The 42,381-nt window shown below is 40.1% G+C and carries 41 protein-coding genes and 1 pseudogene; 28 read left to right on the forward strand and 14 right to left on the reverse strand.

Going from position 1 to position 42,381, the window contains the following annotated elements; all coding sequences use genetic code 11:
* Positions 1–498 precede the first annotated feature (498 nt).
* Positions 499–2,832, forward strand: coding sequence for a CHRD domain-containing protein (locus tag KV40_RS22885; RefSeq protein WP_081942915.1), 2,334 nt, complete (start codon positions 499–501; stop codon positions 2,830–2,832).
* 60 nt (positions 2,833–2,892) lie between these two features.
* On the opposite strand, the pseudogene KV40_RS36795 reads toward KV40_RS22885, so the two are convergent.
* A pseudogene (locus KV40_RS36795) lies at positions 2,893–3,060 on the reverse strand (IS1 family transposase); the annotation flags it as partial.
* Positions 3,061–3,224: 164 nt separating this feature from the next.
* Complete coding sequence (locus tag KV40_RS22890; RefSeq protein ID WP_036486348.1) at positions 3,225–3,938, reverse strand: manganese catalase family protein; 714 nt, start codon at positions 3,936–3,938, stop codon at positions 3,225–3,227.
* 478 nt (positions 3,939–4,416) lie between these two features.
* On the opposite strand from KV40_RS22890, the gene KV40_RS22895 reads away from it, so the two are divergent.
* The 6 genes from KV40_RS22895 to KV40_RS22920 all read left to right on the forward strand — a co-directional run bounded on the left by KV40_RS22895 (position 4,417) and on the right by KV40_RS22920 (position 8,563).
* Positions 4,417–4,623, forward strand: a complete 207-nt coding sequence (locus tag KV40_RS22895) for a hypothetical protein (protein ID WP_036486351.1) — start codon at positions 4,417–4,419, stop codon at positions 4,621–4,623.
* A 189-nt stretch (positions 4,624–4,812) separates the two neighbouring features.
* A complete protein-coding gene (locus tag KV40_RS22900; protein WP_052055856.1) occupies positions 4,813–5,259 on the forward strand; it encodes a cupin domain-containing protein in 447 nt (148 codons plus the stop codon).
* 64 nt (positions 5,260–5,323) lie between these two features.
* Entirely contained in the window at positions 5,324–6,238 is a 915-nt protein-coding gene (locus KV40_RS22905; protein WP_036486353.1) for an SMP-30/gluconolactonase/LRE family protein, read from the forward strand.
* Between the two features lie 123 nt (positions 6,239–6,361).
* A complete protein-coding gene (locus KV40_RS22910; RefSeq protein ID WP_081942916.1) occupies positions 6,362–6,937 on the forward strand; it encodes a DoxX family protein in 576 nt (191 codons plus the stop codon).
* 170 nt (positions 6,938–7,107) lie between these two features.
* Complete coding sequence (locus KV40_RS22915; RefSeq protein ID WP_036486355.1) at positions 7,108–7,719, forward strand: hypothetical protein; 612 nt, start codon at positions 7,108–7,110, stop codon at positions 7,717–7,719.
* Between the two features lie 49 nt (positions 7,720–7,768).
* Positions 7,769–8,563 carry an alpha/beta fold hydrolase gene (locus KV40_RS22920; protein ID WP_036486357.1) on the forward strand — a complete coding sequence of 265 codons (795 nt, stop codon included), beginning with the start codon at positions 7,769–7,771 and terminating at the stop codon, positions 8,561–8,563.
* A 149-nt stretch (positions 8,564–8,712) separates the two neighbouring features.
* On the opposite strand, the gene KV40_RS22925 is transcribed toward KV40_RS22920, so the two are convergent.
* The 3 genes from KV40_RS22925 to KV40_RS32455 form a co-directional block, all read right to left on the reverse strand.
* Complete coding sequence (locus KV40_RS22925; RefSeq protein ID WP_036486358.1) at positions 8,713–9,768, reverse strand: aldo/keto reductase; 1,056 nt, start codon at positions 9,766–9,768, stop codon at positions 8,713–8,715.
* A gap of 25 nt (positions 9,769–9,793) precedes the next feature.
* Positions 9,794–10,471 carry an HAD family hydrolase gene (locus KV40_RS22930; protein WP_052055857.1) on the reverse strand — a complete coding sequence of 226 codons (678 nt, stop codon included), beginning with the start codon at positions 10,469–10,471 and terminating at the stop codon, positions 9,794–9,796.
* A 195-nt stretch (positions 10,472–10,666) separates the two neighbouring features.
* The gene (locus KV40_RS32455) at positions 10,667–11,542 is read right to left on the reverse strand and encodes an AraC family transcriptional regulator (protein ID WP_052055858.1); all 876 of its coding nucleotides are present in this window, start codon (positions 11,540–11,542) and stop codon (positions 10,667–10,669) included.
* 186 nt (positions 11,543–11,728) lie between these two features.
* On the opposite strand from KV40_RS32455, the gene KV40_RS22940 reads away from it, so the two are divergent.
* The 11 genes from KV40_RS22940 (at position 11,729) to KV40_RS22990 (ending at position 23,529) form a co-directional block, all read left to right on the forward strand.
* Positions 11,729–13,573: a glycoside hydrolase family 15 protein gene (locus KV40_RS22940; protein WP_036486360.1), complete on the forward strand. Its 1,845-nt coding sequence runs from the start codon at positions 11,729–11,731 to the stop codon at positions 13,571–13,573.
* A 62-nt stretch (positions 13,574–13,635) separates the two neighbouring features.
* Entirely contained in the window at positions 13,636–15,240 is a 1,605-nt protein-coding gene (locus KV40_RS22945) for a GMC oxidoreductase (protein ID WP_036486362.1), read from the forward strand.
* Between the two features lie 76 nt (positions 15,241–15,316).
* Positions 15,317–15,658: a glycine zipper 2TM domain-containing protein gene (locus KV40_RS22950; RefSeq protein WP_052055859.1), complete on the forward strand. Its 342-nt coding sequence runs from the start codon at positions 15,317–15,319 to the stop codon at positions 15,656–15,658.
* A gap of 95 nt (positions 15,659–15,753) precedes the next feature.
* Positions 15,754–16,218: a fluoride efflux transporter CrcB gene (gene crcB / locus KV40_RS22955; protein ID WP_052055860.1), complete on the forward strand. Its 465-nt coding sequence runs from the start codon at positions 15,754–15,756 to the stop codon at positions 16,216–16,218.
* Positions 16,219–16,498: 280 nt separating this feature from the next.
* Positions 16,499–17,803, forward strand: a complete 1,305-nt coding sequence (locus KV40_RS22960) for a metallophosphoesterase (protein ID WP_036486364.1) — start codon at positions 16,499–16,501, stop codon at positions 17,801–17,803.
* A gap of 55 nt (positions 17,804–17,858) precedes the next feature.
* Positions 17,859–18,392, forward strand: coding sequence for a DUF2231 domain-containing protein (locus KV40_RS22965; RefSeq protein ID WP_253274362.1), 534 nt, complete (start codon positions 17,859–17,861; stop codon positions 18,390–18,392).
* The gene (locus KV40_RS22970; RefSeq protein ID WP_036486369.1) at positions 18,389–19,009 is read left to right on the forward strand and encodes a DUF2231 domain-containing protein; all 621 of its coding nucleotides are present in this window, start codon (positions 18,389–18,391) and stop codon (positions 19,007–19,009) included. The genes KV40_RS22965 and KV40_RS22970 overlap by 4 nt, the downstream gene beginning before the upstream one ends.
* Before the next feature lie 187 nt (positions 19,010–19,196).
* On the forward strand, positions 19,197–20,063 hold the full coding sequence (locus tag KV40_RS22975) for an aldo/keto reductase (protein ID WP_036486371.1): 867 nt from the start codon (positions 19,197–19,199) through the stop codon (positions 20,061–20,063).
* A gap of 73 nt (positions 20,064–20,136) precedes the next feature.
* Positions 20,137–21,033 carry a cytochrome c oxidase subunit II gene (locus KV40_RS22980; RefSeq protein ID WP_036486373.1) on the forward strand — a complete coding sequence of 299 codons (897 nt, stop codon included), beginning with the start codon at positions 20,137–20,139 and terminating at the stop codon, positions 21,031–21,033.
* Positions 21,034–21,083: 50 nt separating this feature from the next.
* On the forward strand, positions 21,084–22,751 hold the full coding sequence (locus KV40_RS22985; protein WP_036486375.1) for a cbb3-type cytochrome c oxidase subunit I: 1,668 nt from the start codon (positions 21,084–21,086) through the stop codon (positions 22,749–22,751).
* Between the two features lie 106 nt (positions 22,752–22,857).
* Positions 22,858–23,529 carry a heme-copper oxidase subunit III gene (locus KV40_RS22990; protein ID WP_036486377.1) on the forward strand — a complete coding sequence of 224 codons (672 nt, stop codon included), beginning with the start codon at positions 22,858–22,860 and terminating at the stop codon, positions 23,527–23,529.
* Positions 23,530–23,602: 73 nt separating this feature from the next.
* Here KV40_RS22990 and KV40_RS22995 read toward each other — a convergent pair whose 3' ends face one another.
* On the reverse strand, positions 23,603–24,562 hold the full coding sequence (locus tag KV40_RS22995) for a PhoH family protein (RefSeq protein ID WP_036486379.1): 960 nt from the start codon (positions 24,560–24,562) through the stop codon (positions 23,603–23,605).
* A 66-nt stretch (positions 24,563–24,628) separates the two neighbouring features.
* On the opposite strand from KV40_RS22995, the gene KV40_RS23000 reads away from it, so the two are divergent.
* From KV40_RS23000 to KV40_RS23020, 5 genes are all read left to right on the forward strand, one after another.
* Complete coding sequence (locus KV40_RS23000) at positions 24,629–25,174, forward strand: DUF3038 domain-containing protein (protein WP_036486381.1); 546 nt, start codon at positions 24,629–24,631, stop codon at positions 25,172–25,174.
* Between the two features lie 116 nt (positions 25,175–25,290).
* Complete coding sequence (locus KV40_RS23005) at positions 25,291–26,742, forward strand: DUF4335 domain-containing protein (protein WP_036486383.1); 1,452 nt, start codon at positions 25,291–25,293, stop codon at positions 26,740–26,742.
* Between the two features lie 219 nt (positions 26,743–26,961).
* Positions 26,962–27,951: a sodium-dependent bicarbonate transport family permease gene (locus KV40_RS23010; protein ID WP_036486385.1), complete on the forward strand. Its 990-nt coding sequence runs from the start codon at positions 26,962–26,964 to the stop codon at positions 27,949–27,951.
* A gap of 192 nt (positions 27,952–28,143) precedes the next feature.
* Positions 28,144–29,847: a SulP family inorganic anion transporter gene (locus KV40_RS23015; RefSeq protein ID WP_036486387.1), complete on the forward strand. Its 1,704-nt coding sequence runs from the start codon at positions 28,144–28,146 to the stop codon at positions 29,845–29,847.
* Positions 29,848–29,895: 48 nt separating this feature from the next.
* Positions 29,896–30,216 (forward strand): P-II family nitrogen regulator, encoded by a 321-nt coding sequence (locus KV40_RS23020; RefSeq protein ID WP_036486389.1) that lies wholly within the window; start codon positions 29,896–29,898, stop codon positions 30,214–30,216.
* 10 nt (positions 30,217–30,226) lie between these two features.
* Here the strand turns inward: KV40_RS23020 and KV40_RS23025 are convergent, their stop codons facing one another.
* Positions 30,227–31,099 (reverse strand): HAD family hydrolase, encoded by an 873-nt coding sequence (locus KV40_RS23025; RefSeq protein WP_036486391.1) that lies wholly within the window; start codon positions 31,097–31,099, stop codon positions 30,227–30,229.
* A gap of 156 nt (positions 31,100–31,255) precedes the next feature.
* Between KV40_RS23025 and KV40_RS23030 the strand changes: the two genes are divergently transcribed.
* Positions 31,256–31,873: an NUDIX hydrolase gene (locus KV40_RS23030; RefSeq protein ID WP_036486393.1), complete on the forward strand. Its 618-nt coding sequence runs from the start codon at positions 31,256–31,258 to the stop codon at positions 31,871–31,873.
* A gap of 181 nt (positions 31,874–32,054) precedes the next feature.
* Here the strand turns inward: KV40_RS23030 and KV40_RS23035 are convergent, their stop codons facing one another.
* From KV40_RS23035 to trpB, 4 genes are all read right to left on the reverse strand, one after another.
* On the reverse strand, positions 32,055–32,315 hold the full coding sequence (locus KV40_RS23035) for a hypothetical protein (RefSeq protein ID WP_036486395.1): 261 nt from the start codon (positions 32,313–32,315) through the stop codon (positions 32,055–32,057).
* A gap of 15 nt (positions 32,316–32,330) precedes the next feature.
* Positions 32,331–32,960: a ribonuclease D gene (locus KV40_RS23040; RefSeq protein ID WP_036486397.1), complete on the reverse strand. Its 630-nt coding sequence runs from the start codon at positions 32,958–32,960 to the stop codon at positions 32,331–32,333.
* 6 nt (positions 32,961–32,966) lie between these two features.
* Positions 32,967–33,416: a CAP domain-containing protein gene (locus KV40_RS23045; protein WP_253274363.1), complete on the reverse strand. Its 450-nt coding sequence runs from the start codon at positions 33,414–33,416 to the stop codon at positions 32,967–32,969.
* 202 nt (positions 33,417–33,618) lie between these two features.
* A complete protein-coding gene (gene trpB, locus KV40_RS23050; protein WP_036486401.1) occupies positions 33,619–34,857 on the reverse strand; it encodes a tryptophan synthase subunit beta in 1,239 nt (412 codons plus the stop codon).
* 127 nt (positions 34,858–34,984) lie between these two features.
* Between trpB and murG the strand changes: the two genes are divergently transcribed.
* Complete coding sequence (gene murG / locus KV40_RS23055) at positions 34,985–36,049, forward strand: undecaprenyldiphospho-muramoylpentapeptide beta-N-acetylglucosaminyltransferase (protein ID WP_036486402.1); 1,065 nt, start codon at positions 34,985–34,987, stop codon at positions 36,047–36,049.
* An 88-nt stretch (positions 36,050–36,137) separates the two neighbouring features.
* Here the strand turns inward: murG and KV40_RS34285 are convergent, their stop codons facing one another.
* The 3 genes from KV40_RS34285 to KV40_RS23075 are packed head-to-tail and all read right to left on the reverse strand — an operon-like array spanning position 36,138 to position 39,080.
* Positions 36,138–37,439, reverse strand: a complete 1,302-nt coding sequence (locus KV40_RS34285) for a response regulator (protein ID WP_052055861.1) — start codon at positions 37,437–37,439, stop codon at positions 36,138–36,140.
* On the reverse strand, positions 37,436–37,810 hold the full coding sequence (locus KV40_RS23070) for a response regulator (protein WP_036486404.1): 375 nt from the start codon (positions 37,808–37,810) through the stop codon (positions 37,436–37,438). Before KV40_RS23070 ends, KV40_RS34285 begins: the two co-directional genes overlap by 4 nt.
* 16 nt (positions 37,811–37,826) lie before the next feature.
* Positions 37,827–39,080 carry a histidine kinase dimerization/phosphoacceptor domain -containing protein gene (locus KV40_RS23075; protein WP_371260820.1) on the reverse strand — a complete coding sequence of 418 codons (1,254 nt, stop codon included), beginning with the start codon at positions 39,078–39,080 and terminating at the stop codon, positions 37,827–37,829.
* Between the two features lie 334 nt (positions 39,081–39,414).
* Between KV40_RS23075 and KV40_RS23080 the strand changes: the two genes are divergently transcribed.
* The 3 genes from KV40_RS23080 (at position 39,415) to KV40_RS23090 (ending at position 41,913) form a co-directional block, all read left to right on the forward strand.
* Positions 39,415–40,083 carry an SRPBCC family protein gene (locus tag KV40_RS23080; RefSeq protein ID WP_052055863.1) on the forward strand — a complete coding sequence of 223 codons (669 nt, stop codon included), beginning with the start codon at positions 39,415–39,417 and terminating at the stop codon, positions 40,081–40,083.
* Between the two features lie 82 nt (positions 40,084–40,165).
* Positions 40,166–41,335 (forward strand): zinc-dependent alcohol dehydrogenase, encoded by a 1,170-nt coding sequence (locus tag KV40_RS23085; protein WP_036486406.1) that lies wholly within the window; start codon positions 40,166–40,168, stop codon positions 41,333–41,335.
* A gap of 287 nt (positions 41,336–41,622) precedes the next feature.
* Complete coding sequence (locus KV40_RS23090; protein WP_036486408.1) at positions 41,623–41,913, forward strand: hypothetical protein; 291 nt, start codon at positions 41,623–41,625, stop codon at positions 41,911–41,913.
* Positions 41,914–42,381: the final 468 nt, after the last annotated feature.

The raw sequence follows: 42,381 nt of genomic DNA on the forward strand, positions 1-42,381 counted from the left end.
CGTAACAATGTATCTATCGTTCGTTGCAAGTATGCAAATTAAGAATCTAGAGCTAAATAACAACTAGACACTCAAGTTATTTGCAACTATCAAAAAAAACGCTCGATTAAGTGAAACTGATTTGAACTTAAAAATCAATCGAGAAGAACTAGAGAAGAAAAATTTAGAAGTTAAGGATTGAGGATAAATAGTCAATTTCTAATTATTTGCTTCTTATACCAATTTTCTAAATGTAGACTACAGATCGATGAATTTTTCCTGCTCCCTCGCAATTCATCTGTAGCTTTATTTTTTGGAATTGTACTGCTTGTAGTTTTTGTCTTCCCTACTTTTTCTCGATTGCTTCATAATATGCATTCAGAATTTTCGGCAAGCAATATTTTTTTTATCGAAGGAGACGAGTGATTGTTGGTATAGCTTCACTACGAACTATCAATCTTATTGCCATAGATTCAAATACCATCATTAACTCACATTAATTCAAGTAAATTTAGCTTTATGACACATCCAATAAATTCTTTACCAATACTTGTGAATGAAGACAATTTAGACAACGAACACAACTTGGAGCATTCACATGATCGAGATAAGACTGCCGATAAGTTAAATAAACTCGATCCTCTTTCATCATTAGGAACAGAAGTAGTTGATGATTATCTAATTGTTGCTCAAGATGCACCCTTAAACGAACGCCCTGCAATCTATACTTCTGGAGATTTATATACTTTTTTAGCTACTAGCAAAGAAACTGACTTTCGTTTTAATGTTTTTGATTTTTTTATTCCCGAAGGAGGCGGACCACCACCACACATTCACAATTTTGAACACGAAGCTTTTTTCGTCGAAGAAGGTCGGGTTAGTTTCTTTCTGGGTAATGAAGCTGGCGCGATCGATATTCCTCCAGGAGAAGAGCGTCAAGAATTTCTTTTAGAGGGATTGCCAGAAGGAACTTTTATTTTCGGTCCCAGACTTAGACCTCATGGATTTGCCAACCCAGATTCAGATGAAGCAACATCGGGAACAAACAGTGGAGCGCGAATTCTTTCTCTAACTACTCCAGGCGGTTTAGACTTATTGTTCGAGTTTGCAGGTACTCCAGTCAAAGATCGAGAAGAACAGATTTTACCTCCACCTCTAGGAATCGATCCCAAACAGTTAGAGTTTGGACAAAGAACTGGCGGAGGAATTGCATTTTCGGGATACGAACCTCCTCAAGGAACACCTGACTACGTACTGGTACTACCTGATGATATACCTAAGAAGTTAGAGAATAATATCAGAAGTCAGGTAAAGGGAATTGATGGTTTTAGCATTTTTACCGCTAGCGAACGTCCAACTCTTACTGATGAGTTTGGCGTTGAATACACTTCTTTAAGCACGCTAACAGAAACAGAAGATGAACTGGGCAACCAACTATCTTATAATCAATTTTCTCTCGCCCCTCAATCTACTACTACTTTAGTCGCAGCTTATTTAAATGACACTCAGGTGCTAGCACCGACAGCATCGTCAGCAACTGGAATTGCCAATTTACAAATTAACGAAGCTGGAGAAATTGAATACAGCTTAACTGTGTCTGGTTTAGATTTTGGAGATACGCTCGCGTTAAGTAGCCCTCAAACTCCAAACAACGAACTCGATGATGTTGTGGCTATTCATCTTCATTCGGGCGATCGCGGCAGCAGTGGTGCTCATGAGTTTAAGCTTCTAGATCCCCAACAACAGGATGAAAGCGATCTCGATATTACCGTAAACGATGATGGCTCTACTACTATTAGTGGCACATGGGAAAGTACGGAAGCGGAAATTCCTACAGATTTAACTGATTTTATCAGCGGTGATGGTAATGTTGGAGAAGAAAGTAGTTTTTACTTTCAAGTTCATACTAAAGGCAATCCTGAAGGAGAAATCAGGGGTCAGATTGCTTTAAATTCAGCAGATTTTCCCGATCCACTTGTAAGTGAGGACTACGAAGCATTTTATGTTCGTGAAGGAAGTTTGTCATTTCAAATTAACGATGAAGTTCGATTGGCAGAATCAGACACTTTTGTTTATATCGCTCCAGGAAACAAATATTCATTTGCTAACTTCGGTGAAGAGACTGTAGAGTCTTTAGCGATTACTATTCCCAATGAATCAGAAGCAGACACATTTTTTGGTAATAGCAATATTTCTTTTCCATCGCCTTTAGAATCTCAAGGTTTGTCTTCTCCAACCTTTTTCTTTTTGGGGGATGAAGCAGACATCTTCGATAGACCCGATAAAAACAATCGTCGGGTTTATGGCGGAGATGGGAATGACGAACTTTTTGCTAACCAAGACGATCGCCTGTTCGGTCAAGATGGAGATGACATCTTAAATGCTTCAAGCGATCGAAATAATAATCGTCTTGATGGTGGCGCAGGAAATGACATACTCTTGGGTGGGAAAAACAGCGAGTTAGTTGGTGGTAGTGGCGACGATATTCTCAGAATTTTGGGTGGCGATAATAATCTTCTTTATGGTAATGAGGGAGCCGACCAGTTCTGGCTGGCTAATGGTGCAATACCAGACACAGTAACTGAAACTAGACAGCTAACTAATTTAGGTTTACCAAATTTAGAAGATACCAGAAATACTATCGTTGATTTTGAGTTGGGAGTGGATAAAATTGGAATCGGTGGCGTGGCAGGAATATCTTCTTTTGACGATCTCAAACTACTACCTGCATTTGGCGATATCCGCAGTACGAGTATAGTTGCTATTGATGGTACAGAAAACGAGGTATCTCTGGGAAATGTAGCGAATATTCTATTTAATGAACTTAGTGCCGAAGATTTTGTTTTTGTTTAAATTTAATGTACTTAAAGGCGTTGCTCAATGAATAGATGATTAGCTAAAAACTGGTATAGATTAATGTTTTAAATAGTAGCTTAGAAGTCTAATCGAGGCTTCAAGCTTCTTAAAAGATTTAGAATAACAGAACGTCTTGCGGTGTAAACGAGCCTGATAGTGGCGATGACTATAGTCTTGGCTCTTAACTATAGTCATCGTCGTCTTACTGATTAAATGAGCGCAATCATTTTTTGGGAGTTACATTCTGGGCATTGCATCATAGCCTTTATCATACTTTATTTGTGCAACACCGAAATTTACGACTTTATCTTGGGGATAAAAGGAGCAAGAGTTTGGACGGTAGATTATTCCTCATTCCTGACTTCTAAATTTCGCTCTAATAATGCTAACTATGCTTTCTCTGGCGTAGGATTGGCAATATAACGAAAATCTTTATCAGAATTCCAGGGTCCGCGCTCGTCAATTTCCAGATTTGCACCATTTTCTGAAGTAGAAGTAGACAAGTTATAGTAAATGTCTACTGTTTCATCAGGTTGAACGTTACCGAAGAAAGGATCGGTTAATTTACCTAATGAATCTAAGGCTTTCATAAACATTTTAGTATGAGAAATTTCGCGAGTTAGTAAGTGTACTAGAGTTTCTTTTGTACCTTCGTCTGGCGCTAATTTTATTAAAGATTCATAAGTCTGACGTGCACCCGCTTCAGCAGCAATGTTAGCTCTAAGATCTCGAACTACATGACCACCTTCATTAATATAATTGGCATTCCAAGCCGAACCTTGAGAATCTAAAAAGTGCGGTCCAGCACCTCTAACTGCAAATAAAGTACTTTTGAAAGCATCTGTCTGATCGACATTTTTGGTGTGTACTTCAATTAGTTTGCCAATCATTTCTAGATGACTAAACTCTTCTATGGCAATATCTTGCAGCATATCTTTAATACCAGGGTCTTCTGTATGAAAAGACTGTACCCAATATTGAAGTGCCGCAGAAAGTTCTCCAGTAGCCCCACCAAATTGTTCTAATAGTAACTGAGCAAAACGTGGATTTGGTTCTTTAACGTTGACGGATTTAGCGATTAATTCTTTTTTATGAAAAAACATTAGTCGTCTCTCTCTACAATCTCTGTTTATTTACTTTAATAAATCGATAATAGTATTTTTCCAAAAAAAAATATTAAATCAAAAGATAGAGATATATTTTTAAATTTTTAATAGAAAGAAGTATGAATAACTCGTTTTTTGTACGGTATGATACTTATTTCTTATTTTTTACTCTAATATTGCGAATTTTAATTTTTTATGGTTTTATTTTTTAAGCATAAATTTAGAAGATGTCATTGATATGTCAATACTGTCTCAATTACATGACATACTTTCAGTATATTTGTTTTAAAAAGCTTCAGTATAAAAAACAAAAATATTATAACTTTTGATAGACGATAACCTTGCAAAAATAAAAGTAAGAATAATAGCATATTGGTAAAAAAACTTGGTAAAAATGCGAAATTGCTAATAATACATATTCGTACGCTCGAATTTAAAAAACACAAATATCGAACTACAAACCAAGGTAGAAAAAATGGTCAATAAAGAACGTCGTCTTACTCCCGATGATATTCCGCTACAACAGTTGGAGTATCCTGCATCTCAAGCAGATATGACTTCCCGACCAGATAGCGATCTATATAACTACTTGCCAGCAGCAAAGCTAGAAAGAAAAGTTGCTTTTATTACTGGTGCAAATTCTGGGATCGAACGCGCCGTAGCGATCGCCTGGGCGATGTGAGGAACAGAAGTATCGCTGAATTTTTACACCAAACCCTTACAAACTTGGAGCTTTAACTTGCAATTAGTGGATAAAAAATTAAGTCAATCGCCTATTTTTCCGACTCTTATCCCTATCGCTAAGGCTCTCTGGTTAAAGTTTATAGCTGACACGCCATAATGTTAATTACTGTTTGACAACAAGAATATTATGAGTAAACCAAAAGTAAAATATTGGCACGTATGGACTGATAGAGATGGAATTAGCCATCAAACTCAATGTGAATTAACTAACTTTGAAAAAGAAAGTATGGGTGGCGATGCCGATCCGCAGTGGAATAACCATTTACTTAGCAGCGATGCAGAAGTTTTGTTTACCGTTCAGCCAGTCGGTTGGGTTGGCGAGTGGCATGAAAACCCTAAGCCACAGTGGATCGTTCCTCTATCTGGTCGCTGGTTTGTCGAAACAATGGACGGTAAGCGCGTAGAGATGGGTGCTGGTGAAATTTCTTTTGGTGGCGATCAAAATACCAAGCCAAATGACAAAGGACATCAAGGGCATCTTTCTGGTACGGTAGGTGACGAACCAGCCAGATTAATGGTAGTGCAATTAAAAGATAAAAAATGGATTGCAGCGCAGCCTGGGGACTTTAGTTGAAATTAGCTCTTAGCATTGACCATTAAACATTAAACATTAAAAGACGTTAATTGATAAATGCTAAATGATAAATAAAAAAGGTATTGAAATTTATGACGATCGCCTCAAACCTTTGTTAATTCCCAATGCGGCGCTGAAAAAACTAACAGATGGTGCGGTTCACGGAGAAGGACCTGTTTATCTTCCCGAAGATGATAGCGTAATTTGGAGCGATGCTCACGGCAATCGTCTGTTGCGCTGGAGTCCTACCGAGGGAAATAAAGTGATTCGTCAGCCATCCCACTATCAAAGCGGTAATTATCTCGATTTACAAGGTCGTCTCGTTTCTTGTTCTCAGGGTCAACGAGCAATTATTCGACAGGAAAGCGACGGTGAGTGGAAGGTTTTGGTAGACCGCTATCAAGGTAAGCGGCTAAATAGCCCTAACGATCTGGTAGTCAAAAGCGATGGCACGATTTGGTTTAGCGACCCCACTTTTGGTATTACTCACGAAAATCAGGGATACGGAGGCGAACAGGAACAGGCTGGTGATTTTGTCTATCGTTTCGATCCAGAAACGGGAGAAATAGATGCGGTAATTAAAGAAATGGCAAAACCGAACGGACTGGCATTTAGTCCCGATGAAAGCCTGTTATATGTTTCCGATACTTCTGCTGCCGAACATCCCCAACAGCATCACTATATTCGCGTCTATGAAGTAAGAGAAAATCGCTATGCAGAAAACGGTCGGGTGTTTGCCGTCATCGAACCTGGAGAACCAGATGGTTTTCGTTTAGACGTACATGGCAATATTTTTACCAGTTCTGCCGATAGCGTTCAGGTATATGCACCTGATGGTACACATTTGGGGAAAATTTTGGTACCAGAAGTATGTACCAATCTTACTTTTGGTGGACGAGAAGGCAACCGTTTATTTATTACGGCAAAAACTTCTCTTTATGCGATCGCACTTAATACTAGTGGTCTGTCCATTAATTAATGATGAGTAATATTTCCCCTAGTCCCCAGTCCCCCAGTCTGCCTTAACCACTCAATTTAAAATTGACAGATTACTAGGGGAGTACAGCAACCTTAAATATTTTAGATTTGGAGCTAAACAATAATGGTCAAATTTATAAATAAATTTATTTATGCTGCGGTCGCTTTTCTCTTAACTAGCGGTATGCTTTTCAAAATTCCCGTCTTGTCAGCTACGAGAGAATTGGCTTTAATCTATCCCCCCAATAGTTTTCCAGGAGAAATAAGAAGCTGGATTTTGTTGATTTTTCGGATTGGTATTGGGATTATCTTTATTCTTCACGGCTATCCCAAACTGACTCATTTAAAACAGTGGTCTGAGAATCTAAAAATGCCCGTATTTCTCTGTTTTATTGGGGCGGCAACTATGTTTTTGGGCGGCTTTTGTTTGATTGCTGGTTTTCTGACTGGTTTGGTTAGTATCGGTATTTTATGCTGTATGGCACTGGCTTTGTTTTTGCATATTAAGGGTGGTAAACCTTTTGTTGCCCAAGATCCTTATTTAAATCCTCCCGACTATTATAAAGGACCGAAAGGAAAAGCCGAAGCACCAAGCTGCGAAAAAGCTTTTGTTTATATTCTGATTATGCTCGTACTGATGGTATTTGGACCTGGGCTATATTCCCTCGATGCCATATTACTCCCTAATCTTTCTTTTTAGTTTTAGTTATAGAAATATCAAAATTTGTAGCTGCTAATAACAAGCGCGATTCCGTTCGGAATCAATTTGTGCAATTGAAAAGCAAAATCTATTTAAATTTATTTATCTATCATCGATAGAGTAACTAAAAATTCACACTCGATCTGAGAAAATTTAATTTAGTTTTTAGCATGAGCAACTTTTTATCGGGTGTAGCGGTTTTAGCATCGCTATTAGCTCTATTTAGCAGTGGTTTTAGCATTATACAGGTATTAAATTTACAACAAAAACTGGATGTTGCGATCGCCGAACTCAAAACTACTGCAAATAATAGTCCGAATCTTAACTCAACTCAACCGAATTCCGAACCAACAACACCTATAGCCTCGCCATCAGCAGCCACAAATAATGCAGTAATTCAGCCAGGTCAATTCGTTCGTAGTGCCTTTAGTAACCTGGCCACAATAGAACTGCTCAAAGCCAATCGCGTTCCCCAGCAATCAGGCAAGGTTAACGTCCAGATGAGAATTCGTCTGACTTCAACAGGAAAAGCTGCGCCTGGATTAGTAACCAAAAGTATTTATTTTGCTAGTACTACCGCTCGCGATCCCGCTAGTGGTGAAACTTATAGCGCAGATTTAGATAACGCAACTCCTGGTGTAAATTTAAAAGTAATGGCAATTAACGAACAACCTTCAGCAGATGCTTATGTTTGGATGAATATACCAGAAAATGTTAATAGAGTCGATCTTTACATTCCAGATACAGAAGCTTTTACTAGCGTGCCAATTGCCAATAATTGAGCCAGGTCGAATTTTTCTGGCAGCAAACCATTTATTTGTTTGATGTTCTATGCCCGAACTGCAACACGAAAATGCTTATTTTTATAGTCCTCAAGAAAATAAACCCAATTGCCCCCTATTAATTTTCTTACCAGGATTGGACGAAACGGGTAAAGAGTTGATGTCTCGGCAAACGGCTAGTTTAGAAGTTGCCTTTAACGTGCGCTGTTTTGTGATTCCTCCTGAAGATTTAGATAATTGGGAGCTTTTAGCAGAATCGGTACTGGCTCTTATTGAAGACGAATTAAAATCGAATCCCAAATGTAGCGTCTATCTTTGTGGCGAATCTTTTGGCGGTTGTTTGGCACTCAAAGTTTTAGAACAAGCTCCCAAACTGTTTGAGAAAATCATTTTAGTCAATCCCGCTTCTTCGTTTCATCGAGTTCCTTTGCTCAACTTTGGTTCGCTATTATTTCCCCTAACACCAGACTTTTTTTACAACCATTCTGCTTTTCTTACATTACCTTTTCTCGCTCCCATCAATCGAATTTCTTCTCAAGCTCGTCAAGATTTAGCAGACACAATTAAATCCGCTCCCAAACAAACTGCCCAGCAGCGTCTGGCAATGATGAGAGAGTTTGAATTAAATGAAGCTAAACTCAAGCAGATAACTCAACCCGTTCTGTTAATTGGCAGCGAACAGGACTTAATTTTACCCTCTGTTGAAGAAGTAAGGCGTTTGGCAAAAATTTTTCCCCAGGCAACAGTTGTAACTTTACCCCATAGCGGTCATGCCTGTTTGGTAGAAGAAGATATTAATCTATACAGAATTATGGAAGCAAACAGTTTTGTCTTTAAAAAATAGGAACGATGATGAAATACAGCTTTATAGGTTAATTACTGACCTTACGCAGTTCGTACCGAAAATTGGTGTTGTTGGTGGTTAGTAGGGTTAGAGCTAATTCAATCTCGGTTAATTATACCTATGGTTTCTTTTTGGAATGAATGTGTTATTTATTCTGTCAACTGTGAATAACGATGGTTGATAATTCGATCGAAAGCACTATTGTAAACAAAATTTCTCACCATATCTGCTTTAAAGAAGTCGTGAGGAAAACCAAGTTCTATTTGGCTTATTTCGTCTAGCTGTTTTATTTGTTCTGGAGATAATTTAACATCAATACATTTAAGATTATCTTCGACGTGAGCAACTTTTCTCGCACCGACGATGGGAATTACGTTTTTACTCAATAACCAAGCTAAAGCCACCTGAGAAGAACTATGTCCCGTACTTGAGGCAATTTTATCTACTTCTTTAGCAATGGCGGTATTGCGATCGCTCTTATCTACAAATCCTTCCATCATTTCGTTATCCAATCGTTTGTCGTTACCATCATCTTTACCGTTGGTGTATTTACCCGTCAGCCAACCACTCGCTAAAGGCGACCAGGCTGTAACGCCAATATCAAAAGTTCGCGCCATTGGTAACAATTCTCGTTCGGGGGCGCGTTGAATTAGGCTATATTCAATCTGTAAACCAATAAAATGCGTCCAGCCTCTTAACTCAGCTAAGGTATTGCATTGAGCTACCACCCAGGCTGGAGCGTCTGATATACCAATATATAATACTTTTCCCGCTCTTACTAAATCGTCGAAGGCTCGCATCACTTCTTCTGGTGGAGTCATAAAGTCCCAGGTATGCAGCCATAACAGATCGATATAGTCGGTGTTCAATCGTTTTAAACTACCTTCTACCGACTGCACCATACTTTTGCGCTGGTTGCCACTACCGTTAGGATTACCATCACCCAAGCCATTAGTGTACTTAGTAGCTAAAACTACTGCATCTCTCTCAGAAGCAATAAACTCGCCTAAAAACTGTTCGCTCGTGCCGTTAGTGTAAATATTGGCAGTGTCGATAAAATTACCTTCAGCTTCGCGAAAAGTATCGTAAATCTTTTTACTTTCTTCGTATGATGCACCCCAACCCCAGTCTTCGCCAAAGGTCATTGTACCCAAACAGAGTTGGGATACTCTGAGTCCGCTTTTTCCAAGTAATTTGTATTGCATGATTCTTTTTCTTTATAATTTTTGGTTATTTACAATCCAAAATTTGAGTTTCTAACTCAATCCAATTTGCTGGTTCTTCTGAAATGGGAGGCTTGACTGAAATATTTTCTAAACCAGATATGCAAACATCTGCCATACTTAAATCTGATATTGAATAAGTTGTTGTCACAGCGATCGCTTTCATTCCAGCAGCAGAAGCTGCTTGTAGTCCCACAGGTGCATCTTCAATTACGACACACTTGTCGGGAGCTACAGAAAGATGTCGTGCGGCTTTTAAATATCCTTCAGGATGAGGTTTATATTGCTCTACATCATTAGTGGTAATTAAACATTCGGGTATTGGTATTCCAACGTGAAGAAGACGGTTAGTAGCGATCTGTCGGTTTCCTGAAGTAACAATTGCCCATTTGTTTTGGGGTAAACTGGTCAGTAAAGCAATCGCTCCTGGTACTGCGACTACCCCAGAGAGATTCTTAGCTTGAGATTTATCTAGTGCTTCTGCTTCAGTCTCAGCATCTAAATGAGGAGCAACTAATTGAATAGTATCTATAGTAGGGCGACCGTGAGATATTTTCAAAATCTCTTTTGCATCTAAACTATGCTTATTTGCCCACTCCTGCCAATGCCGTTCTACACAAACAGTTGAATCTACCAAAGTTCCGTCAAGATCGAATAAGATAGCTTGACATTTAATATTTATCATATTAGTAAACTACTCACTAATACTTATTAGTATACCTACCGTATTTAATCATGACTTCTATTTCATAATTCAGATGCTTGTCTTTCATGTTCTTGCTTTTTTTTGTTAATTATTGCTTGTTGAAATTTGTAGAACAACATTATTAATTCAATGCAGAATCATCTTATGAAAGACTTTTGAAGCTTGTATAGGAAATTATTGTCCAGCGCGATAATTTCCTGGTGTAGTCCCAACCAGACGCTTGAAATGCGATCCAAAATGACCGCGAGGGATGCTTTCGGCTAGAAAGCATATCCAATCGCGGTGTTGGCTTTGGTCGTAGAAACCTACTGCGGTAGCTACACTAGAAATTGGCATTCTTTTGGCTAAAAGTTTTTTGGCGCGATCGATTTTTATCTGTATTTGATAAGCACTCAAAGATAAACCCTTTTCTCGCTTAAACAGACGACTGAGATAAAAACGGCTCATTCCTGCTATGTCTGCTAATTCTGCTAAAGATACGTTATCTTCGTAGTTAGCCTGGAGATAATCGCAAACTAGCGCGATTGCAGGTCTGACTTGAGAATAAGATTTTGGTGTAAACTCGCGATCGCAACTAATCAAATTAGAAAAAAAATCCACCAGTAAAGATTCTTTAGTTAATTTAGTTGTCTGGGTTGCAGTAGCAATACAAAGTTGATGAAACAATTTCGCTAGAGAGCGATCGGACAAAATTGGTTGGGTAAAAAAAGGAACTCTACCATTGTCGGCAATTTCTAAAGCAATTTCTGTTAATAAACTTGGGTTGACGTGCATCATCAAGAAACTAGCAGGTTTGGGTAAATAAGTCCGTTCGCTAGGAGCATGAACTTCTCCCGAATGAATAATACTCAAACTACCAATAGGAACGGGATAATAAGCACCGCGATAAAAATATTCTCCCTGACAATTAAAACTCATTCCCAACTGATATTCATGATGGAAATGCTTGGGTAACGGTTCTACTGTACCTGCACTGTAGGTGTATTTTTCAATTAGGATTTTTGGCAGTTGCCATGTTGATACAGTAATTTGTGTTGGTTGAGATCTCATCAGATAACCACTGCTTTGAAGAATCGCTTTAATAGAAAATCTTCATCTATTTGACACGAGTATGACAAATGGCAGTTGTAATTTTAATAATGACTATGTGATGAATAATTAAAAGAATTTATTTGCTTTTATTTAACGGCACCAGTTTACAGGCGATCGCGATCGCGATCTAATACTCTTTATACAGTGAAAAAAAATTCCTTATTCCCTCCAATTGAAAACTATGGCATTATCGGTAATTGTCATACAGCAGCCTTAATTAGCAGTGACGGCTCAATAGACTGGCTTTGTCTGCCTCGTTTTGATTCTCCTTCACTATTTGCGCGAATTTTAGATCTCGATCGCGGTGGCAGTTGGAGCATTCGACCGACTAATTTTAGCGATCGCAGCCGTCAATATATCTATGAAACTAACGTACTGGAAACAATTTTTACCAGTGCTGAGGGCAAGATATCGCTAATCGATTTTTTCGATATTAATAGCGATGCAGGGCAAAGAGCAGCACCAGGAAGATTGATTCGCCTGGTTAGAGGCATTGAAGGAACGGTCGAAATAGTCAGCACTTTTACGCCTCGTCCCGACTATGGAAGGAGTTTGCCCGATTTTGATGGCGATGGCAACAAAATTACTTTTAATAGTTTTACCGTAACCAGTCCGACTGATTGGAAAATTGACTGTGCAGCCCATACTTTAGTTTGTCGCCTGAGTTTAAAAGCGGGTGAAGAAATTGCTTTTACTTTAATGACTCAAGAAGCTCTCGAACTTCCCCAACCCACTCCTGCTGAGGCTTTAAAATTGACCGTCGATTACTGGCAACGCTGGGCGAATAAGTGTACCTATCAAGGAGTTTACCGCGAGACAGTAATTCGCAGTGCGCTGACGCTGCAACTAATGACCTATACTCCAACGGGGGCAATTATTGCCGCACCTACTACTTCGCTACCGGAAAAGATTGGTGGCGAACTCAACTGGGACTATCGCTTTACCTGGATTCGCGACTCGTCTTTGACTTTATATGCCCTGTTGTTGGCAGGTTATCTCGAAGGAGAGCATCCTTATTTCGACTGGTTGGCTAGAACTATGTTAAAAGGTAGCGAGATTAATATTATTCATCCAATTACCGAACGAGGAGAATTAAAGGAACAAAAGCTAGAGCATCTCAGCGGCTATCGCAATTCCCAACCAGTCAGGATTGGCAATCAAGCCGCGCAGCAGGTGCAACTTGATGTTTATGGTGAAATCTTAAGTACCCTGCACTTTGCCTGGAAGACGGAAAAATACGATCCCAGTCAGATTTGGAAGCAGATTCGCCCTTTACTTGATTGGGTTGCCCGACATTGGCACGAACCAGATAACGGCGTATGGGAAATACGCGGTAAAAAGCAACATTATGTTTATAGTAAGGTGATGCTGTGGGTCGCTCTCAACTGCGGTATTGAGATGGCAAAAGCGATGGAGTTGTCAGGAGATACTGCTTGGTGGCAAACAGAAAGAGAAAAGATTCGCGCTGAAGTATTTGACAAAGGCTGGAGCGAAAAACTCGGTGCTTTTAAACAGTCTTACGAAAATGAAACTTTAGATGCCTCTAATTTACTGCTGTCAATTGTCGGATTTATCGACGGTAGCGATCGCCGTATGATTTCAACTATCGATGCCACAATTACACATTTAGTAACTAATGGTTTGTGTTACCGCTATCGCCAGCCAGACTCAGAAGCCGATAGCCAAGAAGGGGCGTTTGTGCTGTGTACCTTTTGGCTGATTAATAGTCTAATTCGAGCGGGAAGGACATCAGAAGCGATCGCCTATTACGAAGGCATTTTAGCTAGAAGCAGTTCTTTGGGACTGTTTGCCGAAGAACTAGACCCTAAAACAGGGGCACATTTGGGCAACTTTCCTCAAGCTTTCTCTCATCTAGGCGTAATTAGCGTTGCTGTTTCCCTGGCTCATGCTGGCGAAGTAGGAACGGTTCGCTCTCATCATGTCGAGGCTGCTAATGCCGTTGGTAGATGTGCGGGGGGGATTAAATGAAGCAAGGAGGCAGGAGAGCAGGGAGCAGAGGGAGAAATTAAAAATTATTTGTCTTAAATATTATGGATATCGATCGAGAACATTATGACATCATTATCATTGGCACGGGGGCAGGGGGTGGCACTGTGGGACACGAACTCGCACCTACGGGTAAAAAAATCTTGCTTTTAGAACGAGGCGAGTTTTTACCCCGTGAAAAAGACAACTGGAATCCTACTGAAGTCTATCAAAATCACCGCTACTTTACCGATGAAAAGTGGTGCGATAAAGACGGCAATACCTTTAGTCCTCAAACCTGTTATTGGGTAGGAGGTAATACTAAAGTTTATGGTGCGGCTTTGTTAAGGTTGCGAGAGCGAGATTTTGAAGAGGTGCAGCACAGAGGCGGTATTTCTCCTGCCTGGTCGCTCAAATACTCAGATTTTGCTCCCTATTACACCAGAGCCGAAAAACTATTTAACGTCCACGGCAAACGAGGCGAAGATCCCACCGAACCTTCAACAGAAGCTGATTATCCCTATCCGCCAGTAAGTCAAGAACCCTTTATGCAGGGAATAGTAGATAAATTGAGTGAAATTGGCTTTTACCCTTTTCATCTGCCAGTAGCAATTAAACTCAACGAAGTAGACGAAACATTGTCTAAGTGCATTCGCTGCGATACCTGCGATGGTTATCCCTGTTTAGTACACGCTAAAGGCGATGCCGATGTCAACTGCGTACGTCCTGCAAGAGTTTATCCCAATCTAACTTTGATGACGGGAGCTAGAGTAGACAAGTTATACACCAACGAGTCTGGAGGCGAAGTTACGGGAGTCGAAACCGAAATTAACGGACAAAAACGTTTATTCTCTGGCGATATTGTAGTAGTTTCCTGTGGCGCGATTAATTCTGCGGCTTTGCTATTGCGTTCTGGTAATGATGCTCATCCAGACGGTTTGGCTAATAGTTCCAACCAAGTAGGGCGAAATTTTATGAAACACTTAGCAACGGCAATAGTTGCCCTGCAAGATCGACCCAACGAAGCCAACTATCAAAAAACTATCGGTCTGAATGATTACTATTGGGGCGAACCAGATTTTCCCTACCCAATGGGTATGGTACAAAATACGGGCAACGTCAAACCCCACATGATGCCTGCCGAAGCACCACCTTTACTCGCTCCCTACGTCAAATTTTCCCCAGAAACTCTACTAGACGATTTGGCAAAACACACTACGGGTTGGTGGTTACAAACCGAAGATTTACCCGACCCCAACAATCGCGTCCAGTGGAAAAACGGTAAACTGCATTTAGACTATACTCCTAACAATACCGAAGCCAGAGATCGCTTAATCTATCGCTGGACTTCTATTCTCAAAGCCGTAGACCGCAGTACCAAACACGTCGTTCCCTTTGGTATCTATCCTCGCAACTATTTACCCCTATCGGCAGTAGCCCATCAGTGCGGTACCTGTCGCTTTGGAGACGATCCTCAAACTTCGGTTTTAGACCTCAACTGCCGCACCCACGATATTGACAATCTCTATGTAGTCGATGGTAGCTTTTTTCCTTCTCACGCAGGCGTAAATCCTACCTTAACCATTGTTGCCAATGCGATTAGGGTAGCGGAGCATTTGAAAGAGCGTCTGGGGGTGGGTATGTCTGCTGCGGTTGGGGCAAGAAATTAGTAGAGGTGCGGTTCGCGAATCGCCTTTACCAAGCTGTCGAAGCGAACTGCCCGTACATATATAAAGGAGAAAAACCATGAATAAAGAACAAAAGAATTTGGAAAACCAACACCAACAATCGGAAAAAGTCGCTCGTAAACAACAGCATCATGGTATGGAAAAGGGAATTGGTGCGGTTGGCGGTGGTGTGACGGGTGCAGTTGTTGGCAGCAAACTAATTGGCGGTAAAACTGGTGCTGTAGTTGGCGCGATCGCAGGTGCTGTAGTTGGTGGTACAGTTGGCGAAGCAGCTATCGAAGATCTTGAAGAACTCGAACGCAAAGCGATGAAAACTCTAGGAGAAGCACCAGGGGAAAATAAAATCTTGGCTCACTATTCTTGGGAGGAATTACAGGCACTATCCAAACCGCAAACTTAGAAAAGCTTTTAGCTTTTAGCCTTTAGCCTTTAGCCTTAATAGTTAATGTTTGCTCTTTGATACTAAGCTAATAGCTTTTAGTTGAATTTTCTTGAATGGAACTCATCCTTAATAATCTGTTTAACTTTATAACTATTGCCCCTCATTTCGTACCAGAAGTGTTACAAAAACCCTCAGTTCGTAACCCCATCGCTGTAAGTTTAGGTGCGATATCAGGCTCTTTAAGCCGTTATTACTTGAGTCTGTGGTTGCCGCAAATTCTCGGTACTGACTTCCCCTACGCCACTCTGTTTGTCAACTTATCTGGTTCGTTCGCTATGGGTATTATTATTACCTTAGTTTTAGAAAGAGCGTTGCCAATTGCTCCTGAAATACGTTTATTGATAGCGATCGGTTTCCTTGGTTCTTATACGACTTTTTCTAGTTACGAACTCGATACAGTCAATTTGATTCGCGAGTTTAGTTGGCAAACAGCTATTTTTTATTGGTTTGGTAGTGCTATTAGTGGCTTTTTCTTTCTTTATTTGGGAATTGTATTCGCCAGAGTAATCAGATTGTGACGAACTATTAGCAATTAACTATGTATAAATGTGCCAAACTTCGATCTGACAGAGGTTTGATTTAGAGGTACCGATGATTTTAGTCTGGGGACTGTTAGTTTCTGCCTGGTGCCTATCCTTTCTTTCTTATTACCTTATTAATCCCATAGCAACATTACTTATTACCAGGCTAATCTCTTGGCGAATTGCTCGCTTCTTTCTGTCTGAGTCTTATTTGTACTAAACTCTAATTAAATTCTCAGTAGGTGAGTTTAATAAAATTCAGTTGCGAGCGATATCTATGGTCAGTCCAGAATATTATTTCATCAGCGATCTTCATATTGGTGGGGAAGAAAACTTTACAGCTTGTGACTTTGAAGCAGAGTTAATTGATTTTTTACAGCTTTTAGAGAGCCAGACCAATCCCACAGAGTTGATTATTATAGGCGATGCTTTTAGCTTTTGGGAAATGACGCGCACTTCTCCCATAACTAAGTTAAAAACGATTATTCAGCAATATCCCAGACTGTTTGACCAATTCAAACGTACTGGGGAAAAGATTAAAATTACTTTAATACCTGGAAATCACGATTACGAACTCGCTTGTTATGCCGACTACAAAAGCATTCTTCAAACTTATAATATCGATTTAGAGGAAAAAGAGGTTATTACTCGTTCGCTACTGGGGCGAACTATTTGGATCGAACACGGCAATCAGCATGATAACTTTAATCGTATTGACGATTTTGGTAATCCTTATGTTACACCAATCGGCTACTATATTGTCAGTCAAATTGTAGATAGTCTAGTAGAAAAATCCCGCTTTGGTAAGTATCGGTGGCTCAAAGATATCGAATCTGTTTATCCTAATGAAGCAATTCCCCACTGGTTTTTTTCTAACTATTTTTACAAAGAAATGAGTATTTGGTTGCGCTGGATACTGTTACCTTTTCTATTGCTGTTGAGCGTGAGTTTTATAATTCTTATTAGTGCGGTACTAGAACGTGTAGGAATTGTTGCTGATGGTTTTTTTTCTAGACCTTGGTTAGCATTTTTACAGAACTTTGGTTTTGCAGGTGAAGCTTTAAATTTTACGGTAAATTTGGTTATATTCATCGATACGCTATTTTTATTTGGTTTAATTCTAGTTTTAATTCCCCTGTCATTTGTCTTTAGAGATATTCAAAAGACCTTACGCCGATATGGTTTTAAAGGCAAAAAGGGTCTAAAAATTCAAAAACAAAGTTTATATCTGCAAGCAGCGCAGCAGGTATTCGAGCGCAATCCTGACGTTTTTGCCTTTGTATATGGACATACCCATCAACCTTCTTTAACCCAAATAGGCTCTCGCTATGTTTTGAATACAGGTAGCTGGCTCAAAAAACTAAAGCGAATTTCTGCTATTTTTCGTTTTTTACCAGCAGTTTACTATCCTTCTTTTCAACTTAACTATTTTAAGATTTTTGCTAACGGCGATCGCCTGGAAATTATTTATGAATATTTACCCAAACAGGCACAACCAAATTTAACTCCGTTAGAGAAGTTAGCAATACTTGGTCGCAGAAAATCTCAACCCATTGCCATTCCTCACAGAACTGTGGTTTGACAGTCCGAATACAGTCAAATTTAACTAATGTTGATTCTCGAAACTAGCCAGATAGATGAGTACATTATTTCTTAAAATGAAAACTTTACAGCTACAAAGTACTTTACCCCTCAACGATTCCAACTTGCCCTATCCAGACCCCTTACATCCAATTGTGGTTCACTTTGTAATTGCAATGGTGTTTTTTGCTTTTTTTTGCGATGTGGTGGGCTATTTTTTTCATAAGCGACATTTGCACGAAGTGAGTTTCTGGAATTTGTTTGTGGCGACGGCGGCTATCTTTGTGGCAATCTTATTCGGTCAGTTTGAAGCAGGTTTGGCGACACCCTATGAAGCAGTACAGCCAGTGTTGAATTTACATACTTTAATTGGTTGGTCTTTAGCGGCAATTCTGGCTTTTATTACTGGTTGGCGATTTGTTATTCGCAATCGCACCCCCTTAAAAGTTCCTCCTGCTTACCTCGGTGTTGCTACTTTCTCAATCGTTATAGTAAGTCTTCAGGTTTTCCTGGGAACTCAGCTAGTTTGGGAATACGGGCTGCACGTCAAGCCTGTAGTCGAAGCAATGAACCGAGGAATTATTAAATGAACTCAGAACTAATCGACCAGTTACAACAATTGGGTATTAGATTGGGAGTAAACGGACTGCCTTATATACTGCCCATACATCCAGTTTTGGTTCACTTTACTTTAGGCTTATTTATTATCGGAATTATTTTCGATCTGGCAGGAACTTTTTTTGCCTGGGAAAAACCAATTCTCAAATTTTTAGATTTACCTGCCGTACGTTCTGGCTTTTATACCGTAGGTTTTTATAACGTATTGGCGGCAGCGGCAATTACTTTTTTTACCGTTATTGCAGGTTTTTTAGAAATTATGCTGGCGCAACCACCTCTAAATGCTAAAAGTGCCTGGGGGTTGGGTGCGGGTACGACAATGATTTTACATGGTGTAGGCGGAGTGTTGCTGTTACTAATGATTGTGGCGATGGCTGTCTGGCGAGGATTACAGCGTTATCGCTGGCGTGCGGGGCGATCGCGCGAAGCATCATGGACTTATCTTTTAATTGGCGTGGCTATTTTAGGCATCATGTACGTTCACGGAACTTTAGGAGCGCATTTAGGCGGAGATTTTGGCATTCACAATACTGCTGGTAATTTACTTAGAGAAGGTTTAAACCCTAATAAAGTATTAAATGGTATTTAGTTTGAAACCTGTAGTTTTTTAAGTTGTTTGTTTGTGACAAAAGGCAACAGGCAAAAATTACGTTACAAATGCGATCTATCTCGCTCGGCGATCGCGCTTTGCTATTTGTTTCTGACTAAGGTAAGAAGCGATCGATTGCCAAAATTTCTAAATTTAATTCAGACAATGGCATTAATTTTACTCAATTATGAAATACAAACAACTGGGCAAAGAGCTTAAAATCAGTGCGATCGGACTTGGTGCGATGCCTCTATCAATATCGGGTCGTCCTTCAGAATCGGATGCAATCGCCGTAATTCATCAAGCTCTCGATTCGGGTGTAACTCTAATCGATACGGCTGATTCTTACTGCCAGGATGAATCCGACAAACATCACAACGAAAAGCTAATTGCTAAAGCACTGCAACAATACCAGGGAGACACTAGCGCAGTCACCGTTGCTACTAAAGGAGGTGTCATACGACCTCAAGGAAGTTGGCAGCGCGATGGCAATCCAGAGCGTTTGCGAACTGCCATTCGTCAAAGCTATGAAGCTCTCGGTGGTTCTCAAGCGATCGGCGTTTGGCAATATCATGCCCCCGATACCAACTATACGATTGAAGAAGCTTTAACTCCCGCTAAAGAAGCTGTAGATGAAGGGTTAATTCGCTATGTTGGCGTTTCTAACTTTACAGTCGAGCAGATCGAACGAGCGCGCAAAGTAATCGATATTGTTTCGGTGCAAAATCAATACAATCCCTGGCATCGTCAACCAGAAGTTGATGGAGTGTTAGATTATTGCCAACGAGAAGGATTGATATTCTTTCCCTACAGTCCTTTAGGTGGAAGCAGTAGAGTCGATCGTTTGCAAGATATTAAAGTTATTGCCGAAATAGCTAAAGAAAGAGCGGTTTCGGTCTATCAAATTGTTTTAAGTTGGTTGCGTGGTAAATATTCCTGTGTCGTACCAATTCCTGGTGCCAGTCGTGTTTCTAGTATTGAAGATTCGGTTAAAGCAGCCGATCTAGAACTTTCTAATCGAGAAGTGGAACGAATCGACCGCGAGACGCAATAAGAAATTTAACAAAAAGATGTTAGATGTTTTGATTTGTACTTCAATTTAGCCTATTAAAACTAAAAATTATTAAATGCCCAAGTTTTTTGAATATATTTTAATGGCTGTGGGAATGGTAATTATCATTCTGGTTAGCTACTGGTTGGGACAACAGGCATACACTTGGATGCCGATTGAAGCTTCTACAGATGCCAAACATATTGACGATTTATTTAGCTTTCTCGTAACTATGGCAGCGGTAATCTTTTTTGGAGTTATCGGTATGCTAGTTTATTCGCTGATTTTTTATCGGGCTAAATCGGGTGACTATACGGAGGGTCATGCCTACAGACACAACTGGAAAATAGAGGTTGTTTGGTTGGTAATTCCTACGGCACTGGTATTGTGGATTGGTATTTATAGTATGAATATCTATACCCGTATGGAGATTGCTGGACCAGATCGGCTTTTAGCAGACTCAGAACCAGCTTACATCGAAGTAATCGATCGCAACAATTCAAACACGCCAACAACAATCGAAGTAGTTGCCAAACAGTGGGCTTGGGATTTTCGCTATCTCAATACAGACATTAGCAGTAACGAACTGCATCTACCAGTCAATCGACGAGTCCGATTGCTGTTACAGTCAGAAGATGTGCTGCATGGCTTTTACGTACCAGAGTTTAGGATCAAACAAGATATTATTCCCAGTCGCACTATTACTTTTCAATTTATCCCCAATCGCGTTGGCAAATACAAATTACACGACTCTCAGTTGAGCGGTACTTATTTCGCCACTATGGAAGCAGATGTCTATGTCGATACGGCTGAAGATTATCAGAAATGGCTGACTGAAATTCATGAAGATCGCACTTTAACTGCCAACTTAGCAGTTTCCGAACACGCGCGATCGCCAAAAAAAGTTTTTAATAGTCACTATCCTACAGTTATTCCCACTCAAACCGACACAATTACCGCAAGCGATCGCTAAACTTACAGCTATTTTCAGTTTTAACTTTTGACTTTTAACTTTTGCTATAAATGACCAATTCTCATCCTCATGGCGTTAGCGTTGCCGAGTCTGAAGGTTCGCCAAGCGAATCTCAAACCAATTGGCGACGTTACTTCAGCTTTAGCACCGACCATAAAGTTATTGGCGTTCAATATCTGGTAACGGCATTTACTTTTTTTCTAATTGCTGGCTTGTTAGCAATGATCGTGCGTGCCGAACTAATTACCCCTGCATCAGATTTGGTAGATCGCCCTTTTTATAATGCCTTATTTACCATGCACGGTACGGTGATGATTTTTTTGTGGATTATCCCGTCTTTGGTAGGTTTGGCTAACTATGTCGTACCTTTGGCAATTGGGGCTAAGGATATGGCATTTCCCAAACTCAACGCGATCGGCTTTTGGATAATTCCCCCTGCGGGTATCTTCTTAATCTCTAGTTTTTTTCTGCCTAGTGGTGCGGCACAGGCTGGTTGGTGGAACTATCCCCCTTTAAGCCTGCAGAATCCTTCAGGAAATTTACTCAATGGCGAACTATTCTGGGTGCTTAGTATCATTCTGTTAGGTATTTCCTCAATTATGGCAGCAGTTAACTTTGTCGCTACAATTGTCTGGCTGCGTGCGCCTGGAATGTCTTATTTTCGCCTACCGATCTTTGTCTGGACGGTTTTAACCGCTCAGTTGATGCAGTTGATTTATCTTCCCGCTTTGACTGGAGTGGCAATTATGATGCTGGCAGATCTTACTATTGGCACTCACTTCTTCCAACCTTTCGACCAGGGCGATCCCGTTTTATACCAACACCTGTTTTGGTTTTATTCCCATCCCACCGTATATGTCTGGGCGTTGCCAGCATTTGGCATTTTTTCAGAAATTATTCCTGCTTTTAGCCGCGAGCCGTTATTTGGCTACCGTTCTGTGGCGATCGCCACCATTAGCTTTGTGCCTATAACTGGTATGGTGTGGGCGCATCATATGTTTGCTAGCGGTACACCCCAATGGCTGAGAATTGTGTTTATGTTTAGTACGGAACTGGTGGCAATACCTACAGGAATTAAAGTTTTTGCCTGGACAGCTACCATTTGGCGCAGCAAACTACATTTAGAAACACCAATGCTGTTTGCTTTTGGCGGTGTAGTTATGTTCTTGTTTGCAGGTATTACGGGAGTGATGCTCGGCGCGATGCCTTTCGACCTCCACGTTAACAACACTTATTTTGTCGTCGGACACTTTCACTACATCGTCTACAACACCATTACTATGGCATTGTTTGCCGCTATTTACTATTGGTTTCCCAAAGTTTCGGGACGGATGTATTCTGAGGGTTGGGGCAAAATACATTTTTGGCTCACTTTTATCGGTGCCAATTTGACTTTCTTTCCTATGTTTCCTTTGGGCTTATTAGGAATGCTGCGTCGCGTATCTTCGTACGATCCAGAATATGCAGGTTGGAATATTATCTCTAGTTTGGGAGGGTTTCTCTTAGGAGTTTCGATCTTGCCTTTTATTGCCAATATCGTCAGTGCCTGGCTACAGGGAGCGAAAGCCGCCAAAAATCCCTGGCTGGCTACAGGTTTAGAATGGACGACTACTTCACCGCCTCCAGTAGAAAACTTTGAGGAAATTCCTATTGTAGACTCGCCGCCTTATGACTATGGCAAAGCTAAATATTCCGACCGTAGTTTAGCCAACCAGTAGTGGTTCTAATCGATCGGCTTCTCCAGGCAGGGGAGCAGGGAGCAGGAAGTTATTAAGCGATTTTTTATTAGTTAATAAACAAAGTATTAGCAAATACAAGCAAGCAATGGAAAGTTACAGTTCAGACCAAGATTTGATTAGAGATGAGCGTCCTTTTCCCTTTCATAAGTGGCGCAAAAAACTACCTCCCTGGCTGCGGCAGTTTTTACCTACAGGGGGCGGTCATCACCATCGCCAAGAGGAAAAAACACTCTTTGGTTTTGTGACTTTCTTACTTTCAGAAAGTCTGATTTTTTTCGGCTTTATCGTTAGCTATATTGCTTTACGACTAACCACTTCTCCCTGGCTACCTCCTGGAGTTACGGGACCAGAAATATCTACCGAGACGATTATCTCAACGATCGTGCTGCTTTCTAGCAGTATTGTTATTTATTTTGCCGAACGCGCTCTTAAAAAACGTCGGCTCAATCGATTTCGCCTGCTCTGGCTGCTTACAGAATTAATGGGGGCTTATTTTCTTTATGCAGAGATAAAAGAATGGCTCGGTAATGACTTTTATCCTTCTACGGGAATGGTAGGCTCGACATACTACTTATTGACAGGTTTTCATGGTCTACACGTTGCTGTAGGTATTATTTTGCTAACTATTATGCTCGTCCGTTCGTTTATTCCCCATATTTATCGCGATGGTGACTACGGCGTAACGGCAATTTCCTGGTTTTGGCACTTTGTCGATGTTGTCTGGATCTTTTTGTTTTCTTTAATTTATCTTTGGTAGGTTGACATTAGGCGATCGCTCTCAATCTTAATTCGCTCTAAGAACGTACTGCTATAAAACAAATTGCCAACGCTTAATTTTTTTCGTATCGTTCGTAAGCTGCCACAATTCTTTGTACCAGAGGATGACGAACGACATCGGCTTGAGTTAACTCGCAAAAAGCAATTCCCTCGACATTTCGTAAGATATTACGAGAGACAATCAAACCCGAAGCCTGGTTCGGAGGTAGGTCGGTTTGAGTAATGTCGCCAGTAACTACCATTTTGGCATTAAAACCCAGACGAGTCAGCACCATTTTTAACTGTGCGGGGGTAGTATTCTGCGCTTCATCAACAATGACAAAAGCATTGGAAAGAGTGCGTCCGCGCATATATGCCAGCGGAGCTACTTCTATTTTGCCTCTTTCCATCAAATCGGGAATTTTTTCAGCATCGATAAATTCATACAGTGCGTCATAAAGCGGACGTAAAAAGGGATTGACTTTCTGCTGTAAGTCCCCTGGCAAAAAACCGAGTTTTTCTCCTGCTTCTACAGCAGGACGAGTTAAAATGATGCGATCGCACTCATCGTTAAGTAAAGCCGTTACGGCTAAAACAGCAGCTAAAAAAGTTTTTCCCGTCCCCGCAGGACCGATCCCAAAGGTAATGGCGTGTTGTTGAATTGCTTTAATGTACTGTTTCTGTTTGAAGGTTTTGGCTCGAATTAGTTCCCCTTTTTTAGTACGAGCGATGACGTTTTTTTGCAGTTCTCCATATTCTTCGGTACGTCCCGTATCTACAGCCTGAAATGCGGTAACAATATCTGGTTCGACGATCGCTTTTCCCGTTTCCCATAATGGTTCGAGGGAACGCAAAACTTCAACGCTGCGGGCAACGGCTTTTTCTTTCCCAAACAGCATCAAATCTTGCCCCCTCAAGACAAATTTAACGCCCGTATATCGGGATAATAATTTTAAATTTTGCTCGTTGATTCCTGCTAGCGCTATGGCACTCTCATTATTTGGTAGCTGAATAGTTTGGGAGATTTCTGTCATTAAGTATTAAAACAATCGCAGATAATAAACATAATAAGATATGATATCAACTACTATTTACCGACTATGCAGCTTCCTTCTGTATCGAGATGGCAAGATTGGCACCGTATGCGGCTTCCCGACCTGCAGCAGCTAAATTGGATTGAGTCTTACCTTGATTTAGTATTACTAGCTCTAATAGCAATTACCGATCTAAAAACTGAAGCTTTGTTACAAGCGGCTGAAGAATTAGATTTGAAAGTAATTAACGACCGCCTCAGTCGCTGGCAACAGAGTAAGCCAAACAAACGCAAACCAATAGAAGTAGCAGAAGCGCGATCGCTGGTATTAATTATCTGTCATTTAGCCAAACAGCATCAAGAATCACTTCGTCGCGCTGTCAGTCTTCTCGAACGCGTAGAACGGGAACATCGCGATGTCTGTGAAGTCACCTTGTTAAATAACTATATCGATAGATTTATTACTTTATATTGCCGCAAAAATGCTACGCCAGGAACTAATGTAGATTTGTCTACCCTAGCCTGGAAACTTTTGACAGACTTATTATTTTACAGTGGTGATAACGGTCATCGTCTACTCTGGCTGGCAATGGTAGATGCTGCTGATTCATAGGCTTTAGGCTTTAGGTGACTATTGTTATAGTAATTCTCTAAATGTTGACTACAGATTGATAAATTTTCCCTGCTCCCTGCTCCCTGTTCCCTCTGCCTTCCTCTATTCATCAACTTATGGCTTCTACACACTTACGCACTTATACTCCTCCTACCTGTACTCTTAAGATCGATTATTCGACCAAAAAAGTGGCAGGTAAACCTTATTTTTATTTGAGTTTTGACGATCCGCAAATTCCAGAAACACAGCAGACAACTATTAAAGGCGATCGCCAGCAGTTAGAACAGCTTTGCCAGGTTGTTTTCTGGCGTTTGCAAATCTATTTAAAGTCATCATTTTTGCCCTCTGAAAAGGTAGATAAGGCTATCTCTAACGAGATCGAACTAAATATGCAATCGCCTACCTCGGTCAATCACCAACTAATCGTTAATTTTGCAGATAATAATTCCTCAAAGATCGATTTAACTACGGTACAGCTATTCGACCTCGTTTCTGCTTTAGAAGCGTATACTACAGATCTCAATGCATTTCAACTCGAACCGCCCAAGCCCAAAAGAAATATGCTGGTTTGGGGAAGTTGTGCTGTAGCAGTAATTATCGTCGGTGGTTTGGCTACATTATCAATGAGAAACTCGCGACGACTAGAATCAACACCAGCTTCAGCCCCAGAAAAACCTACCGCTACTATTCCCGAATACCAAGAAGTGGTTCCCCCTCAAAAATCGGCAACAGAAACACCTATAGCCAATCCCAGATTAGAAGAACCCATATCATCGGCAAAAAAATTACCGCCGCCAGTACCAGTTGACGTACCCAAACCCCAACCCGATATTCCCGATCCCGCTGATTATCCTCCTGCCAAACCGTTTGACTTATCAGCTTTAGATCCGCCAGTGGCTCCTCCCAACCCAGAACCAAACATGACTGTCATTCCCGAAACTGCTGTAAAACCACAACCACCAAAGGATACTCAAACTGAAAAATCGCCAGGCAATACTGCTAATGCTAACTCATCTTCAACCGACAGCAATAATCCCAACGCTCCTCAATCTATTGCAGAAAATACTGCCAAAGCCAATGCCATGCCTGACTCTCCAAGCTCTCCGCTGGCACTAGATTTTAATAATCCTGTAGATAATCCAGAAAAATTTAATAACAACTTTAAAACAAACAACCTAGAATTAGCACCGGAAGCTAACAAGATTCCATCTAATCCCGATTTAAATGGCGATCGCCTGCAAACTAATAATAGTTCCGCTCTGGCTTTAAACAATTTGCCCTCTCAATCTCAATTTCAGCCTCAATTACGCCAGGTAAACCAGTACTTTCAGAAAAATTGGCAACCGCCAGAACAACTAAGAGAAACTATAGAATATCGCTTAGTTATCGATCGCCATGGCGCGATCGCTCGTATTTTTCCCATCGGTAAGGCTTCGCAGATATATCTCGATCGCACCAATATACCTTTGATGGGGGAAACTTTTATCACTCCTGCATCGACAAACCAGAATTTTACCGTTCGCTTGATGTTGAGTCCTGACGGAGAGGTTAATACATTTATCGAATAGTTATTAGTTATCCAGTTAACAGTTTTTATTTAGCGCAAGATACAAAATCGTAAGCGATAAATCTCGTATGTTAAATATTACAGATTTAAGCGAGCTACTTTCATCTAACACAATTTCAAAAATACCAGTTATCTATTAGTAATTTTTATTAACTTTAAATAAGTAATCGCGAGATAATAACCCAAACAACAACCAATAAATAATAACTAATAACCAATTATGGATTCTAGTTTAATTCTTTCTAATATTTTAAATCCGCCAGTTTTATTTTTTTTTATTGGATTATCGGCGGTTTTTTTAAAATCAGATTTAGAAATTCCTCAGCCTTTACCAAAACTTTTTTCCCTTTACTTGTTATTTGCCATTGGGTTTAAAGGCGGTCATGAAATTCATGAAAGTGGTATCAACGGAGAAATAGCTTTAACTTTAATTGCGGCAATTCTTTTAGCTGCTATAGTACCAATTTATTGCTTTTTTATTCTTAGATTAAAACTAGATGCTTATAACGCAGCAGCAGTAGCAGCATCCTATGGTTCTATTAGTGCCGTCACTTTTGTTACAGCTACTTCTTTTCTAGAGCAACAGGGTATGAATAATTACGGCGGTCACATGGTAGCGGCTCTAGCTCTTATGGAGTCTCCAGCAATTATTATTGGTTTAATTTTGGTGCGATTATTTACCAAGTCTAAAGAGAGTAAAGAAAATAGTGACGATAATTTTACCTGGACTGAAGTTTTACGAGAAGCTTTTTTAAATGGTTCGGTCTTTCTATTATTAGGAAGTTTAGTTGTAGGCATAATTACCAGCGAAAATGGTTGGCAAAGTTTAGAGGTCTTCACGGGAGAAATATTTTATGGTATGTTGACTTTTTTCCTGTTAGATATGGGCATTGTCGCCGCTAAAAGAATTGAAGCTTTAAAGAAAAGTGGTTCATTTATAATAGGATTTTCAATTTTAATGCCAGTATTTAATGCCTTAATTGGAATATTTATTGCTAAGGCAATTGGGATGTCGGTTCCTAACGCGCTTTTATTTACTGTTCTTACTGCTAGTGCTTCTTATATTGCCGTACCCGCAGCCATGCGTATGACCGTACCAGAAGCCAATCCCAGTCTCTATATTTCTATGGCTTTGGCATTAACTTTTCCGTTTAATATTATTATTGGCATTCCCGTTTATCTCGCAATTATCAATCGGGTGTGGGGCTAAAAAAAATTGGTGTTGTACCGTGATGGGATGGTTAAGCTCGTGCAGGGGAGCAGGTAGCAAGGGATATCAATTATTATTTAATCCGAATCATTCTGCAACTATGCAACGCCAAATTAATTACTTTCGTTTTATCGAGCGTCGATGATAGATTGACAGTAAAATAGTTGACAAATTTGCAGTTATCCGCTCTTTATGCAGTTAGTAAACGGTTTGCATTTTAAAAATATTCGCGGCGATTTGTTTGGCGGGATAACTGCGGCAGTCGTGGCTTTGCCTTTGGCTCTTGCTTTCGGCGTTTCTTCTGGAGCTGGAGCGATCGCTGGTCTTTATGGCGCGATTATAATTGGTTTTTTTGCCGCTCTATTTGGCGGTACTCCCTCACAGATTTCTGGACCTACAGGTCCGATGACTGTAGTTATGGCAACGGTTTTCTCACAGCTAGTTGCCAGTAATCCCAAAACTGGAGTTGCACTGGCTTTTACTACGGTTATGCTGGGGGGAATTTTTCAAATTATTTTTGGGCTGATGCGTCTGGGTAAATATATTACCCTCATGCCCTATACAGTGATTTCGGGGTTTATGTCTGGAGTTGGAGTAATTATTATCTTAATTCAACTCGGTCCCTTTCTGGGACATTCTCCTTCAGCTAATGTTATCGAATCGGTAAATCGAGTTCCCTACTTTCTCGCTCATGCTAATCTTGCTGCTGTCGGTTTGGGCATTTTAACTCTAGCCATCGTCTTTGGTTCTCCTGCTAAACTAACTCGCCTAATTCCTTCTCCTTTGCTGGCACTGATTATCGGCACTATAGCTGCGGTTTGTTTCCTTCCAGATAGCAATTTGCGTCTAATTGGTGATATACCTAGCGGACTGCCACGTTTGCAGTTACCGACCTTTAATGTCGCTCAATTTAGAGCGATATTTGGTTATGGCTTGATGTTGGCTGTTTTGGGTTCGATCGATTCTTTGCTTACTTCCTTAGTTGCCGATAATATTACTCATACTCAACACGATAGCGATCGCGAATTAATCGGTCAGGGAATTGGCAATCTGATTTCTGGTTTGTGTGGTGGGCTACCTGGGGCGGGTGCAACTATGCGAACTGTAATCAATGTCAAAACTGGTGGTAAGACTCCTATTTCGGGAATGATTCACGCTTTAGTCTTGCTAGTTATCGTGCTGAAGGCTGGCGAGTTGACCGCCAATATTCCTCATGCAGTTTTAGCGGGAATTTTAATCAAGGTTGGTATTGATATTATCGACTGGAGTTTTTTAAAACGCGCCCACAAAATTTCGCTCAAAGCGACGGGATTGATGTATATCGTTCTGTTTTTAACTGTTTTTGTAGATTTAATTACGGCAGTAGCCGTAGGGGTATTTTTTGCCAATTTACTAACAATTAAAAACTTGAGCGATATTCAAAGCAATCGGGTCAAAGCAATTACCAATCCCGATGATGATACAGATTTAAATACCGCTGAGAAACATCTGCTCAAGCGAGCTAGAGGAAAAATTTTATTATTCAATCTCAGCGGACCGATGAGTTTTGGTGCGGCGAAAACTATTTCTCAAAGAATGGGCATAGTTAGCAAATATGAGGTTCTGATTTTAGATCTCAGCGACGTACCTTTATTAGGGGTGACTGCTTCTTTGGCGATCGAAAATATGATTAAAGATGCCTATGAAAAAAAACACCAGGTATTTTTAGTTGGTGCTAAAGGTAAGGTAAAAGACAGATTGCAAAAACTACAGCTATTGAAATTATTAACCCCTAGCCACTGTTTCAACGAGCGGCTTTTTGCCTTACAAGAAGCAATTGCTGGTATCGAATCTTCTGGTGTTAGAGATAATAAAATTGTTAATTCAGAAAACTCTGGCTCCAACCAGATCGAGTAAAATCGATCTATATCGAGATTTCAACCAGCATGGTAGGCAAGAAGGAACGTGCATCCAGTTAGCAGAATAGAAATAATAGTTGCTTCTCAAGAAGCTGAAAAAATTATCAAGGTTTTTGATAATATAGGTGTTCCAAATTACACCATAATTAGTAATGTGACTGGTAAAGGTGATTTTGGCACTATATCCGACGATATGAATCTGGGCAGCAGTCAACTAAGTAATGACTTTATAATATGCTACTGTTCTCCAGATAAAGCCAAACCCATAATCGAAAAAATCAGACCCATTCTTAATAAGTATGGCGGTGTCTGCTATCTTTCAGATGCAATGGAAATTCGCTCGATTCACTGCGTAGCCGCACTATAATGGTCTGTGCCTATTCACCTACACTAAGCTGAAGCAGTAAAATTTGTTTGCACATACATTCAATTGCTAAGATGAGCGATCGCATCAGTTCGGAATCTTCTCCATAGTGGGCTGGTACTAAATTAGTTATTTGCTGGCTATTAGTTACTTTCTCCCGATGTTCCCATTTTTCTGCCGAGGAGTGTTCTGGAAAAATACCAAAGGCAATACCTTCATATTGATTGATTGCGGTAAAACAAGGGATATCCGAGGTACCATCGCCAACGTAGATTGTTTGATTGAGAGGGACGTGCAGTTCTTCAATAGGAATATCGCGGTAATTGTAAATTAAATCTTGCTCGTTTTCGGCATCGATACCCTTAGAAAGATAATATAAATAGTGGGTTTTTTCCGTATGAGTCATTTGCTGTTTGAGAAATTGAATTTCTCCGTTCTGCTCATATGCCAGTTCGCAACCCCACATCTGAGTAAAATGTTTGGCAATAGAAGTATTGCGAGCGATATCGACAAACCCACCGCTAATTAGATAATATTCAACCTCTACTTCTGGAACTAATTCTCGTGCTTTTTGACGAAGGCAATCGAACATTTCTGGCACGCCTTCAATGGGACGTACTTTTTTACCCAAATTAGCCAACCGTTCGTAAGTAATTTTATCTTTGCCTTCTCTTTGTCTCGACTCTTGAATTAGACAATACGTTCTAGCTAAATATTTGTGCCAACCCTGTTTAACTAAAGGCTCGACGCGATCGCGCTCGAAGGCTTCGAGATCTAGTTGGCAATCTTTTAATAAAATATCAAAGCTATCGTCTGGAATTAGAGTTTCATCAAAGTCAAAGACAACTGCAATACGATTGGAAAGTGGTTTGGTGGCGTAGCCCATCTCTCAATTGGTTTCCTAAAATTAGTGGGTTTGTCAATATAATACACTATTGTTGTAATACATTATTGTTACTTAAATATGTATTTATTGAATAGTGTTAAATGTCAAATACTAAATGTATTTAATAATTAAATATAGAAATAAAGATAATAATCTATGAAATGGATTGAATGGGCGAGAAAACTCCAAGCTATTAGCCAAACAGGACTGCATTTTTCCCAAGAGCGATACGATCGCGAAAGATACGAGCAAATAAGAGAGTTAGCTGCGGAAATTATGGCAGAACATACTTCTCTATCTAAGCCAGAATTGCTTGAGCTTAATGCTAACGAATTTGGTTACGCTACTCCTAAAGTGGATGTGCGGGGAGCTATTTTTAAAGACGACAAAATCTTGCTGGTGCGAGAAATTGCCGATGCAGGAAGATGGACGTTACCTGGTGGGTGGGCAGATGTCAACGAAATTCCATCGCAAGCGGTAACTCGGGAGGTGTTAGAAGAATCTGGATTTGAGACAAAAGTTAGCAAATTGCTAGCCGTTTACGATCGCGAATGGCAAAAACACACTCCATCATATCCCCATAGCGTCTACAAACTTTTTTTTCAGTGTGAAATTATTGGCGGAGAACCTCGAATTAATGCTGAAGTTAGTGAAATTGCTTTTTTTGGTATCACCGAAATACCCGAACTATCAGATTCGAGAGTCAAAAAATCGCAATTGTTGAGGTTTTTCGAGCATTATCGAGAGCCTACCTTACCCACAGATTTCGATTAATGCTCGAACCAATTTGAGTCAGGGATAGCTACTCTCTATTCTGGTTTTGCGATCGCGCTATTAGTAAAATCCTCAGTATCAACTCGTCTTAGCTGACAGGTGTAGATTGAAAGTCTTCTATTGAAGTAAACTCAGATAATTTAACAGATTGAATTTCGCATTCAGCTACAGTCCGAAAACCTTAAGCAATCAAAAGCTTTTTGCCAGGTGCTAATTTATTCATAACTAACTCTGGAGCTAAAAAGCCAACTTCTGCTTCATCTATAAATGAGTCTTGAGTTTTATCGTTTGCAGTCAAAAACTTGAGAACGATACTAAACATTTCATCAGATTCGTCAAACCTTGCAGTAGCAGCATAAACGGAACTAGTTGGAGGCGTTCTACCGCCCTGTTTCGGCGATCGCCAATGAACTTTTGCCGTTGCTAAAACTTTAATGGTCACGGTTATTGTCAAATCTCAATGCTCAAAGATTCCACTGTACTGAAGAATATCGAGCTTTACAAATAGAGGAACGGTTTGAAAACACTGCTGTGCTAATTCATAGCGATCTTCTCGCTTTAACATTGTTATCAGCTTGTCTCTGACATCTATTAAATAGCGAACATCGTTAGCCGCATAGTTTAGCTGTTCGATTGTCAAATTATCTGCATTACCCCAGTCAGAACTTTGAGCGCGTTTGTCTAACTCTACTGTCGCTAGTTCTGCTACCAGACTTTTCAAACCATGACTGGAAGTGTAGGTACGAGCTAACTTACTGGCAATTTTGGTACAAAAAATCGGTGTAGTTTCTATACCAAAGGTATAGAGAAACTGAGCTACGTCAAAGCGAGCATAGTGAAAAATTTTTGTTACCTCTGTGGCAGTTAGTAGTTTTTCGAGGTTGGGGGCTGAAGTTTGCCCCTTGGCAATACGAACGGCGCTAACATAACCTAAAGAATCGCATAGCTGCACCAAACACAGGCGATCGCGCCCTATAACCAAACCCATTGTTTCGGTATCTACAGCAATAGTATCTTCGGCTAAATAACGAGCTAGGGTTGCTCCATCGATATCTTCATCAAAAAGCTGTACGTTACCTAAAACCATATCAAATTACTTTTCCAAAATAAAAATTTGCGTAAAATAGTATTCGCCCTGGCTATTTTTAGCAATTCCAATTCCTGTTAAATTATAATTGCCTAACATATTGTGGCGATGGCTCGGACTGTCAATCCATCCATCAACTGCTTGCTTGGCAGGCTTAGCGTATCCTGAATTGTAAGCCAAATTTTCCGCCGCACGCCGATAGGATATTTTTCCCGACAGAGCTTGTACTCGTCCTTTAAAGCCTTCATGACTAAAGGATACTTGCCCTTGCGCCATATTTTTGCTGTGAGTTTTAGCTTGCTGACTAATTGCTGAATTCAATGACAGTGGCGGTAGATTTTTGGTACTGCGGTACTGATTTACACCGTCGAGAATCGACTGTTTTAAATTTGTCAACTCATCCTCGGCTGAAACCGCAGCAATAGAATTGTAACCTTCTTGTCGAATAAGTGGCACAGTGCTTTGCGCCGACTTAGAGAGATAGCCAGATATCGTGAAGACAACAAAAGTTAGCAGCAACTTAGCTATGTGTAACGCTTTCGGTTTTGAATAGCTAGACATTGAAATTAGTAATTTTAACTTTTGACTTTTAAATCGCGGCGCATTCCCTTGCGTCTTTCGCCGACGCGGGGTCGCCGCTCCTTTTAACTTTTTTAAATTACAACTTATCTCCTAAATACTTAGCTACTGTTTGTACATCTTTGTCACCCCTTCCCGAACAGTTAATAACAATGTGGGAATTACCTTGGAGTTGAGGACAGAGTTTTTCTAGATAGGCAAAAGCATGAGCCGTTTCTAATGCCGGGATGATGCCCTCTAGTTCTGAGAGCAGACACAAAGCATCAACTGCTTCTACATCGGTAATGCTGTAATATTCTGCCCGCTTGGTGTCTTTAAGATAGCTGTGTTCTGGTCCTACGCCTGGATAGTCTAAACCCGCACTAATTGAATGTGCCTCTATAATTTGACCCTGAGTATCCTGTAGCAAATAGCTCATAGCACCATGTAATACACCAGGGCTGCCTTTAGTGAGGGTAGCGGCATGTTTGCCAGAAGCTACGCTTTCTCCTGCGGCTTCCACTCCTATTAGGCGCACTTTGGTGTCAGCAATAAATTCATAAAATAGACCCATAGCATTAGAACCACCACCTACACAGGCAATTAAGATATCTGGCAAGCCATTCCATTTTTCTTGAGACTGGCGACGGGTTTCGCTACCGATAACGGCGTGAAAGTCGCGAACCATCATCGGGTAGGGATGGGGTCCCGCTACCGAACCCAAAATGTAGTGAGTGGTTTCGACATTAGTTACCCAATCTCTAATCGCTTCTGAGGTGGCATCTTTAAGAGTGCCAGTCCCAGCAGATACAGGCTCTACTTTCGCACCTAATAACCGCATCCTAAATACGTTTAGCTTTTGACGTTCCATGTCGCGAACGCCCATATAAATGATGCACTCGATGCCAAATCGCGCACAAACTGTTGCTGTAGCTACTCCATGCTGTCCCGCACCCGTTTCGGCAATAATGCGCTTTTTACCCATGCGAATGGCAAGTAAAGCTTGTGCGATCGCATTATTAATTTTATGCGCTCCCGTATGATTGAGGTCTTCCCGTTTGAGATATATTTCTGGTGTAAAATCGGGGCGAGTATAGTGCTGGCTGAGACGTTCGGCGAAATACAGCGGACTGGGTCTGCCGACATAATCTTTTAACAGTCCCTGTAGCTCGTTTAAAAAGTCTGGATCGTTTTTGTATTTGGCGTAAGCCGTTTCTAATTCGGCTAAAGCTGGCATTAGCGTTTCGGGAACGTATTTACCACCGTAAGCACCAAAACGTCCCAAATTGTCTGGTAACTGAGCCGCAGCGCGATCGCTGTTTAGGGGTGTAGCAGTCATAAAAATAAAATTATGTATATTTGGCAGTTTTTAAATATTGTAGATGGTAATTCCATTTCATACTTAAATGATGGCGTAAACAAGATCGAGACATACAATAATTAGAGTCGATTTGTATCTTCATCTAGTGTCATCATCTCCAACTCGCCTTCTCATTGCTGCTAGCGGTACGGGTGGTCATTTATTTCCCGCCCTCGCTTTAGCCCAACAGCTACCCGACTATGAAATTGAGTGGTTAGGGGTTCCCAATCGTTTGGAAACTACTTTAGTACCAGAGAGTTATCCACTCAATACAATTTCTGTAGAAGGTTTTCAACAACGTCTGGGTTTTAAGTCATTTAAAATTATTTCTCGCTTTTTATTCTCAATACTTCAAGTACAAAAACTAATTAAAGCCAAGCAGATTGATGCTGTAGTAACTACAGGTGGCTATATCGCTGCGCCTGCTATTTTAGCGGCTCGTCTGCAGCAAAAACCCACAATTTTGCACGAAGCTAACTTTATTCCTGGTAAAGTTACCCGCTTTCTGTCTCGCTGGTGTGATGCGATCGCTCTAGGCTTTGAAGGAACGGCTCGCTATTTACCCAAAGTACCAACTACCTATGTTGGTACGCCAGTTCGCTTGCAGTTTCGCCAACCCCAAACTTTGGATTTACCCATTCCCGATGAAGCAACCTTAATTGTAGTAGCTGGCGGTTCTCAAGGTGCAGTAGCAGTTAATAAACTGGTTCGCGCCGCAGCACCTCAATGGTTGAGCAGGGGAGCATATATCGTTCATTTGACTGGCAATAACGATCCCGATGTCGAGACTTTACAACATCCTCAATATATATCTCTGCCTTTTTATGAAAACATGGCAGGATTGTTGCAAAGAGCTAACTTAGCTATTTCTCGTGCTGGTGCGGGAACTCTAACCGAACTCGCCGTTACTGGTACGCCAGCGATCTTAATTCCCTATCCTTATGCTGCTGAAGATCATCAGGCATACAATGCTAGAGAGTTTGCCAGGGCTGGTGCGGCGGTAGTTTATCAACAATCAAAACTAACTGCCGAAATTCTCGATCGACAGGTAATTGAGTTATTAGATTCTCCCTCACGGCTACAGAATATGACCGACAAAGCAGTTTCACTGGCAGTAAGCGATAGTGCAGAAAGACTGGCTAATTTGGTTCGTACTGCGATTAATAAATAAAACTGTGATGTTTAAGCTTACAGTTCACTTACCATAAATATTCACTTGAACTCGACATCTTTTAAGTATTTTTGTTTTGCTTTTGCTCTCAATGAATAAAGTCGAGCTTAGTCAAAGTAAAAGAGCGATCGCGCCTCAAACAAGCAATTTGGCGTTTGCTTAAACTGGGAGTCAATCTCTTCCATTCTTCTGAGGAAAGTTTAAATTCACTCAGGGCAATTTTAGGTATTCTAGAAGTATAGCCAAAAGTAATAGAATAACGATTGCGCTTTGCTGGTTTGGCTCGATGAAAAATATTGCAGGGATCGACGATTGCTACACTTCCTGCTTTGCCAGTACAGGTTTTCCAATGTTGAGGAGCAATAACTTTAGACATGGCTTCATCGTCTACAAATCCCGTTGTATAGTTAAGAGAGTCTCTAACTCGTGCGGTTTGCGATCGCGGTATGTATTCAAACGGTCCTTTACCAATTCCTACATGATTGAGATATATGATAATCTTAACCATTCTTTCATCGTCAATATCTAAATGCCATTGTCTGGCATCGGTTATGGGTGCATCGGCAACATCTCGTCGCAGATCGACACCATGAAAAAGTAGAGGCAGACCGATATAATTTTCGATGATATCTAATAATCTTTCTGCCAATCCCCATAACATGATTTCCAGATGAGAGAATTTGCGTAATGCAGGTATACCTGCCCGCCAACCTTGTCGATTATAAAAAGTGTAAAGCTGTGGCTGAAGATTTTTTAAATCTCGTAGAAATCTTTTGGTATGGGGTAATTGTAATTCTGCCAGAGAAGTCAGATAAATTCCTTCAGTGTGAAGGGCTTCTACGATTTTAGTATCTTCTGGAGACAACGGAGGAAGGCGTTTAGCATATTTTTTTTGTTTTAAACTGCGATCAAAACTACTGAGAGAAGGCAACTTTAAATTTTTATGGACAGCTGTTTTAAATTTATTAGTGCCTTTTTTGAGTTTGCGACTAACTTTGTTTAAAGTAGTTTCTATCGGATTTACTAGTTTTAAGACGCTGTCGATCGCCGCTTTAAGATCGACTATATTATAGGGCTTAACTATATAAGCTTGAGGTTGTGTCGGTCTGGCTCTTTTTAACGTTGCTTTATCAGAAAAAGAAGTAATATAAACAACTGGAATATTGTATTTGTCGAGAATTTTCTCGCTAACTGTAATACCATCCATATCACCTTTAATCGCAATATCCATCAGGATTAAATCTGGCTTAGTGTTTTCGATTTTTTTCAGCGCCTGAATTCCCATGTCTGCTATGCCAGCAACTTTATAACCATTACGTTCTAAATCTAGTGCCAGGCTAGCAGCAGCGATTGCTTCATCTTCAACAATAAAAATGCTAATTTGATTCATATCTTTAGCTCCACTGCCTCTTTTAAAATTTTCAACAAATTAGAAAATTGAAAAGGTTTGATTATATAAAAATAATTACCAGCTAATTTTGCTTGCTGTTTGGTTTCAAGATCGGAAAAAGCAGTTTGATAAACAATAGCAATATTACTTTTTTCTTGAAGGCGACGAGCGGTTTCAATACCGTTTAAATTACCCCGCAGTAAAATATCCATTAAAACAATATTTGGTCGATCCTTCTCTACCATCTCCAAAGCTTTTTCACCAGAATTTGCAATTCCGACAACTCTATAATCGTTACGTTTTAAAAAATTAGATAAATTATAAGCAGGTATTAACTCATCTTCGACAATTAAAATAGATATTTTAGACATAATTTTTCTCTTTGTTTCAAATACGACTTTCGTATTCTAGTTCCGCAAAAGTAAGTTGTATAGCCGTGCCTTTTGAGGAAGAATGGGTTTGCAATTCTGCGCTTAACTGCATTGATAATAGATTAACAAGTCGCAAACCCAAAGAAGTCGAATTTTCTAGATCGAAATTTTCGGGTATTCCGATGCCATTATCGCTAATATTTAAGTGATGTAAAACTCCATCAGAACTAAAATTAATTTTTATTTGACCACAACTATTATCTGGAAAAGCATGTTTATATGAATTAGTAATTATTTCATTAATCAGCAAGCCACAGGGAATAGCTGTTTCTAAATTTAACTCCAGAAATATTAAATTCATTTCAAAATTAATGTTTCTGGTATCTGTATTATGAACGCTACAAAAGTTTTCGATCAGACTTTGTATGTATTTGGCAAAATCGATCCGCGATAAGTCGGTAGAGTTATAAAGCTGTTCGTGAATCAAAGCGATACTACGAATTCTATTCTTACTATCAATAAACATATTAATAATTTGTTCATCTTCAATATAGTCAGTTTGAAGATTTAACATACTACTAATAATATTGAGGTTATTTTTGACGCGATGATGAATCTCTTTTAATAATATTTCTTTTTCCCTAAGAGAATTTTGAAGTTTGTTTTGTGTTTCTTTTCTTTCTTGTAACTCAACTTCTAGTTGATGATAAACTTCAGATTGTTTGATGGCGATCGCTAAGCGATCGCTCAACTCACACAACAACTCTATTTCTAATTCCGTCCATTTACGATAGTAACTACATTGATGCGCGATTAAAAATCCCCAAAGATTTGTATTATAAATAATTGGAACGACGATCTTCGATTTAACGCACAAATGCTCTAAAAATTTTACCAGACACGGAAAACTTTCTTGATATTCTTGTCGAACATCGCTAATTGCTTTGTATGCTTGCTGTCGTATTTTATTTTGACAAAATAATGGCAAAGTTTCTTCAGGAAATTCAGAACCTAAAATCGAAGAATAATCGGACGTTACAGATTCAGTAACTATTTTTCCAGAACCTCCTGGTAAAATTTTATAGATGACAATACGATCGAGTTTTAAACTCCGACAGAGTTCTGACACAGTAGTATTCAAAATCTCTTCTAGATTGAGAGAATTACGAATTTTGTAAGTTATATCTGTTAATAATTTAGACTTAGTATTTTCGATTTCTAGCTTGGTTTTTTGATCTTGTAAATGTTTGACCTGCTGCCTTAACTTTATATTTTTGAATCGATTCCACTATCATGCAATAAGCAATTTTGGCTATTGTTATTTATTTTGTAGTTTTCAACAATGTGATATTATTTGCTACTTCAGAAAAACATTACGCGCAAGTAGAGGTCTTAAAATCACGTACTTTTGACCGATCGCCAGTTACGTACAAATTTTAGTCTAAGTATGTATAATTCAAATCTATTAACGGTTTTACGAACAAAAGACGAATTAAATAAATATTATTCTATCTTTAGAAGGAAAAAAAAATAGCTCGATCGTTCTTTAATGATTTTAGATTGTCGCAGCACAACTTTACTTTTAGCTATAGACAACTTTTATTATGGAACTAATCAAAGAAGACTTAAAGACGAATCCAGCCATAGTAGCTGACAAAATTGTCAATAGTCCCTTAGTTGTAAAAAACTTACAGCAGCATTCATTAAAACAAGTATTAGCCGCCTTAAGCGATCGCGCCGTATCGAATTCGGAAAATATTCTAGAACGTGCAGCCAAAGCAGTAGGGCTAAAACCAAACATTATAGTTGAAAAAACTGTTACTATCGATCGCGCTGCAACAGAACTATATAATTACTGGCGAGACTTAACTAATTTACCTACTTTTATGGGTCATTTAAAATCGGTAACTCATAAAGATGAAGCAGGTAAAGTGTCTCACTGGGTTGCTGATGCTCCTTTAGATTTTACCGTAGAATGGGATGCCGAAATTGTTAGAGACGAACCAGGACATCTTATCGCCTGGAGTGCCTTAGAAAATGCTCAAATCGACAATTGCGGATTCGTACGCTTTCAACCAGCTACAGGCGGACGCGGCACTCAAGTAAAGGTAGTTTTAGAATATCAGCCTCCAGGAGGAGCATTAACAGATGCGATCGCCTCACTCTTTGGCGAATCTCCTCAAGAACAAATTGGCGACGAACTAAATCGTTTCAAACAGTTAATGGAAACTGGAGAAATTGCTACTACTGAAGGTCAACCCCAAGGTTCTTAAAGCATCGATCGAACTAAAAAGTTTTCTTCAAGGCGATTGAAAGCTTCCAAACCAACCACACACCATACAAATATTTAAAATTATGAAAGCCGTATGTTGGCACGATAAACACGATGTACGAGTAGAAACCGTACCCGATCCCACAATTCTCAATCCCCGTGATGCCATTATCAAAATAACTTCCACCGCTATTTGTGGTTCCGATTTGCATCTATACGAAGGCAACATTCCCACAATGGAATCGGGCGATATTCTGGGTCACGAATTTATGGGAGAAGTAGTCGAAGTCGGTCGAGAAGTCAAAAACCTGAAAAAAGGCGATCGCGTCGTAGTTCCTTTTACTATTGCCTGTGGTGGCTGTTTTTTCTGCAAAAAAGATTTGTGGTCGCTATGCGATAACTCTAACCCCAATACCTGGATGGCAGAGAAATTTTACGGGCATTCTCCATCTGCTATTTATGGTTACTCTCATTTACTTGGAGGATATGCAGGGGGTCAAGCTCAATACGCCCGCGTTCCCTATGCCGATGTCGGACCTATAAAAATTCCCGATGGCTTAGAAGACGATAAGGTTTTATTTTTGACCGATATTTTTCCTACTGGCTACATGGCAGCCGAAAATGCTGATATCGAACCAGGAGATACAGTGGCAGTATGGGGCTGTGGACCCGTAGGGCAGTTTGCCATTAAAAGTGCCTATATGCTGGGCGCAGAAAGAGTAATCGCCATCGATCGCTTTCCCGAACGTCTGCTCATGGCACAAGAACAGGGTAATGCCGAGGTAATTAACTACGAGGAAATAGATCCTGGTGAAGCCCTGAAAGAAATGACTGGCGGTAGAGGACCCGATCGCTGTATTGATGCAGTAGGTTTAGAAGCGCACGGCACCGATGCCATGGCAGTCTACGACGAGATAAAACAGGGTGTCAAACTAGAAACGGGTAGACCTACAGCGTTAAGACAGGCAATTGTCGCCTGTCGTAAAGGAGGAACGGTTTCAATTCCTGGGGTATACGGCGGCTTTGCCGATAAAATACCTTTAGGAGCAATTGTTAATAAAGCCTTAACCTTGCGATCTGGGCAAACTCACGTTCAGAAATATCTTCAGCCTTTATTAGAGCGAATTCAACAAGAAGAAATCGATCCCTCCTTTGTAATTTCTCATCGCCTGAATATTGAAGATGCGCCCAAAGGCTATGAAATATTTCGCAACAAGAAAGATAACTGTACCAAAGTAGTTCTCAAACCGTAGAAAAGTAGAAAGTAATTTAGGCTCTGGGGAATAGGGAACAGATAATAAGTGAATTATTGTGGCTAACCAATAGCTATTCACTATTCACTATTCACTATTCACTACTCCCTACTTTCCTAAGTTTCTATTTATTAAACTCTTCCTTTGCTTTCTTTTTCTCTTGACAAAAATCTATTTCAAAAGATTGAGCATAGATCTAACCTTTAGCCGAAACATCTATTTGAGCGTTCTGTCAAGCTAAAAGCAAAGATAAATAAGTCTAACATCTAATTTTCAGGAGGATTGCAATGGGAATAGATGATATGTTCAAAGGAATTAAACGCGATTTAGAACAAAGAGTTCGTGGCGATCGCGAAGATGAAGAGGGTAGTTATCGCAGAGGCGATGACGATGAACGTCGTAGCTACCGCGACTATGATGACGAAGATCGCCGTTACCGCAGAGGCGACGATGACGATGATGAGCGTCGTAGCTACCGCGACGATGATGATGAACGTCGTAGCTACCGCAGAGGCGATGATGACGACGAAGACCGCCGTTACCGCAGAGGCGATGATGACGATGACGATGATGACTAAAAGCTTAAATCAATTTGAAATAAGTTTGTAGCGTTAATTAGAGCGCAAACGCTTTATTTAACAGTTCTAACTTTCATCACTCTGTTTTGTTTGTCTGGCGATCGCAACCGATTAATAATTTGTCATAAACTCGTTCGCAGATCGCCTACCAGATTTACTAAAGATTACTACCAGATTTACTAAAGATTATCTGAGTCAATCTCTATGAACTTCGTCGAATTGACAGACAAGAACTAAATCTAACCTTTTTAGTTTGGCAAAAGCAGCATTGACTACCGTTACTTTTGCCCAACTTGGAAGGATAGGAACGGTTCGGACAAACCCCTATTGCCTCCCAAGCTAAGATCTGTAGATCTCAAGGAGATTATAATGTTTTATCACAAAAAACGTATGCAACTGTAATCTTTTTGAAATATACTGGAGTAGGCAAACTTGATGCTTTTAAGTAAGTAACAAGTAAGTAAGAAA

The organism is Myxosarcina sp. GI1 (assembly GCF_000756305.1).
Classification (GTDB): Bacteria; Cyanobacteriota; Cyanobacteriia; order Cyanobacteriales; family Xenococcaceae; genus Myxosarcina.

What these genes read in the sequence shown, in the direction of transcription:
- KV40_RS22885 (WP_081942915.1), top strand. Translation starts at nt 499, where the DNA reads ATGACACATCCAATAAATTCTTTACCAATACTTGTGAATGAAGACAAT.
- KV40_RS22890 (WP_036486348.1), bottom strand. Translation starts at nt 3,938, where the DNA reads ATGTTTTTTCATAAAAAAGAATTAATCGCTAAATCCGTCAACGTTAAA.
- KV40_RS22895 (WP_036486351.1), top strand. Translation starts at nt 4,417, where the DNA reads ATGGTCAATAAAGAACGTCGTCTTACTCCCGATGATATTCCGCTACAA.
- KV40_RS22900 (WP_052055856.1), top strand. Translation starts at nt 4,813, where the DNA reads ATGAGTAAACCAAAAGTAAAATATTGGCACGTATGGACTGATAGAGAT.
- KV40_RS22905 (WP_036486353.1), top strand. Translation starts at nt 5,324, where the DNA reads ATGATAAATAAAAAAGGTATTGAAATTTATGACGATCGCCTCAAACCT.
- KV40_RS22910 (WP_081942916.1), top strand. Translation starts at nt 6,362, where the DNA reads ATGGTCAAATTTATAAATAAATTTATTTATGCTGCGGTCGCTTTTCTC.
- KV40_RS22915 (WP_036486355.1), top strand. Translation starts at nt 7,108, where the DNA reads ATGAGCAACTTTTTATCGGGTGTAGCGGTTTTAGCATCGCTATTAGCT.
- KV40_RS22920 (WP_036486357.1), top strand. Translation starts at nt 7,769, where the DNA reads ATGCCCGAACTGCAACACGAAAATGCTTATTTTTATAGTCCTCAAGAA.
- KV40_RS22925 (WP_036486358.1), bottom strand. Translation starts at nt 9,768, where the DNA reads ATGCAATACAAATTACTTGGAAAAAGCGGACTCAGAGTATCCCAACTC.
- KV40_RS22930 (WP_052055857.1), bottom strand. Translation starts at nt 10,471, where the DNA reads ATGATAAATATTAAATGTCAAGCTATCTTATTCGATCTTGACGGAACT.
- KV40_RS32455 (WP_052055858.1), bottom strand. Translation starts at nt 11,542, where the DNA reads ATGAGATCTCAACCAACACAAATTACTGTATCAACATGGCAACTGCCA.
- KV40_RS22945 (WP_036486362.1), top strand. Translation starts at nt 13,636, where the DNA reads ATGGATATCGATCGAGAACATTATGACATCATTATCATTGGCACGGGG.
- KV40_RS22950 (WP_052055859.1), top strand. Translation starts at nt 15,317, where the DNA reads ATGAATAAAGAACAAAAGAATTTGGAAAACCAACACCAACAATCGGAA.
- crcB (WP_052055860.1), top strand. Translation starts at nt 15,754, where the DNA reads ATGGAACTCATCCTTAATAATCTGTTTAACTTTATAACTATTGCCCCT.
- KV40_RS22960 (WP_036486364.1), top strand. Translation starts at nt 16,499, where the DNA reads ATGGTCAGTCCAGAATATTATTTCATCAGCGATCTTCATATTGGTGGG.
- KV40_RS22965 (WP_253274362.1), top strand. Translation starts at nt 17,859, where the DNA reads ATGAGTACATTATTTCTTAAAATGAAAACTTTACAGCTACAAAGTACT.
- KV40_RS22970 (WP_036486369.1), top strand. Translation starts at nt 18,389, where the DNA reads ATGAACTCAGAACTAATCGACCAGTTACAACAATTGGGTATTAGATTG.
- KV40_RS22975 (WP_036486371.1), top strand. Translation starts at nt 19,197, where the DNA reads ATGAAATACAAACAACTGGGCAAAGAGCTTAAAATCAGTGCGATCGGA.
- KV40_RS22980 (WP_036486373.1), top strand. Translation starts at nt 20,137, where the DNA reads ATGCCCAAGTTTTTTGAATATATTTTAATGGCTGTGGGAATGGTAATT.
- KV40_RS22985 (WP_036486375.1), top strand. Translation starts at nt 21,084, where the DNA reads ATGACCAATTCTCATCCTCATGGCGTTAGCGTTGCCGAGTCTGAAGGT.
- KV40_RS22990 (WP_036486377.1), top strand. Translation starts at nt 22,858, where the DNA reads ATGGAAAGTTACAGTTCAGACCAAGATTTGATTAGAGATGAGCGTCCT.
- KV40_RS22995 (WP_036486379.1), bottom strand. Translation starts at nt 24,562, where the DNA reads ATGACAGAAATCTCCCAAACTATTCAGCTACCAAATAATGAGAGTGCC.
- KV40_RS23000 (WP_036486381.1), top strand. Translation starts at nt 24,629, where the DNA reads ATGCAGCTTCCTTCTGTATCGAGATGGCAAGATTGGCACCGTATGCGG.
- KV40_RS23005 (WP_036486383.1), top strand. Translation starts at nt 25,291, where the DNA reads ATGGCTTCTACACACTTACGCACTTATACTCCTCCTACCTGTACTCTT.
- KV40_RS23010 (WP_036486385.1), top strand. Translation starts at nt 26,962, where the DNA reads ATGGATTCTAGTTTAATTCTTTCTAATATTTTAAATCCGCCAGTTTTA.
- KV40_RS23015 (WP_036486387.1), top strand. Translation starts at nt 28,144, where the DNA reads ATGCAGTTAGTAAACGGTTTGCATTTTAAAAATATTCGCGGCGATTTG.
- KV40_RS23025 (WP_036486391.1), bottom strand. Translation starts at nt 31,099, where the DNA reads ATGGGCTACGCCACCAAACCACTTTCCAATCGTATTGCAGTTGTCTTT.
- KV40_RS23030 (WP_036486393.1), top strand. Translation starts at nt 31,256, where the DNA reads ATGAAATGGATTGAATGGGCGAGAAAACTCCAAGCTATTAGCCAAACA.
- KV40_RS23040 (WP_036486397.1), bottom strand. Translation starts at nt 32,960, where the DNA reads ATGGTTTTAGGTAACGTACAGCTTTTTGATGAAGATATCGATGGAGCA.
- trpB (WP_036486401.1), bottom strand. Translation starts at nt 34,857, where the DNA reads ATGACTGCTACACCCCTAAACAGCGATCGCGCTGCGGCTCAGTTACCA.
- KV40_RS34285 (WP_052055861.1), bottom strand. Translation starts at nt 37,439, where the DNA reads ATGAATCAAATTAGCATTTTTATTGTTGAAGATGAAGCAATCGCTGCT.
- KV40_RS23070 (WP_036486404.1), bottom strand. Translation starts at nt 37,810, where the DNA reads ATGTCTAAAATATCTATTTTAATTGTCGAAGATGAGTTAATACCTGCT.
- KV40_RS23080 (WP_052055863.1), top strand. Translation starts at nt 39,415, where the DNA reads ATGGAACTAATCAAAGAAGACTTAAAGACGAATCCAGCCATAGTAGCT.
- KV40_RS23085 (WP_036486406.1), top strand. Translation starts at nt 40,166, where the DNA reads ATGAAAGCCGTATGTTGGCACGATAAACACGATGTACGAGTAGAAACC.
- KV40_RS23090 (WP_036486408.1), top strand. Translation starts at nt 41,623, where the DNA reads ATGGGAATAGATGATATGTTCAAAGGAATTAAACGCGATTTAGAACAA.